This is a genomic window from Microbacterium sp. NPDC064584 (assembly GCF_040687315.1).
Lineage (GTDB): Bacteria > Actinomycetota > Actinomycetes > Actinomycetales > Microbacteriaceae > Microbacterium > Microbacterium lacus.
In genome coordinates this window covers 1-41,805 of the sequence record NZ_JBFBMZ010000013.1, presented here as the reverse complement: position 1 = coordinate 41,805, position 41,805 = coordinate 1, and the positions used below count along the sequence as shown (strand labels likewise).

Annotated in this window: 32 protein-coding genes; 21 read left to right on the top strand and 11 right to left on the bottom strand. The window is 70.8% G+C overall.

Annotated elements, in window-relative coordinates; genetic code table 11:
* Positions 1-96: 96 nt before the first annotated feature.
* Positions 97-1,026 carry a phytanoyl-CoA dioxygenase family protein gene (locus AB0P18_RS15855; RefSeq protein ID WP_363360825.1) on the bottom strand — a complete coding sequence of 310 codons (930 nt, stop codon included), beginning with the start codon at positions 1,024-1,026 and terminating at the stop codon, positions 97-99.
* A gap of 86 nt (positions 1,027-1,112) precedes the next feature.
* Here AB0P18_RS15855 and AB0P18_RS15850 point away from each other — a divergent pair, with 86 nt between their 5' ends.
* Positions 1,113-1,940 carry a helix-turn-helix domain-containing protein gene (locus AB0P18_RS15850; protein ID WP_363360824.1) on the top strand — a complete coding sequence of 276 codons (828 nt, stop codon included), beginning with the start codon at positions 1,113-1,115 and terminating at the stop codon, positions 1,938-1,940.
* Positions 1,941-2,042: 102 nt separating this feature from the next.
* Here the strand turns inward: AB0P18_RS15850 and AB0P18_RS15845 are convergent, their stop codons facing one another.
* Positions 2,043-3,062: a LacI family DNA-binding transcriptional regulator gene (locus tag AB0P18_RS15845; protein ID WP_363360823.1), complete on the bottom strand. Its 1,020-nt coding sequence runs from the start codon at positions 3,060-3,062 to the stop codon at positions 2,043-2,045.
* A gap of 143 nt (positions 3,063-3,205) precedes the next feature.
* Here AB0P18_RS15845 and AB0P18_RS15840 point away from each other — a divergent pair, with 143 nt between their 5' ends.
* From AB0P18_RS15840 to AB0P18_RS15815, 6 genes are all read left to right on the top strand, one after another.
* The gene (locus AB0P18_RS15840) at positions 3,206-5,245 is read left to right on the top strand and encodes a beta-galactosidase (RefSeq protein ID WP_363360822.1); all 2,040 of its coding nucleotides are present in this window, start codon (positions 3,206-3,208) and stop codon (positions 5,243-5,245) included.
* Positions 5,242-6,180 (top strand): sugar ABC transporter permease, encoded by a 939-nt coding sequence (locus AB0P18_RS15835; RefSeq protein WP_344055608.1) that lies wholly within the window; start codon positions 5,242-5,244, stop codon positions 6,178-6,180. Before AB0P18_RS15840 ends, AB0P18_RS15835 begins: the two co-directional genes overlap by 4 nt.
* Complete coding sequence (locus tag AB0P18_RS15830; RefSeq protein WP_363360821.1) at positions 6,177-7,088, top strand: carbohydrate ABC transporter permease; 912 nt, start codon at positions 6,177-6,179, stop codon at positions 7,086-7,088. The genes AB0P18_RS15835 and AB0P18_RS15830 overlap by 4 nt, the downstream gene beginning before the upstream one ends.
* Positions 7,089-7,148: 60 nt before the next feature.
* Positions 7,149-8,480, top strand: coding sequence for a sugar ABC transporter substrate-binding protein (locus AB0P18_RS15825; RefSeq protein WP_363360820.1), 1,332 nt, complete (start codon positions 7,149-7,151; stop codon positions 8,478-8,480).
* Between the two features lie 9 nt (positions 8,481-8,489).
* Positions 8,490-10,640, top strand: coding sequence for an alpha-galactosidase (locus tag AB0P18_RS15820; RefSeq protein ID WP_363360819.1), 2,151 nt, complete (start codon positions 8,490-8,492; stop codon positions 10,638-10,640).
* A gap of 119 nt (positions 10,641-10,759) precedes the next feature.
* Positions 10,760-11,374, top strand: a complete 615-nt coding sequence (locus tag AB0P18_RS15815; RefSeq protein WP_363360818.1) for a DUF1684 domain-containing protein — start codon at positions 10,760-10,762, stop codon at positions 11,372-11,374.
* On the opposite strand, the gene AB0P18_RS15810 is transcribed toward AB0P18_RS15815, so the two are convergent.
* On the bottom strand, positions 11,362-11,997 hold the full coding sequence (locus tag AB0P18_RS15810; RefSeq protein WP_363360817.1) for a TetR family transcriptional regulator: 636 nt from the start codon (positions 11,995-11,997) through the stop codon (positions 11,362-11,364). The genes AB0P18_RS15815 and AB0P18_RS15810 overlap by 13 nt on opposite strands.
* Before the next feature lie 154 nt (positions 11,998-12,151).
* Positions 12,152-13,834, bottom strand: coding sequence for a glucose-6-phosphate isomerase (pgi, locus tag AB0P18_RS15805; protein ID WP_363360816.1), 1,683 nt, complete (start codon positions 13,832-13,834; stop codon positions 12,152-12,154).
* 115 nt (positions 13,835-13,949) lie between these two features.
* On the opposite strand from pgi, the gene AB0P18_RS15800 reads away from it, so the two are divergent.
* Both AB0P18_RS15800 and AB0P18_RS15795 read left to right on the top strand, forming a co-directional pair.
* Positions 13,950-15,410, top strand: a complete 1,461-nt coding sequence (locus tag AB0P18_RS15800; protein ID WP_363360815.1) for an MFS transporter — start codon at positions 13,950-13,952, stop codon at positions 15,408-15,410.
* Positions 15,411-15,452: 42 nt separating this feature from the next.
* Positions 15,453-17,156: a long-chain-fatty-acid--CoA ligase gene (locus AB0P18_RS15795; RefSeq protein WP_363360814.1), complete on the top strand. Its 1,704-nt coding sequence runs from the start codon at positions 15,453-15,455 to the stop codon at positions 17,154-17,156.
* Positions 17,157-17,266: 110 nt separating this feature from the next.
* Here the strand turns inward: AB0P18_RS15795 and AB0P18_RS15790 are convergent, their stop codons facing one another.
* Genes AB0P18_RS15790 through AB0P18_RS15780 form a run of 3 tightly spaced genes read right to left on the bottom strand, consistent with a single transcriptional unit; the run spans position 17,267 to position 21,503 of the window.
* A complete protein-coding gene (locus AB0P18_RS15790; protein WP_363360813.1) occupies positions 17,267-18,967 on the bottom strand; it encodes an amidase in 1,701 nt (566 codons plus the stop codon).
* Complete coding sequence (locus AB0P18_RS15785; RefSeq protein ID WP_363360812.1) at positions 18,964-19,989, bottom strand: agmatine deiminase family protein; 1,026 nt, start codon at positions 19,987-19,989, stop codon at positions 18,964-18,966. The genes AB0P18_RS15790 and AB0P18_RS15785 overlap by 4 nt, the downstream gene beginning before the upstream one ends.
* Positions 19,986-21,503 (bottom strand): cytosine permease, encoded by a 1,518-nt coding sequence (locus AB0P18_RS15780; RefSeq protein WP_363360811.1) that lies wholly within the window; start codon positions 21,501-21,503, stop codon positions 19,986-19,988. The genes AB0P18_RS15785 and AB0P18_RS15780 overlap by 4 nt, the downstream gene beginning before the upstream one ends.
* A 73-nt stretch (positions 21,504-21,576) precedes the next feature.
* Here AB0P18_RS15780 and AB0P18_RS15775 point away from each other — a divergent pair, with 73 nt between their 5' ends.
* Entirely contained in the window at positions 21,577-22,200 is a 624-nt protein-coding gene (locus AB0P18_RS15775; protein ID WP_344055596.1) for a TetR family transcriptional regulator C-terminal domain-containing protein, read from the top strand.
* Positions 22,201-22,206: 6 nt separating this feature from the next.
* Here the strand turns inward: AB0P18_RS15775 and AB0P18_RS15770 are convergent, their stop codons facing one another.
* Both AB0P18_RS15770 and AB0P18_RS15765 read right to left on the bottom strand, forming a co-directional pair.
* Positions 22,207-23,292 (bottom strand): class I SAM-dependent methyltransferase, encoded by a 1,086-nt coding sequence (locus AB0P18_RS15770; RefSeq protein ID WP_363360810.1) that lies wholly within the window; start codon positions 23,290-23,292, stop codon positions 22,207-22,209.
* Positions 23,293-23,502: 210 nt separating this feature from the next.
* The gene (locus AB0P18_RS15765; protein WP_314505133.1) at positions 23,503-23,979 is read right to left on the bottom strand and encodes an Lrp/AsnC family transcriptional regulator; all 477 of its coding nucleotides are present in this window, start codon (positions 23,977-23,979) and stop codon (positions 23,503-23,505) included.
* Between the two features lie 110 nt (positions 23,980-24,089).
* Here AB0P18_RS15765 and AB0P18_RS15760 point away from each other — a divergent pair, with 110 nt between their 5' ends.
* The 6 genes from AB0P18_RS15760 (at position 24,090) to AB0P18_RS15735 (ending at position 35,347) form a co-directional block, all read left to right on the top strand.
* Positions 24,090-25,316, top strand: a complete 1,227-nt coding sequence (locus AB0P18_RS15760; protein ID WP_363360809.1) for an aminotransferase class I/II-fold pyridoxal phosphate-dependent enzyme — start codon at positions 24,090-24,092, stop codon at positions 25,314-25,316.
* 38 nt (positions 25,317-25,354) lie between these two features.
* On the top strand, positions 25,355-27,460 hold the full coding sequence (locus AB0P18_RS15755) for a prolyl oligopeptidase family serine peptidase (protein WP_363360808.1): 2,106 nt from the start codon (positions 25,355-25,357) through the stop codon (positions 27,458-27,460).
* 129 nt (positions 27,461-27,589) lie between these two features.
* Positions 27,590-30,865 (top strand): transglutaminase family protein, encoded by a 3,276-nt coding sequence (locus AB0P18_RS15750; protein WP_363360807.1) that lies wholly within the window; start codon positions 27,590-27,592, stop codon positions 30,863-30,865.
* Positions 30,862-33,393, top strand: coding sequence for a circularly permuted type 2 ATP-grasp protein (locus AB0P18_RS15745; protein WP_363360806.1), 2,532 nt, complete (start codon positions 30,862-30,864; stop codon positions 33,391-33,393). The genes AB0P18_RS15750 and AB0P18_RS15745 overlap by 4 nt, the downstream gene beginning before the upstream one ends.
* On the top strand, positions 33,390-34,283 hold the full coding sequence (locus AB0P18_RS15740) for a transglutaminase family protein (protein ID WP_363360805.1): 894 nt from the start codon (positions 33,390-33,392) through the stop codon (positions 34,281-34,283). Before AB0P18_RS15745 ends, AB0P18_RS15740 begins: the two co-directional genes overlap by 4 nt.
* 86 nt (positions 34,284-34,369) lie before the next feature.
* Positions 34,370-35,347 (top strand): putative zinc-binding metallopeptidase, encoded by a 978-nt coding sequence (locus tag AB0P18_RS15735; RefSeq protein WP_363360804.1) that lies wholly within the window; start codon positions 34,370-34,372, stop codon positions 35,345-35,347.
* Positions 35,348-35,397: 50 nt separating this feature from the next.
* Here AB0P18_RS15735 and AB0P18_RS15730 read toward each other — a convergent pair whose 3' ends face one another.
* Positions 35,398-35,664 (bottom strand): GlsB/YeaQ/YmgE family stress response membrane protein, encoded by a 267-nt coding sequence (locus tag AB0P18_RS15730; protein ID WP_363360803.1) that lies wholly within the window; start codon positions 35,662-35,664, stop codon positions 35,398-35,400.
* Positions 35,665-35,782: 118 nt separating this feature from the next.
* Between AB0P18_RS15730 and AB0P18_RS15725 the strand changes: the two genes are divergently transcribed.
* The 4 genes from AB0P18_RS15725 to AB0P18_RS15710 all read left to right on the top strand — a co-directional run bounded on the left by AB0P18_RS15725 (position 35,783) and on the right by AB0P18_RS15710 (position 39,391).
* Entirely contained in the window at positions 35,783-36,514 is a 732-nt protein-coding gene (locus tag AB0P18_RS15725; protein WP_363360802.1) for a GAP family protein, read from the top strand.
* Between the two features lie 77 nt (positions 36,515-36,591).
* Positions 36,592-37,887, top strand: a complete 1,296-nt coding sequence (locus AB0P18_RS15720; RefSeq protein WP_363360801.1) for a histidine kinase — start codon at positions 36,592-36,594, stop codon at positions 37,885-37,887.
* Positions 37,875-38,552 carry a response regulator transcription factor gene (locus AB0P18_RS15715; protein WP_363360800.1) on the top strand — a complete coding sequence of 226 codons (678 nt, stop codon included), beginning with the start codon at positions 37,875-37,877 and terminating at the stop codon, positions 38,550-38,552. The genes AB0P18_RS15720 and AB0P18_RS15715 overlap by 13 nt, the downstream gene beginning before the upstream one ends.
* A complete protein-coding gene (locus AB0P18_RS15710; protein WP_363360799.1) occupies positions 38,549-39,391 on the top strand; it encodes a hypothetical protein in 843 nt (280 codons plus the stop codon). Before AB0P18_RS15715 ends, AB0P18_RS15710 begins: the two co-directional genes overlap by 4 nt.
* A gap of 26 nt (positions 39,392-39,417) precedes the next feature.
* Here AB0P18_RS15710 and AB0P18_RS15705 read toward each other — a convergent pair whose 3' ends face one another.
* On the bottom strand, positions 39,418-40,809 hold the full coding sequence (locus AB0P18_RS15705) for a DUF2252 domain-containing protein (RefSeq protein WP_363360798.1): 1,392 nt from the start codon (positions 40,807-40,809) through the stop codon (positions 39,418-39,420).
* Positions 40,810-40,865: 56 nt separating this feature from the next.
* Between AB0P18_RS15705 and AB0P18_RS15700 the strand changes: the two genes are divergently transcribed.
* Positions 40,866-41,699: an aldo/keto reductase gene (locus tag AB0P18_RS15700; RefSeq protein WP_363360797.1), complete on the top strand. Its 834-nt coding sequence runs from the start codon at positions 40,866-40,868 to the stop codon at positions 41,697-41,699.
* The last annotated feature ends 106 nt before the right edge of the window (positions 41,700-41,805 follow it).

Below are 41,805 nucleotides of genomic sequence, written 5' to 3'. Positions count from 1 at the left end.
TCATCGAGGACAGGGGGGACCAATCATGCCGAGCCCGGCAGGCTGTCACCGTCCAGCATGCTCACCGAACGGCTACGAAGAAGGTAACGGGGGGGATCAGAACGGGACGTTGCCCGCGCTGCAGTACGAGCCGGGGGAGTGCACGCCGTGCGCGATGCGCAGTTCGGCCTCGTCGTCCTCGCTCGCGAGCGGCGCGATCTCCACGGGGACGTTCCAGGCGAAGGGCTCCTCCGTCGGCTCGCGTCGCGCGCGCTCGCGCAGGGCGACGGGCACCAGCCGCAGACGGCGGTCGACCCACTCGGCATCCCACGGGCCCTCCGCCGCGATCTGGCGCGCCGAGCGGAACTCGTAGTAGATCGTGCGGCGCAGGCGATTGCCCTGCACGGCCTCGCTGCCGTGGACGATCATCACGTCGTGGACCAGGACGTCACCGGGCTCGAGCTCGACCTGGATGACGCCGGGCGCATCCCACCCGTACTCCTCCTGCAGCTGGCAGACATCGACCGGCGCGAGGTGCGAGCCGGGCGCGACACGCAATGCGCCTTCGCCTGCACGCGAGGCGTCGAGGTACACGTCGATGTTGAAGATGCGGTGGGTCCGGGGGTGCACGGCGTCCTGGTGCCAGTCGATCGCGGCGCCGTCACCGGCGTCCTTGAAGACGAGCGACTCGTAGGTCGGCACGAAGTCGGCCCCGGCGAGGCTCTCGGCGATCCCGAGCACCGCGGGGCTGCCGAGCAGCTCGAGAGACGCCGACCGCCCCTTGCCGTGCAGGTAGTCCACGCGGAACATCCGGCGCTCGCCGCCGCGGACCGCATAGTGGTAGTCGACCGCGGCCGGGTCGTCTTCCGTGACGTCGCGCCCGTCCGCGATCCACCCGACGGCGGCGGACTGCAACCGCTCGAGCAGGGGGGCGGGGATGCGGTTCTTCAGGACGAGATAGCCCTCGCGGTCGAAGCGGGCGACCTCCTCGTCGGTGAGGTGGTACTCGCGCCGTGTGGCGCTCGGCGTGGCCAGGGCGGTGGTCATGGGGTCCTCCTTCGGATCGGTGACTTCCAGGCTAGGGCGCAGGATTCCGCAGATCTTCCGCTGGGATGTGACAGACTTCCGGGATCATGAGTTCATTGCACGATGGACGTGTCGAGCGCTCCTCCTTCGGCCTCGCGTGCTGGTCGGGCGACGCGGGCGGCATGACACTCGCGCACCGACACGACGACCTCGAGTTCAACCTCGCCGACACCGACCTCGAATACGTGATCGACGGCCGTCCCCATGTGCTGCGTGCCGGCACCGTCGCCGTGTTCTGGGCGGCCCGGCCGCACCGGCTGCTCGAGGCCCCGACCGCCCGCACCGTCACCTGGCTCACCGTGCCGCTCGGCCAGGCGCTCGCGTGGCGGCTGCCGAAGGTCTTCATGGCGCGGATGCTGCGCGGCGAGGTCCTCGGAACACCTGCCGCCGGCGGCAGGTGTCTGGATGACCTCGTCTCGCGGTGGCAGGACGAGCTCACCCCGGGCGGCGACGCCGTGCGGATCGCCCGCACGGAGATCGAGGCGTTCGCGCTGCGGGTCGCGCAGGCGAGCGGTGCTCTGCATGCGGACGCCCGGCCGGACGCGTCCGGCCCGGAGGCGGCAGGAGCGATGGCGGCATTCATCTCGGAGGAGTACGCGCGCGACATCTCCGTCGCCGACGTCGCGGCCCACGTGCATCTGAACCCGCAGTACGCGATGACCGTGTTCCGCCAGGCACTCGGGATCACGATCGGGGACTATCTCGCGCACTGTCGCGTCGCCGCGGCGCAGCAGCTCCTGCTCGAGTCGGACATGGCTGTCGCCGAGGTCGGCTACGCCGCGGGGTTCCGCTCGCAAAGCCAGTTCTACGACCGCTTCGCGCGCTGGTGCGCTCAGTCGCCCGCCGCCTACCGCCGCTCCCTGCGCCCGGCCTGAACCCGCGCTCGCGAGACTGCACCGGAGCGCCGAGACGTAGGCGATTCCCCTCGGTCTCGGCGCTCGGATGCAGTCCCGCGGATAGGCGGGCGGGGGCGCGCGTCAGGCGGACTCGCGCCAGACGATCTCGCAGTCCAGGAGCGTCTCCCCGGGGGCCGCGTCGCCGCGCAGTTGCGCGAGCACGAGCGCGGCGGCCTCGCGGCCGAGCCCTTCGGCCGGCTGGCGCACGGTCGACAGCGCAGGCAGCGTCCGTCGTGCCCACGCGCTGTCGTCGAAGCCGACCACGCCCACATCGATCGGCACGCGTCGACCCGCGGCGCGCAGGGCTTCCATGGCGCCGGCGGCGACGGCGTCGGATGCCGCGAACACCCCGTCGATGTCCGGGGCGCGCTCCAGCAGTGCCGTCATCCCGTCTCGGCCCGCGGAGTACGAGTACAGCGGCACCGGCTCGATCAGGCCGGGGTCGAACCGGTCGCCGAGGGCGTCGGTGAATCCGGCGAGACGGTCCGAGCCGGAGTCCCGGTCCAGCGCCGCCGCGATCATCCCGACGCGTCGGCGGCCGGTCTCGAGCAGGCGCGAGGTGATCGCCCGTGCCGAGCCGCGGTTGTCGATCACGACGAACGCGGACGAGGAGGCGCCGGGCGGGTGCCCCACGAACGCCGCCGGCAGCTTGAGCTTATCGACCACGCGCGCGACCGGGTCGTTCGCACGGGCCGAGACGATGATCGCGCCGTCGACGGAGCCGCCGGAGAGGTACCGTGCGACGCGGTCGGTGTCGCGCTCGGAGTCCACGATGAGGACCGCCATCTGGTGGTCCGCCTCGGAGAGCGCCGCGTTGGCCCCGAGCAGGATGCCGCCGATGTTGGGGTCCTCCACGAACAGCGAGTGCGGCTCGTGGACGATGAACGCGACGGACTCGGTGCGCTGCATCACCAGGTGCCGCGCGGCGGTGTTCGGGACATAGCCGACTTCGGCGATCGCCGCCTCGATCGCCTCGCGGGCGGATGCCGACACATACGGATCCCCGTTGACGTACCGGCTGATCGTGCCCCGCGACACGCCCGCGACGACGGCGACATCGTGCACGGTGGCACGGCGAGGGCGCCCGGAAGTGGTCGACACGCGACAACTGTATCGGTCGGAGGTGTTGACACACGGGAGTGGGGGTGTCATTCTGTGTACGTTCACAGAAGCTCAGAGATGATCTTCTTCTCCAAAAACTGTGCACGTGCACACACCGACGAAGACGCCGACCGGGAGCCCGCTTGAATCGCTCACTCGCCACGACCGAGCCGAAGCTCGCCCGGCCGCGCTATGAGCACCGGGGCATCGACTTCGGCTGCGACTACAACCCCGAGCAGTGGGACCCCGCCGTCTGGCGCGAGGACGTCGCCCTCATGCGCGAAGTCGGCGTCAGCCTGGTCGCGATCAACATCTTCGGATGGTCCGATCTGCAGGGGCCCGACGGCGGCATCGACTTCTCCCGCCTCGATGAGATCATCGGGCTGCTCCATGACGCGGACATCCGCGTGAACCTCGGCACCGGCACGTCATCGCCGCCGCCGTGGCTCGCCGCGCGGCATCCCGAGATCCTCCCCATGACGATCGACGGCACGCTGCGCTACCCCGGCGGACGCCAGGCCTGGTGCCCGAGCTCACCGGTGTTCCGCCGTTACGCGCTCGACCTGGTCGAGGCCGTCGCCGAGCGCTACGGACAGCACCCCGCCGTCGCCCTGTGGCACGTCTCGAACGAGCTCGGCTGCCACAACGCGCACTGCTACTGCGACGTGAGCGCCTCTTCGTTCCGGCGGTGGCTGCGCGAGCGGTACGGGTCGATCGCGGCACTGAACCGCGCCTGGGGGACCAGCTTCTGGAGCCAGCGGTACACCGACTGGGACGAGATCGGCACGCCGCGCCTCACTCCCGCGACGCGCAATCCCGGTCAGGTCCTCGACTTCTCGCGCTTCAGCTCCGCCGAGCTGCTCGGCCACTACCGCGCCGAGCTCGAGGTCATCCGCCGTCACAGCCGGGTGCCCGTCACGACGAACTTCATGGTCACGGCGCACATCCGCGAGCTCGACTACTGGACGTGGGCTCCCGAGATGGACGTGATCGCCAACGATCACTACCTGGATCACCGGCTCGCCGACCCGTCGTCCGAACTCGCGTTCGCGGCCGACCTCACCCGTGGACTCGCCGGCGGCGGACCGTGGATGCTGATGGAGCACTCGACCGGCTCGGTCAACTGGCAGCCGCACAACCTCGCGAAGGCCCCGGGCCAGATGCTGCGGGACTCCCTGCAGCACGTCGCACGCGGCGCGGACTCGGTGTGCTTCTTCCAGTGGCGCGCCTCGCTGCAGGGCTCGGAGAAGTTCCATTCCGCGCTCATCCCGCACGCCGGCACCGACTCCGCCCTGTGGCGCGAGGCCGTCGACCTCGGCGCCGTCCTCGAGCGCATGGGTGAGGTCGCGGGCACGCGCGTGGTCGGCGACGTCGCGATGCTGTTCAGCTGGGAGGCGTGGTGGGCGACGGATGCCGAGAACCGCCCCAGCTCCGCGGTCTCCTACCTCGATCAGGTGTGGGCGACGCACCGTGCGCTGCGCGAGGCCGGCGCGACCGTCGACATCGTCCGCCCCGGCGCCGACCTCACCGGGTACCGGCTCATCGTCGTCCCGGGCCTGCACCTCGTCCGCGATCACGAAGCGGCCACGCTCGACGCCGCCGTGCGGGCGGGCGCGCACGCGCTCGTCACGTTCTACAGCGGCATCGTGGACGAGGACGACCGCGTGCGGCCGGGCGGCTATCCCGGTGTCTGGCGCGATCTGCTCGGCATCCGCGTCGAGGAGTTCTCGCCGGTCCTGCCCGAGCAGGAGGTCCTGCTCGAGTCCGGGACGCGCGCGTCGCTGTGGACCGAGCGCCTGACCGCGACCGACGCGGACGTGCTCGACCGGTTCGTGGGTGGTCCGGCCGGTGGTCTGCCCGCCCTCACCCGCCGGCGCGGGACGGACGGCGCGGGCGACGCGTGGTACCTCGCGACCCTGCCGGATGGCGCGGGCCTCGCGCGCATCATCGACCAGGCGCTGACCGCCGCGGGTGCCGATCGCGCCGCCGGTGCACGTGCGGGTGTGGACGTGGTGCGCCGGGTCGCGGAGGACCGCAGCTACCGCTTCATCATCAACCACGGCAGCGAAGACGTGCTGCTGAACGCCCGAGGCGTCGACCTCGTCACGGGCGAGACCGCCACCGGGACGATCCGCGTCCCGATGGGGGCCGTCCGCGTGATCCGAGAGGACGCCGTCTCATGACCGCACAGACCGCCACCGAGGTCCTCGTGACCCCGAAAGACCGGAGACGCGCACCGCGTCCGCCGAAGAGCAAGGTGCACCACAAAGGTGCGATCCTCTTCTTCGTCGCCCCGTTCGCGCTGCTGTTCATCCTCTTCTACCTGATCCCGATCGGCTACGCGATCTGGCAGTCGCTGCTCGTCGTCGAGCGCGACGGCACGTTCGGTGAGGCGAAGGAGGTCTTCGGGGGGCTCTCCCAGTACATCCTCGTCTTCCAGAACGAGGCGTTCTGGACCTCGGTCGGCCGGGTGCTGCTGTTCGGCATCGTGCAGGTGCCGGTCATGCTCGGCCTGGCGCTGCTCTTCGCGCTGCTGCTTGATTCCCCGCTGCTGAAGGGCAAGAAGTTCTTCCGGCTGGCCTTCTTCGTCCCTTACGCCGTCCCCGGCGTCATCGCGGCGATCATGTGGGGCTTCCTGTACTCGCCGAACCTGTCTCCGTTCACCGTGCTCACGGGCAACATCGACTTCCTCTCCGCAGAACTCGTCCTCTGGGCGATCGCGAACGTCGTGACGTGGGTCTTCGTCGGGTACAACATGCTCATCATCTACTCGGCGCTCCTGGCGATCCCGAGCGAGATGTACGAGGCGGCGCGCCTGGACGGAGCGGGGCAGTTCCGCATCGCCTGGTCGATCAAGATCCCGATGGTGCGACCCTCGCTCGTCCTCACGGCGATCCTGTCGATCATCGGCACTCTGCAGCTGCTCGCGGAGCCGCAGGTCTTCCGCTCGTTCAGCTCCGCCGTGACGAGCACGTACACCCCGAACATGACGATCTACGCGACGTCCGCGATCCCGAACGTGAGCCTGGCCGCGGCGTTCTCCGTCGTGCTGGCGCTCGCGACCTTCATCCTCTCGTTCACGTTCTTGCGCATCACCCGACGGAAGGCAGAGGCATGACCCGCGTGACGGATGCCGACACCCGCGCGCTGCGGGCGTCCTCGGCGGCGACTCCCAAGGCGCGTGGTCCCCGGGAGAGCATGCTCTCGCGCGGCGTCGCGATGCTGATCATGGTGATCTTCACCCTGTACTTCCTGATCCCGATCTGGTGGCTGCTGGTCGCGTCGTCCAAGGATCGCGGCGACTTGTTCACCACGAACCCGCTGTGGTTCGCAGATTTCAACCTCTGGAACAACATCGTCGCGCTGCTGAACTACGACGGCGGCGTCTACATGCGCTGGATCGTGAACAGCATCGGCTATGCCGGCGTCGGCGCCCTGGTGGCGACGGTGCTCGCCGGAATGTGCGGCTACGCGCTGGCGAAGTACCGCTTCCGCGGTCGCGAGGTCCTGTTCAACGTCGTGCTCGGCGGCGTACTCGTGCCGGCCACGGCGCTCGCGCTGCCGCTGTTCCTCCTGTTCAGCCAGGTGCAGCTGACCAACACCTTCTGGGCGGTGTTCCTTCCGAGCATCGTGAGTCCGTTCGGCGTCTACCTCGCCCGCGTCTTCGCGGAGGCGAGCGTCCCCGACGAACTCCTCGAAGCCAGCCGCCTGGACGGCGCCGGCGAGATCCGGACCTTCTTCACGGTGTCGATCCGCCTCATGCTCCCCGCGCTCATCACGATCTTCCTGTTCCAGTTCGTGGGCATCTGGAACAACTTCTTCCTGCCGCTGATCATGCTGCGCAGCGAAGAGCTGTTCCCGGTGACCTACGGCCTGTACGCGTGGAACTCCACGATCAACCAGTTCCCCGAACTGCGCACCTTCGTCCTGGTCGGCGCGCTGCTGTCGATCATCCCGCTCATCATCACCTTCCTTCTTCTTCAGCGGTACTGGCGCACTGGACTCGGCGCCGGCGCTCTGAAGTGACAGACCCGCCCGGAACCTGCCGGTCGGCCCTTGCAAGTAACCAGCAACGAAAGAGAAATCATGCGTCACATGAAGAAAGCAGCTGGCGTCGCGATCCTCGCGACCGTCGCGCTGACGATGGCTGCGTGCTCGTCCAGCGGTGAGAGCGGAGGCGGCAGCGACGCCGCCGCGTGCGCACCGTCCGAAGGCGACGTCACGCTCACGTTCACGTCGTGGATCCCCGGCATCGAAGACGCCGTGGCGATCTGGAACGACGCGAACCCCGACATCCAGGTCGAGGTCCAGACCGGGCCGTCCGGCAACGCCGGCACGTACCAGAACTTCTTCAACCAGCTCGAGGCCGGCAACGCCCCCGACCTCGGCCAGATCGAATACGACGCGATCCCGAACTTCCGCGTCCAGGACGGCCTGGAGGACCTCGCCGCGTGCGAGGACGTCGTCGCGGCGGAAGACCAGTTCCTGGACTGGACCTGGGGGCAGGTGAGCCTCGGCACCGAGGACGAGGTGTACGGCATCCCGCAGGACCAGGGCCCCATGGCTCTGTTCTACCGCTCGGACCTGTTCGAGCAGAACAACATCCCGGTCCCGACGACGTGGGAGGAGTACAAGTCGGCGGCGGAGCAGATCCGCGCGCTCGGCGGCTACATCACCAACTTCTCGCAGTCCGACATCAACCAGTTCGCCGGTTTCGTCTGGCAGGCGGATGGGCAGTGGTTCCAGAACGATGGCAACGAGTGGACCGTGGAGCTGACCAGCGACGCGTCCGAGACGGTGGCCGACTACTGGCAGGACCTGATCGAGAACGACCTCGTCGCGGTGTACCCGCCGTGGACGGATGAGTGGAACAACGCCTACAACTCCGGCGAGGTCTGGACCTGGAACTCCGCGGTGTGGGGTGCCAACTCGATCGCGAGCGGCGCTCCCGACACGGCCGGCAAGTGGTCGGTCGCACCGGCACCGCAGTGGGCTGCCGGCGACGCCGCAGCAGGCAACTGGGGCGGTTCGTCGATCGCCGTCTTCAAGGGCACCGACCACCTCTACGAGGCGGCCAAGTTCGCGCTGTGGCTGAACACCTCGGAGGAGGCGCTCACGTCGCTCAACGAGACCGCGGCGATCTACCCCGCCACGAAGGCCGGACTCGAACTGCCCGTCCTGCAGGAGGGCGTCGAGTTCTACGGCGGACAGAAGATCTACGACGTCTTCGCCGAAGCCGCCGGCCAGGTCAACCCGGACTTCGTCTGGGGTCCGACGATGACGCAGACCTACGCCGACGTGTCGGACGGGTTCAAGGCCGCGATCGCCGGTGACGGCACGCTCGCCGACGCGCTCGCCGACGGCCAGGAGAAGACGATCGCCGCTCTCGAGGCGCAGTCGATCCCGGTCGCGAAGTAGTCTCTGCGAGTGATCCATCACCTCCGTGCCGCGGGTGTCAGCCTCCTGGTCGACACCCGCGGCACGGGCGTGCCCGCGGTCCTGCACTGGGGTGCCGATCTCGGCGAGCTGACGCCTGCCCAGGCCGAGGCCGTCGCCGCGGCGTCCGTCCCCGCCGTCGGGCCGTCCTCGATCGACCTTCCGTTCCGGCTCTCGCTCGTGCCCACGTGGGGCGACGGGTGGAGCGGCCGGCCCGCACTGCAGGTGTCGCGCGACGCGGCGGGAGCCGACGGCGCCGCGGCCGCGGAACGCGCGCGCACGCCCATGCTGACGCAGCGATCGGATGCCGAGCCCGGTGTCTCCGCCGCCGGTGATCAGTCGCTGCGGCTGGACCTCGTCGACACCGACGCGCACTTCGGCGTCGGTGTGGAGCTGGCCCTGTCGCCGCAGGGCGTGCTGCAGATGCACCTGGAGGTCTCGAACATCGGCACCTCGCCGCTGACGGTCGCGAGGGCGGCGTCCGTGCTGCCGATCCCGGCGCGCGCGGGCGAACTGCTCGACTTCAGCGGCGTCTGGGGCAGGGAACGACGGCCGATCCGCCGGACGCTCGAGCACGGCATCCACAGTCGTGAGGGCCGGCACGGCCGCGGCGGTCACGAGAGCGCCTTCCTGCTGGCGGCCGGAACCCGTGGGTTCGGCTTCGGCGCCGGCGAGGTGTGGGCCGTGCACGAGGCGTGGAGCGGCGACACCGAGCTGTGGGCGGAATCCTCACCGCTCGGGGCGAACGTCCTCGGTGCCGGCGAGCTGCCGGCGCCGGGAGAGATCGTCCTGGCGCCCGGCGAGACGTACACCGCACCATGGACGGTCGCGGTGTACTCCGCGACCGGGCTCGGCGGGATCCCCGACCGGGTCCACCCGTGGGTGCGCTCGTGGTCGACGATCGCGAGGGAACGGCCCGTCACGCTCAACACGTGGGAAGCCGTCTACTTCGACCAGTCGCTCGAGCGTCTCGAACCGCTCATCGAGGCGGCATCCGTCGTCGGTGTCGAGCGCTTCGTCCTCGACGACGGCTGGTTCCACGGGCGGCGCGACGACCACCGCGCTCTCGGGGACTGGACGGTCGACGCCGGGGTCTGGCCCCACGGACTCGGCCCGCTCATCGACCGCGTGCACGCCGGCGGCATGGAGTTCGGGCTGTGGGTCGAGCCCGAGATGATCAGCGTCGACTCCGACCTCGCGCGCGCCCACCCCGACTGGGTCATGGGGCGTGCGGGGGCGAACGAGTGGCGCTTCCAGCGGGTGCTCGACCTCGGCATCCCCGAGGCGTCCGACCACGTCTATGCGCGTCTGGACGCGCTGCTCGCCGAATACCCGATCGCCTACCTCAAGTGGGACCACAACCGCGACCTGCTGGAGGGGTCCTCCCATCGCCAGACCGCGGCGGTGTACGCGCTGATCGATCGGCTGCGGGCTGCGCACCCGCGGGTCGAGATCGAATCGTGCGCGTCGGGCGGCGCCCGCATCGACCTCGGGATCCTGAGACGCGTGGACCGGGTCTGGCCGAGCGACACGAACGATCCGCTCGATCGGCAGGGCATCCACGCCTGGACCTCGCTGATCGTCCCGCCCGAGTACCTCGGCGCGCACCTGGGCGATGCGCGGGCGCATCTGACCGGGCGGTCCGCCGACCTGTCCTTCCGGATGGCGACCGCGCTCTTCGGCAGCGCGGGCATCGAGTGGAACCTCGCCGCCGCGACCGACGCCGACCGGGCTGCGGTCGCGGCGTGGATCGGCGAGTACCGGCGACTTCGGCCGCTGCTGCACGGCTCGCGTCCGGGCGGTGCGCGCGTCGTGCGCGCCGACGGGCCGGACCCTGCGATCGCGGTCCACGGGGTGGTCGCGGGCGATCGGTCGCACGCCGTGTTCTCGGTCGCGGCGCTGGCCGCCACGGCGGCGGCCGTCCCCGAGGCCGTGCGGCTGCCCGGCCTCGACCCGCGGGCGACGTATCGCGTCGCGGTGCTTCCGCTCGCCGGCGATCCCGGGGTGATCCAGGACGCCCCGCCGCCGTGGACCGCGGCCGGCTCCGTGGAGCTCCCCGGCGTCGCTCTCGCCGAGATCGGCCTCCCGATGCCGCTCCTGCTGTCCCAGCAGGCCGTGCTCCTCGAGGTCACTGCGGTCTGATCGGTGCGAAAGCGCGGGGCGAAATCGCGCATTCGGTGACGATCGACCGCGCGAGGTCGCAGAATCGCCCCGCGCTTTCACGTGGACGGCGAGAAGCCCGGCCCGCGTAGCCTGGACTGATGAGCTCCGCGCGCACTGCCCTCGAGATCGCCGACTGGCGCCGCCGCGTCTTCGCGCTGTACGACGCCGTCCGCGCGCAGGACGATCCCGAAGAGGCGCACGAGCTGTGGCGCATCGAGCGAGACGACCTGATGGCGCGGCACCCCGCGACTCCGTTGCTCGAGCCCGCACGCCTGCTGTTCGAAGGCCTCTCGATCGCGCCCTACGACGCCGCGTGGCGGTACGAGCTGCCGATCCTCGAGGCCGAACCCGGTGGGTTCGAGTTCGCGACCGGCACCGACGGGGTGGTCCCGTTCGAGCGGATCGGGCGCGTCGAGATCCCGGATGCCGGCCCCCTCGACGTCTGGCGCCTGATGACGTACGGCGGGGGAGTGTTCATCCCCGTCCGCGACGCCCTCGCCGGGTCGGGGACGTACGGCGGCGGCCGCTATCTGATCGACACGATCAAGGGCGCCGATCTCGGGTCCGACCCCGGCCGCGGCACGATCGTGCTCGACTTCAACTTCGCGTACAACCCGTCGTGCGCATACGACCCGGCCTGGGCGTGCCCGCTCGCGCAGCCGGGCAACGTCCTGCCGATCGCCGTTCCGGTGGGCGAGCTCTACGCCGGCTGAGACGCGCGCGGCAGCAGCGCTTCGCGCACCGAGCGGTGCAGCCAGCGCACGTAGTCGTCGTGCGACAGGCCCGCACCGTCGACGAGCCGCGTGTAGGTCTCGGCCATCGTCAGCACCCACAGTGTCGCCACGAGCTCGTCGTGCGGCACATCGCCGCGCAGCCACCCGCGCGCGTCGAGCAGCGCGAGGGAGGCCGTGAGCTTCGCGCGCACCTCGGTCATGACCGCATTCCATCCCGCGCGCAGTCCGGGATCGGATGCCGACGCCCACGCCATCCAGAGGCGGTGGGAGCGCGCGTTCCACGCGATGATCGAGGCGAGCGACAGGTCGAGGTACTCCTCCACCGTGGCCGCATGCACGAGGGCGTCCAGCTCGCGGTCGGGATCAGCGGCGGTGTCGCCGGTCATCATGGCCCGCACGACCGACTCGATCAGATCGGACTTCGATCCGAGCTTGTGCAGGTATGCCAGCGAGACGCCCGCGGCGGAGGCGACGTCCGCGAGCGTCGTCGCCTCGAAACCGTGCTCGGCGAAGAGGACCGTGGCGGTGTCGATGACGTGCGCCCGTCTCTCGAGCGCGGTGCGCTGTCTTCGGGTGGCGTCATATCGGCGAGGATGCGACATCGTGTTCACATTTCGGTATGGTCGAACAGCACCTAATTCGGGGGGTGCACCCGATTTTCTCACGGACGCCCCGGCATGTCCGCGTCGCGCGTGGGAGCGGGCCCCGCGGCGCGCGCGTGTGGGGGCAGCGCGCGCCGCGGTCTTTCGCCGTGGGTCAGGGCGTGCGGTGCGCCGCGTAGTACTCCAGCAGCGAGCGCGTCGACGCGTCCTGCGCCCCGAGGGCTGCCGCATCGCCCTCGATCGCCGGGGCGATCTGCAGCGCGAGCTGCTTGCCGAGCTCCACGCCCCACTGATCGAACGAGTTGATGCCCCAGATCACACCCTGCGTGAACGTGATGTGCTCGTACAGCGCGACGAGCTGGCCGAGCACGCGCGGCGTGAGGGCGGGCGCGAAGATCGACGTCGTCGGCCGGTTGCCGGCGAACGTGCGCGCGGCGACGAGCGGACCCGTCGTCCCCTCGGCCTCGACCTCCTCCGCGGTCTTGCCGAATGCGAGGGCCTTCGTCTGAGCGAGGAAGTTCGCCAGGAAAAGCCCGTGCACGTCGCGTCCGTCGTCGGTCAACGGGTAGGCGGGGTTCACGAACGCGATGAAGTCCGCCGGGATCAGCCGGGTCCCCTGGTGGATGAGCTGGTAGAACGCGTGCTGTCCGTTCGTGCCGGGCTCGCCCCAGAACACCTCGCCGGTGTCGGTCGTGACGGGCGAACCGTCCCACCGCACGGACTTGCCGTTGGATTCCATCGTGAGCTGCTGCAGGTACGCGGCGAAGCGGCTGAGCTGCTGCGCGTAGGGGAGCACGGCGTGCGTCTGGGCGCCGAGGAAGTTCACGTACCAGACGTTCAGCACACCCATCAGGACCGGCACGTTCTGGGCGAGCGGAGTCGTGCGCACGTGCTCGTCGACATCGTGGAACCCGGCGAGCAGCTCGCGGAACACCCCGGGCCCGAGCGTGATCGCGAGCGACAGACCGATCGCGGAGTCCACGGAGTACCGGCCGCCGACCCAGTCCCAGAAGCCGAACGCGTTCTGCGGGTCGATGCCGAAGGCGGCCACCTTGTCGAGGGCGGTCGAGACGGCCACGAAGTGGTGGGCGACGGCATCCGTCCTGGCCGCGTCGGTCGCCGCGATCGCTCCGGACGCCTCGAGTCCCGCCCACAGCCAGTCGCGCGCGAGACGCGCGTTCGTCAGGGTCTCCAGCGTCGTGAAGGTCTTCGACGCGACGATGAACAGCGTGGTCTCGGGGTCGAGGTCCGCGGTCTTCTGCGCGAGGTCGGTCGGGTCGATGTTGGAGACGAAGAGGGCGCGGATGCCGGCATCCGCGTACGGGCGGAGTGCTTCGTAGATCATCACCGGACCGAGATCCGATCCGCCGATGCCGATGTTCACGACGTGCGTGACCTTCTTGCCGGTCACGCCCCGCCAACCGCCGTCACGCACGCGATCTGCGAAGGCGCTCAGCGCATCGAGCACCTCGTGCACGTCGTGATCGACGTCCTGCCCGTCGACCTCGAGCGGAGGGATCGCTCCGGCGGGCCTGCGGAGGGCCGTGTGCAGGACGGCGCGGTCCTCGGTCGTGTTGATGTGCTCGCCGCGGAGCATCGCGGCATAACGCTCGGCGACGCCCGTCTGCTCGGCGAGGGCGACGAGCGAGCGCAGGATCTCGTCGGTGACGAGGTTCTTCGACAGATCGACGTGCAGGTCGCCGACGGTCCGGCTCAAGCGCTGTACGCGCTCCGGGTCGGCCGCGAACCAGCCTCGGAGATCGGGGTGGAAGGAATCGCGATGGGCGAGCAGCTCGGCCCAGGCGGAGGTGGACGTGGGATCGATCGGAGCGGTCACGTCCCCACGGTAGCGCCGAGAAGGGGGGATGACGATGTCGGAGATCGGTGTGACCATGGCAGGAGGTGTGGACTTCCGGGCCGGCCCAGGGCTCGGTGCGAACGAGAGGCTTTCGATGACGGAGCAATCGGACAGTGCGGCGTCGCCGGCGGGTGCGCCCGCGCACGTTGCGCAGCACCAGCCGGGCCCGCGCACGATGCGCAGCTTCTACCAGGTGCTCGCCAACACCGCGATCGCGAACATCACCTCGAGCTACCTCTGGTGGGCGCTGACGTTCTGGGCGTACCTCGAGACGAAATCCGTGCTCGCGACCTCGATCATCGGCGGGTCGTACATGCTGCTGGTCGCCGTCTTCGGAGTCGTGTTCGGCGCGCTCGTGGACCGCATGAAGAAGAAGGCGGTGATGGTGCTCTCGAGCACGATCACCCTCACGACCTATCTGCTCGCGGGCGCGCTGTACCTCTCGTTCCCCGAAAGCGTCCTGGTCGACTGGGGCGGGCCGTGGTTCTGGGTGTTCGCCGGGGTGATCCTGATCGGCGGTGTCGTGGAGAACCTCCGCAACATCGCGCTGTCGACGACGGTCACCCTTCTCGTGCCGGCTGAGCGCCGAGACAAGGCCAACGGCCTGGTCGGGGCCGTGCAGGGCATCGCCTTCATGGTCACGAGCGTGTTCTCCGGACTCTCCGTCGGGCTCCTCGGCATGGGATGGACCGTCGTGATCGCGATCGTCGCCACGGCGCTCGCGCTCCTGCATCTCCTTTTCGTCCGCATCCCGGAGCGCGGCGTCGCACACGTCGAGGGCGGGACGCCGAAGCTCGACTTCCGCGGCATCATCCCGGCGGTGATGGTGGTCCCCGGCCTGCTCGCGCTCATCCTCTTCTCGACGTTCAACAACCTCGTCGGCGGGGTGTTCATGGCGCTCATGGACCCCTACGGCCTCACGCTGTTCTCGGTCGAGATGTGGGGCATCGTCCTCGGTGTGACCAGCGTCGGCTTCATCGCCGGCGGGTTGATCGTCGCCCGCTTCGGTCTCGGCAAGAACCCCTTGCGGACGATGCTGCTCGTCAACATCGGCATCGCCGTGCTCGGCATCGGGTTCGTGATCCGCGAGTTCTGGTGGCTGTACGCGCTCGGCATCCTCGTCTTCATGGCGCTCATGCCGATCGCCGAAGCCGCCGAGCAGACGATCATCCAGCGCGTGGTGCCTTTCGAGAAGCAAGGGCGCGTGTTCGGCTTCTCGGCGAGCGTCGAGTCGGCCGCGGCGCCGGTGTCGGCGTTCATCGTGGGCCCCATCGCCCAGTTCTGGCTCATCCCGTTCATGGCGTCCACGCAAGGGCAGGACACGTTCGGCTGGCTTCTCGGCGACGGGGAGGCGCGCGGAATCGCGCTCGTGTTCGTGATCGCGAGCCTGGTTCTGCTGGTGATCGTGCTCCTCGCCTTCTTCTCGCGGCCCTACCGGCAGCTGTCCGCGGCGTACGCCGCAGCCCCGCCGTCGCTGGAGACGGATGCCGCGGAGGAAAGTACCGAGACGGCGATCGGCGACGCGGGCGAGGGGTTGCGTTCCAGCGTCCGCTGACGGCCTCGGTCCGCGCCCAGGGCGGTGTGCCAGGCTCGCAGTATGACGTCAGAGAATCCCTACGCGGCGCGCCCGTGGCTCGCGGCCTACGCCCCCGGCGTGCCCGACACGATCGACGAGGTCACCCAGACCCTCTCCGACATGATCGAGGGCAGCATCCGGAGCCATCAGAAGGCGCCCGCGCTGGAATTCTTCGGTGCGCGCACGACGTACCGCGAGCTCGGTGAGCAGATCGAGCGCGCCGCGGAGGGGCTGCGCCGGCTGGGGGTGACCCACGGCGACCGGGTCGCGATCGCGCTGCCGAACTGTCCGCAGCACGTCGTGGCGTTCTACGCCGTGCTGCGGCTCGGCGGGATCGTCGTCGAGCACAACCCGCTCTACACCGCCCGAGAGCTGCGTCACCAGTTCGAGGACCACCAGGCGCGCTTCGCGATCGCGTGGGACAAGGTGTACGACACGCTGGACGGGTTTCCCGCCGACCTGAAGCTCGAGCGCATCGTGAGCGTCGACATCACCGAGGCGATGCCGTGGACCACCCGGGCGGCCCTACGGCTACCGGTCGCGAAGGCCCGGGAGGCACGGGCGGCGCTGACCGCGACGCCGCGTGCGAAGAAGGTACTCGCGTGGCGTTCGCTCGTGGACGGCCGACGGCTCAGCAAGCGGCATCCGCGCCCCGTCCTCGATGACATCGCGCTCCTGCAATACACGAGCGGCACGACGGGCACCCCCAAGGGGGCGATCCTCACACACCGCAACCTCCGCGCGAACGCGATGCAGGGGCGCGCCTGGGTGCCGGGCCTGCACGAGGGCGAGGAGACCTTCTACGGCGTCCTCCCGCTCTTCCACGCGTACGGCATGACGCTGTGCCTCACGTTCGCGATGAGCATCGGGGCCAAGCTCGTCCTGTTCCCGAAGTACGACGCGAAGCTCGTCACGGATGCCGCGAAGAAGTCCCCGCCGACCTTCCTGCCCGCCGTCCCGCCGATCTACGACCAGCTCGCCCGCGCGGCCGAGCGCGGCGAGATCGACCTGACCTCGGTGCGGTTCGCGATCTCGGGCGCGATGAGCCTGCCGGTGGACACCGTGGCGCGGTGGGAGGAGGTGACCGGCGGACTGCTGGTCGAGGGTTACGGGATGACCGAGACCTCCCCGGTCGCGCTCGGAAACCCGATCGGACCGTCCCGGCGTCCCGGCACCGTCGGTGTGCCGTTCCCGAGCACGGACATCCGGGTCGTGGACCCCGCGGACCCGCACACCGACTTGCCGTTCGGGGAGGCGGGCGAGCTGCTGATCCGCGGGCCGCAGGTGTTCCAGGGCTACTGGCGGCGACCGGCCGAGACGGCGGACTCACTCCTGCCGGGCGGCTGGGTCCGCACGGGTGACATCGTCACGGTTTCGCCCGACGGGTTCGTCACGGTCGTCGACCGGCTCAAGGAGATCATCATCACCGGCGGCTTCAACGTCGCCCCGACCGAGGTCGAGGCGGCGCTGCACGCCCACCCGGATGTGCTCGAGGCGGCCGTCGTGGCGCTCCCGCGCGCCGGCGGCGAGCAGGTCGTCGCGGCGGTCGTGCTCCGCGAGGGGGCCGTCCTGGACCCGGAGGCGCTGCGCGAGCACTGCAAGCAGCACCTGGCGGCCTATAAGGTGCCGCGGCGCTTCTTCCAGGTCGACGAACTGCCCCGGTCGCTCATCGGCAAGGTGCTGCGCCGCCAGGTGCGCGAGCAGCTGCTGCGCGACGGCGACTGACCCGGCCGCCGGCGCCCGGCGCTTCCCTGCCACTCGCGAGAGGGCAGTTATGTAGGGTTTCTGCGGCGTGTCGCCCTACATTTCTGCCCTTTCGCGAGCGGCAGGAGGGGTCAGAGCGCGGGGGTGCGCGGGGGTGGGGTGCGGCGCGGGCGCAGCGACTCGAAGCCCGCGGCCCAGCGCAGCAGCTCGGTGTCGGAATACGCCGGACCCGCGAACGTGAGGCCGACCGGCATCCCGATGTCGGCCATCGTGCCCATCGGCACCGTCACGGTCGGGATGCCGAGGTGGCGGATCGCGAGGTTGCCGTTCGCGACCCACACCCCGTTGCGCCACGCCGCGATCGCGGACTCCTCGTTCACGTCGGCATCCGCCGGACCGACGTCCGCGACGGCGGGGAAGACCACTGCGTCCAGGCCGAGTCGGGTCATCCACTCCTCGAGGTCGATCCGCCGCGTGCGCTCGAGCCCCTCGAGCCCCGCGCGGATGAGCGCCGCGAGCGACCCGTTGAGCGGATCGGACATCCCGTTCGCTCGGGCGCGCGTCACGTACTCCGAGATGTCGATGTCGAACGAGCCGTAGCGGTCGGGGAGGGCCCCCTCGGGATGCGGGAAGATCTTCGGCCCGTCCACTTCGGCCAGCGACGACAGGCCCGGCTGCCCGTTCGCGGCGAGGAAGTCGTGCCAGGACCACATCGACAGGTCCCAGATCTCGGCGTCGAAGAATGAGCTCGGCACGATGCCCCGGTCGAAGATCGACGGCGCCCCGGCGCGGTCGGCCTCGTAGTTGCTCACCACCGGGAAGTCGACGACGACCACCTCGGCGCCGGCTGCCTCGAGATCGTCCCGGGCCTGAGCCCACAGGTCGAGCACCGAGGCGCGCGGCTCGATGCGCTGCCCGGTCGATGCGCCGATCCCCGGTCCCGTACCGGCATCCGGATCCTCGCCGAGGTACATCGCGGGGATGCCGAACCTCCTGCCCGCGAGCGCCGACGAAGCCCCGTCCGCCAGGGCGGGGTACGACGACGGCCGCACGGTCGACGAGCGGGGGATCGGCACCCAGGGCTGCACGCGCCAGAAGTCGCCGCGCGTCTCGTCATCGTCGGCGACAATCACATCGAGCACCTCGAACAGGTCCGCCATCGAGCGGGTGTGCGGGACCACGACGTCCATCGTCGGCACGAGCGGCCAGTTTCCGCGCACCGAGATCACGCCGCGTGACGGGGTGTACGCACACAGCGCGTTGTTCGACGCGGGCGCACGGCCGCTGGACCACGTCTCCTCGCCGAGCCCGAACGCCGCGAACGACGCGGCGGTGGCGGTGCCGGAGCCGTTCGACGAGCCCGAGCCGAACGCCGAGGTCAGGAAGTCCGCGTTGTACGCGCTCTCCGCCCGGCCGTAGAGCCCGCGCTGCATGCCCCCGTTCGCCATCGGCGGCATGTTGGTGAGCCCCACGAACACGCACCCGGCCGCGCGCAGGCGCTCGATCGAGAACGCGTCTCGCCGTGCGACGAGGTCGGCGAACGCGGGCGAGCCCGATGCGACGGTCCGCCCGCGCACCATGTAGCTGTCCTTCGCCGTGTACGGGATGCCGTCCAACGGGCCCCGGAGCGTCCCGGACGCGCGGCGCATGTCCGACGCCTCCGCCTCGGCCCGGGCGTCGGGATTCAGCTCCACGATCGCGTTCAGGCGTATGCGGCTCTGGTCATATCTCGCGATGCGCGCGAGATAGGCGTCCAGAAGGCTGACCGCGGTCTCGTCTCCGGCGTCGAGTGCGGCGCGCAGATCGGCGATCGAGGCCTCGACGACGTTCATCGGCCGGCCCGTGGCTGCTGCTGGGTGATGCAGTGGATGCCGCCGCCCCGCTGCAGGATCGGGCGGGCGTCGATCGTGACCAATTCCCGTCCGTAGGCCTCGGCGAGGATCGCGGCGGCGCGCGCGTCCGCCTCCGGTTCACCGTAGCCGCACGCGATCACGCCGCCGTTCACCACCAGATGGTTGGCGTAGTTCCAATCCACGAATCCGTCCTCGTCCCGCAGCGTCGCCGGCGCGGGCAGCTCGATGATCTCGAGGTGCCGGCCGGCGGCATCCGTCGCCTCTTCGAGCACGGCGCGGATCTGCCGCACGACGCCGTAGTCGGGGTGGGCGGGATCGTCCTGCCAGTGCAGCAGCACGCGGCCCGGCGCGGCGAACGCGGCCACCATGTCGACGTGCCCGCGGGTGCCGGCCGATTCGTAGTCGCGCGTGAGCCCGCGCGGCAGCCAGATGACCTTCGTCGCACCGATCGTGCGCTGCAGCTCCCACTCCACGCGTTCCTTCGTGGCGTACGGGTTGCGGCGCGGGTCGAGCTGCACCGTCTCGGTCACGAGCACCGTCCCCTCACCGTCGACGTGGATGCCGCCGCCCTCGTTCACGAGCGGGGACGGCAGGTGCGTCGCCCCGGCGAGGCCGGCGACGGTCGCCCCGATGCGGTCGTCCCGCTCCCACGTGGCCCACGCGTTCGCGCCCCAGCCGTTGAAGGTCCAGTCGACGGCGCCGAGCGCGCCGGCCTCGTCGAGGACGAAGGTCGGGCCGATGTCGCGCATCCAGAAGTCATCCAGCGGCGCGATCTCGATCTCGACGTCGGCGGACAGGCGCGCACGCGCCTCGGTCACGGCCGAGGGGTCGACGACCATCGTCACGGGCTCGAAGCGCGCGGCCGCGTTCGCGACAGCCGCCCACGTGTCGCGGGCCTCATCCGCCGAGTCGGCGTCGTCGCCGAGCGTGTTGCCCACGCGCGGGAAGGCCATCCAGATGCGCTCCTGCGGCGCGAATTCTGCGGGCATGGTCCAGGTCATCGGGTGCTCCTCACGGGCTCGCGGTCGGCGATGCTCTCATTGTGACGTTCGGGGTGCACGGGCGCACCGGGGGAGAATGCGGCCGCCGGGCCAGCGGCGCCGGGGCGGGCGGCGGGGTCGCGGTACGGCTGCATCGTGCGCCACAGCAGGGCGTAGACGGATGCCGCCAGCGCCGGCCCCGCGATCGAGGACAGGTCCGCGCCGCCGAGCGCGGCCGAGATCGGTCCGGTGTACAGCGTCGTGTTGACCATGAGCACCGCGACCGTGGTCGCGAGCACCATGGCGATCGTGCCAGGGGCGAACCAGCCGCCCGTGTACCAGAACGGGCTGCGGCGGCTCGTGTCGTTGAGCGCCACGCCGTCGTAGCGTCCACGACGCAGCACGATGTCGATCGCGTAGATCGCCACGAGCGGCCCCATGACGGCGACGGCGATCTCGATCGCGTAGCTCAGGGTGTCCAGGAACCGCGGCGCGCCCCACAGCAGGTAGCCGGCGAGCACCGCGGCGACCACGCCGACGATGACGACCGAGACGGCTCGGCGGATCCGGGGGACGAACGCCTGCGCGTACAGTCCGGTCGAGTACGAGCACAGGACGTTGTTCGCGAGCGTGCCGACGATGATCGCGAGGAGGAACACGGGGTAGAGCCAGGCCGGGATGATCTCGGCGATCGCCGTCTGCGGGTCGGTCATGTCGATCGCGGTCGCGGCGAGCACGCCCATCGCGGAGATCAGGACCGAGGGGACGAACCCGCCGAACGCGGTCCAGAGCACGATCGCGCGGCGCGACGTGGCGCGGGGGAGATATCGCGAGTAGTCGGCGCTCGTGCCCCAGGACAGCGGGCCGGACGCCACGATCGTGAAACCGAGCAGCAGGAGCGCGATGTTCTCCGTGGCGGGCAGCGCTTCCGGGGTGTACGACCAGTCGGTCGCGCCGATCACGAACACGGCGACCGCGGCGAAGCACAGGCCGACTGCGACGGAGAGGTACCCGCTGAGCTTCTCGATCGTGGCGTGCCCGAAGACGCTGACGATCAGACTCAGCGCCGACACGGCGACCAGCAGCAGCACGGCGAGGGAGTCGGGCACGACCACGCCGACGCTCGCGAGCAGCGCCTGGCTGGCGAGCGTCGTGAACGCCAGGTTCAGCACGATGTAGAACAGACCGATCAGGACGCCGAGTCCCGATCCGAACAGCGCGTTGCCGCGCACGCCGAACATCGCGCGCATGATCATGACGCTCGGGGTGCCGGCGGCCGGACCGCTGACGGCGATCCAGCCGATCACGAACCACCACAGGTTGCCCAGCACGCACAGGGCGAGGGACTCCCACAGGCCGAGTCCGAGCAGCATGAGGATGCCGCCGAACACGAAGTTGAGGTACAGCACGTTCGCCGCCGCCCAGATTCCGAACAGCGAGCGGGGCCGGCCGTGGCGCTCGGCATCCGGGATGCAGTCGATGCCGCGGGTCTCGATGTGACCGGCGACGTCGCCGGTCCGCGCGGTGATGCTCATGTCATCCGCTTTCGTTGCCATTAGTATTGATCAAGCGATCAATAGACCAGACGGTACCTACACTGGCGGAGACATGTCAAGCACTTCGGCGAAACCCCGCACGCGCAAGTCGCCCGCCGAGCGATCGGCCGAGATCCTCGCCGCCGCGACCGAACTCGCGCGGGAGCAGGGCCTCAGCGCGCTGACGCTCCGCGCCGTGGCGGAGCGTGCGGGGGTGGCGTCCGGTCTGATCGCGCACTACCAGCCCTCGATGGACGAGCTCGTCGCGCGCGTCTACACGGATCTCGTCGACGCGGAGATCCGTGAGGTCGAGATCGAGATCGGTGCTGTGGCGAGCCCGGCGGAGCGCATGGCGGCGCTGCTGGAGACCCTGCTGGACGGCACGCGTGAGGACATCACGGTCGTCTGGGCCGAGGCATGGGCGCTGGGGCGGCGCAACCCCGCGCTGGCGGACGCGGTGCGCGCGCAGATGGACGCGTGGCATCGGATGGTGGCCGCGCTCATCGAGGAAGGCCGGGCTGCGGGCGACTTCACCGCCGACGCCGCGGATGCCGCGTGGCAGCTCCTCGGCATGATCGACGGCCTGAACGCGCAGTCCCTGGCTCGCGGTGTCGAGGCCGAGGGGTCGGCCGCCAAGATGGCGCGGGCGGCGGAGATCCTGCTCGGGGCTGCGCCCGGTTCGATCAGGGCGCGCTGACCGGCGTCACGGAACGAGCGAGTAGAAGCGGAAGAAACCGAACTCGCCGACCGGCAGGACCTCCACGTCGCGGAATCCGGCCTCGCGCGCATATTTCTGCAGTGTCGTCGGGCGCATGACCGTGCCGGTGGCGACGGTCGGTCGGTGCGACATGCTGTCGGGCAGGCACACGAACAGGCTGAAGCCGTACATGATGCGCTCGATGTCATCGCCCGGAGCGGTGAAAGTCTCTGCGACCGCTTCATCCATGATCACGATCGGGCCTCCGTCGCGCACCGCCAGACGCATCGAACGGAGCACATCGACGGGCCTCGGCATGTCGTGCAGGCATTCGAAAGCGAAGGCGGCATCGAACGGCCCGAACCCCGACAGGCCGTCGGCGTCGGCGTTGTGGAAGCGCACGCGTTCGGCGACCCCGGCCTGCAGGGCGTTGCGACGAGCGGCCTCGATCGACGGGTCGTCGACGTCGAACCCGTCGACCTGCAATCCGGGATGTGCGAGTGCGAGCGCGATCGAGGACCAGCCGGCGCCGCTGCCGACATCGGCGACGCGCGCGCCGGGTCCTTCGAGCAGGGAGCGGATGCCGTCCACACGGCCGAGCGCATCGGGGAGGCGATCGAACCACGGCCGGTTCATGTCGGCCTGGGCCTCGCGGGCGTCCGGGCCGAGCTGCTCCCAGCTCACACCCTCCCCGGTCCGGTAGGCCTGCAGGAGGTCGGGGAGCGTCGGTCCGGCGGCGGCGAACATCCGCGCGAGGGGGGCGAGGTAGCTCAGGCTTCGCTCGTCCGTGAGTACTTCGGCCGGGCCCGGAGCCAAGGCGTACCGCCGCTCGTCAGGAGCGGCATCCGGAGTCGACTGCACCGCGAGGATGCCCGACACGGCCTGATGCTCGAGCCACTCGCGGCAGTAGCGAGCGTCGGTACCGGTGCGTTCGGCGAGCTCGACCGGCGTGCGGGGGCCCGACTCGGCGAGGGTGCGATACCAGCCGAGCCGGTCGCCGACGTAGACGGAGAGTGTCTCGGCCATGCCGAGGGCAGAGGCGAAAAGGCGCTCCGCGAACTCGTCTGCGGTGGGGTCATCGTCCTGGCTCACGGCGCGCTCCCTTCGGCGAAAGTCTGCCGCGCCGCACCCGCGTGCGCCATCCCCATCGCCGCGCGCGACGAAAGGGTCACTATCTGTCGCTTCCCGCGCCCGGAGGCGGCAGAAAGTGCCACCTGAGCGCGCCGGCCCGGTGTTCAGGGGACAGCTTCTGCCGCTTCCCGCGCCCGGAGGCGGCAGAAACCGCCACTTGAGCGGAGCAGCTCAGCGGATCAGCTGCTCCCACCCGTCGCCGTCGGCGTGCTCGAAGATCAGGTTCGTCTCGGTGTGGGCCACCGCCGGGTGTCCGGTGAGGTGTGCGAGGACGAACTCGCGCAGCTCAGCGGCGTCGCGCGCCATGACGTGCAGCAGGAAGTCGTCCGCGCCCGCCATGTGAAACAGGCTCAGCACGCCGGGCAGGCTCGGCGCGGCACGCCGGAAGGCCTCGATCTCTTCGCGCGCGTGCTTGACGAGCCGGATCGCGATGAGGGCCTGCACGGTCGCACCCAGCGCGAGCGGGTTGAGATCGACCCGGTAGCGCCGGATCACGCCGCTGGTCTGGAGCCGGCGCAGGCGCAGCGACACCGTCGACTCCGCGATGCCCAGAGTCGAGGCGAGCGATGCCCCCGACGCGCGGGCGTTCGCGGTCAGGGCCCGCAACAGCGCGCGGTCTGTCCGGTCGAGTTCAAGGACCTGCGCCATGGGGCTCCTTCGCCGAGCGATGGGTGAAGATTCTTCGACCGAGTCTATCGATGGATCGGCATCCTCCAGGGGCGATTGCCGATTCGCGCAGTTTCTGTTGTCCTCGACGCATGGATCCCCGTCACCATCGCCTCGACACCCGCGCCGTCCACGGCGGGATGCAGGGCCTGCGCGAAAGCGGCGCACACGTCCCGCCGATCGACTTCTCGACCACGTACCCGTTGCCCGATGTCGACACGGGCGGGCTGGCGTACGAAGAGCTCGCAACCGGGCACGACCTCGGCCCGGGTCGCAGCGCGGTGTACCAGCGGCTGTGGCAGCCGGGGGTCGCGCGGTTCGAGGACGCGCTCGCCGACCTCGAGCACACCGAGGGTGCGGTCGCCTTCGCGAGCGGCATGGCGGCTTTGGCTGCCTGCCTGATCGCGACCGCGACCGCGGGAAAGCCCCACATCGTCGCGGTCCGACCGCTCTACGGCGGCACCGATCACGTGCTCGAGAACGGCCTGCTCGGCACGACCGTGACCTGGGCGCAGGTCGACGGGATCGCCGCAGCGATCACGCCGCAGACGGGTCTCGTGATCGTCGAGACCCCGGCCAACCCGACGCTCGAGCTCGTCGACCTCGCCCACGTGGTCGACGCCGCCGGCGGCGTGCCCGTACTGGTGGACAACACCTTCGCGACACCCGTCCTGCAGCAGCCGGCGCGCCACGGCGCGACCCTCGTGCTGCACAGCGCGACGAAGTATCTCGGTGGCCACGGCGACGTCATGGGCGGCGTCGTCGCGACGAACGAGGAGTGGGTGCGGCGGCTGCGTCAGGTGCGCGCGCTCACCGGGGGACTCCTGCACCCGATGGCCGCCTACCTTCTGCATCGGGGTCTGCGGACCCTCCCGCTGCGCGTGCGCGCCCAGCAGCGGACCGCGCAGATCCTGGCCGAGCGCATCAGCGCTCATCCTGCCGTCGCTCGTGTCTTCTATCCGGGGCTTGCGGGTCAGGATCCCGCGGGGCTCCTCGGCCGGCAGCTCGACGGACCCGGCTCGATCATCGCGCTCGAACTCGCCGGCGGATACGACGCGGCGGCGCGGTTCACCGAGTCGTGCGAGCTGATCGAGCACGCGGTCTCGCTCGGCGGCATCGACTCGCTCGTGCAGCATCCGGCGTCGCTCACGCACCGCCCCGTCGCGGGGGAGGCGAAGCCGGGCGCGGGGGTCGTGCGCCTGTCGATCGGTCTCGAGGACGTCGATGACCTCACGGATGACCTGCTCGTGGCGCTCGCCGCTGCGGACGCGCTGTCGGATGCCGCACCCGAGCTGACCCGCACGCCCACCCCGGCCTGACCGCCGGCTTCCGGCATCCGCGGGTTAGCGTGGAACGCATGCCATCGACTCCCTTCCGCTCACTCGAGGACTACATCGCCCTGCCCCGCGTGGAGGCGCTCGCGCTCTCGCCGGACGGCACCCGTGCCGTGCTCACGGTCGCCACGCTCAAGAAGGACGGCACCGCGTACGAGCGCTCGCTGTGGGCGGTCCCGACCGACGGATCGGGGGCGCCGGCGCGCCTGACCCGCTCGGCCAAGGGCGAGTCCAGCGCCTCCTTCACGGCCGACGGCGGCATCCTGTTCGTGTCCGCCCGCGCCGACAGCGAGGCCGACGAGGACGACGACTCGGCCCAGCTCTGGCTGCTGCCGGCGACCGGCGGCGAGGCTCGACCGGTGACCCGGCTCGCGGGAGGAGTCGGATCGATCGCGGCGGTGGCACAGGACGCCTCCCGCGTCGTGCTGAGCGCCGAGCTGCTGCCCGGCGGCGAGAGCCTGGAGGCGGAGGCGAAGCTGCGGGCGCTCCGCAAGAAGAAGATGGTCTCCGCGATCCTGCACGAGTCCTACCCGGTGCGCTTCTGGGATCACGACCTCGGTCCCGCCGAGCCGCACCTGCTCGGCCTCGACCTCTCCGCACTCGCCGACACGGTGGCTGCTGTTCCCGCCGAGTCCGATGATCGCGCGCCCGGTGACGCGGTCGACGAGGGCGGGGATGCCGGCACGCCCTATCCGGCGACGCTGCCGCGCCCGGTCGACCTGACTCCCGCCCCGGGTCGCACCGCCGACATCGCCGGCGCCGCCCTGACCCCCGACGGCACGACGCTCGTCGCCGCCCTGCGGATCCCCGAGACCCGCGACGGCCGGTTCGCGCTCGCTGCGATCGATGTGGCTACCGGGGAGCGCACCTGGATGTTCGAGGAGGCAGGGGTCGACTTCGAGGCGCCGGCCGTCAGTCACGACGGGCGGACGCTCGCCTACCTGCGCTCGGTCCGGAACACCCCCGCGGGGCCCACCGACATCGAGGTCTGGGTGTCGGACATCGACGGCGGCAACGCCCGTCGCATCGCGACCGAGTGGGATCGCTGGGCCTCGAGCCTCGTGTTCGCCGCGGACGACACCGCGCTGATCGCCACGGCCGATTCCGACGGCCGGGGTCCCGTCTTCCGGCTGCCCCTGGACGGCGGAGCCGCCGAGCAGCTCACCCACGACGACTTCACGTACACGCACGTGAGCGTCGACCGATCCACGGGCGGGGTCGTCGCGCTGCGCTCGAACTGGGTCGCGCCCGCCCACCCGGTCCGCATCGCGCCCGACGGGTCGGTGACGCCGCTCGTCACGCCCGCCGTCCTGCCCGTCGCTCCCGGGTCGATCACCGAGGTCGACACGACCGCCGAGGACGGCGCGCGCGTGCGCGGCTGGCTGCTGCTGCCCGAGGGCGCCTCCGAGGATGCGCCCGCCCCGCTGCTGCTGTGGATCCACGGCGGACCGCTGAACAGCTGGAACGCCTGGAGCTGGCGCTGGGCGCCGCTCCTCGCGGTCGCCCGCGGGTATGCCGTTCTGCTGCCCGACCCCGCCCTGTCGACCGGATACGGGCTGGAGTTCATCGCCCGCGGCTGGAACAGCTGGGGCGGCAAGCCCTACACCGACCTCATGTCGATCACGGATGCCGTCGTCGCCCGCCCCGACATCGACGAGTCCAGGACCGCGGCGATGGGGGGCTCGTTCGGCGGCTACATGGCGAACTGGATCGCCGGGCACACCGACCGCTTCCGCGCGATCGTGACCCACGCGAGCCTGTGGGCGCTGGACCAGTTCAGCGGCACGACCGACAGCTCCGACTACTGGCAGCGCATCTTCACGCCCGAAGCGATGATCGAGAACTCCCCGCACCGCTTCGTGGACGGCATCCGCACGCCCCTGCTCGTGATCCACGGAGACCGGGACTACCGGGTGCCGATCGGCGAGAGCCTGCGGCTGTGGTCCGAGCTCGCCGAGCATCACGCCGGCCCGGACGGCTCCAGCGTCCACAAGTTCCTCTTCTACCCGGACGAGAACCACTGGGTGCTGAAACCGCAGCACGCCGTGGTCTGGTACGAGACGGTGTTCGCGTTCCTGGACCAGCACGTGCACGGCGCCGACTGGCGCCGCCCCGAGCTCCTAGGCTGACCCTGCAGTCCGCGAGAGGGCACAAATGACCCTCTCGCGCGGCGTGTCGCCCTACATAAGTGCCCTCTCGCGAGCTGCAGGGGCGCAACGCGAAACGCGGACGCAACAGATTTCCGCGACACTGTGGGGATGTCCACAAAGGTCTCGCTCACTCACCACACCGGGTACACGTTCGCCCGACCGGTGTCGGTCACCCCGCACGTCGTGCGCCTGCGGCCCGCCCCGCACGCGCGGACGCCGATCGAGGCCTACTCGCTCGAGGTGAGCCCGCCGAACCACTTCATCAACTGGCAGCAGGATCCTTTCGGCAACTGGGTCGCGCGCCTGGTCTTCCCCGAGAAGATCGATCACCTCTCGGTCACGGTGAGCCTGGTCGCCGACATGATGGTGATCAACCCGTTCGACTTCTTCATCGAGGAGTACGCCGAGACCTTCCCGTTCGAGTACGAGCCGAGCCTGAAGGCCGACCTCGCTCCCTACCTGCGTCCGGTCGAGGGCAGCGACCAGGCGGCGGTGTGGAAGCAGTCCTTGCCGCCCGTCCCCGCCGGGGGGATGCCGACCGTCCCGTTCCTGGCGGGGCTCAACTCCGCGGTGCACCGCGATGTCGCGTACGACGTGCGGATGGAGCCCGGGGTGCAGACCCCCGACGAGACCCTCGGGCGGGCGATCGGCTCGTGCCGCGACAGCGCGTGGCTCCTGGTGAGCCTGCTCCGCCAGTACGGCCTCGCCGCCCGGTTCGTCTCGGGATACCTGGTCCAGCTCGCCGCCGATCAGAAGGCCCTGGACGGCCCGAGCGGCACCGAGGTCGACTTCACCGACCTGCACGCGTGGACCGAGGTGTACATCCCGGGTGCCGGATGGGTCGGCATGGACCCCACAAGCGCGCTGTTCGCCGGCGAGGGCCACATTCCGCTCAGCGCGACTCCGCACCCCTCCAGCGCCGCGCCGATCCAGGGCGCCACCGAGCCGGTGGAGGTCGCGTTCGAGTTCCGCAACGAGGTCATCCGCATCCACGAGGATCCGCGTACCACGAAGCCGTACACCGACGACCAGTGGGCGCGGATCGACGCGCTCGGGCTCGCGGTCGACGATCGCCTGCGCGCGGGCGACGTGCGTCTCACGATGGGCGGCGAGCCCACGTTCGTCGCGCTGGAGAGCGCCGACGAGGAGGGCAAGACGAGCCCGCAGTGGAGCACGGATGCCGACGGCGCGCACAAGCGCGAACTCGCGAACGTGCTCGCCGAGCGCCTGCGCAGCACGTACGCGCTCGGCGGCGTCGTGCACCGCGGGCAGGGCAAGTGGTATCCCGGCGAGCCCCTCCCGCGCTGGAACATCGCGCTGCAGTGGCGCACGGACGGTCAGCCGCTCTGGAGCGACGCGTCCCTGTTCGCCGACCCGTGGGGACCGGATGCCGATCCCGAGGCGCCCCGCAACGCCGAAGCCCTCGCCCGCGCGGTGACCGCGCTCCTCGGCATCCCCGATCGACGGCTCCTGCCCGCATACGAGGATCCGTTCGCCGCGCTCGCCGCCGACGTGCGTCAGCCGGAGGGGCCGCGTCCCGGCGTGGACGAGAGCGACCTCGACGTCGCCGCCGCCGACCGCACGGTCACCACGCCGACCGGCTGGGTCCTGCCGCTGACGACCGAGGGGGAGTGGACGAGCCCCGCCTGGAGCTTCCGCCGCGGGCGGCTCGTGCTCCTTCCCGGAACCAGTGCCGTGGGACTGCGGCTGCCGCTGGACTCGGTCTCGTGGACCGACCCGGAGCACCCGGGGGAGCCCTCCTATCTCGAAGCGGGCCCGGCGCTGGAGTCCCGCATCCGCAGCGTCCCCGTCGTCGACCCGGAGGAGGCGCGCACGACGGCGCTCGCGTTCGAGGCCCGGGACGGCTTCGTGCACGTCTTCCTGCCGCCAACGATCGAGCTCGAGGCGTACGCGGACCTCCTGGCCGTCATCGAGCGGGCGGCCGCTCTCACGCGGTGCCGGATCGTGCTCGAGGGCTACGGTCCGCCCCCGGACGCGCGGCTCACGCAGCTCGTCGTCACCCCCGACCCCGGGGTCATCGAGGTCAACGTGCAGCCGACCTCGTCCTGGGAGGAGCTCCGCCACCTCACCGTCACCCTGTACGAGCAGGCCAGGCAGAGCCGGCTCGCGACCGAGAAGTTCGACCTCGACGGTCTGCACACCGGCACGGGCGGCGGCAACCACCTCACGCTCGGCGGCACGCAGCCCGTCGACTCGCCGCTGCTGCGGCGTCCCGATCTGCTGGCGAGCCTGATCACGTACTGGCAGCGGCACCCGAGCCTGTCCTACCTGTTCTCGGGGCGCTTCATCGGGCCGACGAGCCAGGCGCCGCGGTTCGACGAGGGCCGGCCGGAAGCCGTGTACGAGATGGAGATCGCGCTGCAGGAGGTCCGCCGGCTCACGGGGGCGGCGCGCGAGCTCGGCGAAGAGTCTTCGCCGTGGCTCATCGACCGGGCGCTGCGGCACCTGCTCACGGACCTCACCGGCAACACGCACCGCGCCGAGTTCTGCATCGACAAGCTCTACAGCCCCGACTCGAGCCGGGGACGCCTGGGTCTGCTCGAACTGCGCGGATTCGAGATGCCGCCGCATCCGCAGCTCGCGCTCGTCCAGGCGCTTCTGGTGCGGAGCCTGGTCGCGATGTTCTGGGAGAAGCCGTACGAGGCGCCGCTCATCCGGTGGGGAACCCGCCTGTACGAGGACTTCCTGCTGCCGGAGGGCGCGACCGCCGACATCGCGGAGGTCGTCGCGGACCTGCGGGACCACGGCATCGCGTTCGAGGCGGAGTGGTTCGACGCGTTCACCGAGTTCCGCTTCCCGCGCATCGGCGTGACGCGGCTCGAGAACGGCGTCGAGCTCGAGCTGCGGCAAGCGATCGAACCGTGGAACGTGCTCGGCGAGGAGGTGACCGAGGGTGGCACGTCGCGCTACGTCGACTCGTCGCTCGAGCGCATCCAGGTGAAGGTCGCCGGGCTCGATCCGCGCACCCACCTCGTGACGTGTCAGAGTGTTCCCGTGCCTCTGACCTCGTCCGGCCCGGCCGCGGAGTACTACGCCGGCGTGCGCTATCGCGCGTGGCAGCCGTACTCGGCGCTGCACCCGACGATCCCCGTGCATGCGCCGCTCGTGTTCGACGTCGTCGACATCGCCTCCGGGGTGAGCGTCGGCGGCGCGACGTATCACGTCGTCCACCCCGGCGGCCGGTCGTACGAGCGGCCCCCGATCAACTCGAACGAGGCCGAGGCTCGGCGCGCGAGCCGGTTCGCGCCGCACGGCCACACGGCCGGCCGGCTCGACGTAGCCGAGCTCCGCGAGAAGGCCCGGCGGGCCGCCACACCGGACTATCCGCACACGCTCGACCTGCGGCGGGTGCCGCTCTCGTGAGTCTGCTGCGCGACTACGCCGCCGCGATCTCGCAGCCCACGCTGCCGCTCGCGGGCACCGGCGCGCGCTTCGACGAGGTCGTCGGACCCGACGGCGGGCTGCGGCCGGCATGGAAAGGCATGGCCGCGGTCGCGGTCGAGCTGACCGGGATCGAGATCGGCCGGATCGACGACGAGATCGCGACCCTTCTCGCCGATGACGGCGCGACGTACGGCAACCCCGAGCAGGGGACCCAGCCCTGGCAGCTGGACCCGATGCCGCTCGTCCTGGATGCCGCGACCTGGGCGCGGCTCGAGGTGGGTCTCGCGCAGCGCGCGGAGCTGCTGAACGCGCTGCTCGCGGACCTGTACGGCGAGCAGCGGCTCCTCTCGGAGGGCATCATCCCGTCGGCCGTCGTGTTCGGGCACTCCGGCTACACGCGGCCGATCGTCCGCCGCCGCGGGCACGACCCTCAGCCGCTCATCCTCGCCAGCACCGACCTCGGCCGCGACGCGGCGGGCGAGTGGCGGGTGCTCACCGACCGCGTGCAGGCGCCCTCCGGGCTCGGCTACGCGATGGAGAACCGGCGGATCCTCTCGCGCGTGCTGCCCGACCTCTACGAAGAGGCGGGTCTGCACCGCATGGAGCCGTACTTCTCGGCCGTCCGCTCGGCGCTCCTCCAGGCGGCCCCCGCTGAGATCGCCGACCCGCGCGTGGTCGTCCTCTCGCCGGGAACGCACTCCGAGACCGCGTACGACCAGGCCTTCATCGCGAACATCCTCGGCTTCCCGCTCGTGCAGGGCGAAGACCTCGTCGTGCACGACGGCTGGGTGTGGATCAAGCCCGCCGGCTTCCCGCAGCATGCGCCGCACGAGCGCGTGGACGTGATCCTGCGGCGCGTGGATGCCGAGTGGTGCGATCCGCTCGAGCTGCGCGCCGGATCCCGGCTGGGCGTCGCCGGTCTCACCGAGGCCGTGCGCCGGGGCCGGGTGCGCCTCGTGAACGGGCTCGGCGCCGGCGTGCTGGAGAATCCGGGACTCATCCCCTTCATGCCCGCCGTCTGCGAGCGTCTTCTCGGCGAACAGCTGCGCCTGCCGGCGGTGCCGACGCAGTGGTGCGGCGACGACGAGGGGCTCGCCGCCGTCCTCGCCTCGCTCGATCAGCGGCCTGCGACGGAAGCCCGGGCGCTCATCATCCGCGAGATCGACGGTCGCGCCGCTGATCTGTCGGGTCTGGATCCCGCGGAGCTGCGCGCGCGGATCCTCGCGGCGCCGCACCGCTTCGTGGGACAGGAGCGCCTCCCGCTCTCGCAGGCGCCGGCGTGGGGGAGCGTGGGTCGCACGTCGGGCCGGGCGGGGCCGCATCCGCTCGTCCTGCGCTCGTTCACGGTCCGCGACGGCGCGATCTACCGCCCGCTGGTCGGCGGACTCGCCACGCTCGTCGACGACCGCGCCGCCGCGCCCAGCACGAAGGACGTCTGGGTGCTCAAGAACGCCCCGACCGATCCCGACCAGGGCATCGTCGAGGTCGCTCCCGTGCCGCTCACTCGAGCGGTGCCGGTGCTGTCCCCGCGCGCGGTGGAGGACATGTTCTGGTCGGGCCGGTACACCGAGCGCGCCGAAGACCTCGTCCGGCTCGTGATCACGGCGAGCGCGTACGCCGAGCAGCTTGACTTCAGCTCGAGCACGCAGGGCGGGGCGGCCGTCCGGGCGCTCATCGGCGTCCTGCAGCGGCTGTGCGGGACGCGCTACGGCGACCCGGATCTCGAGCAGCGCTCGCTGCTGCTGGACGCCGATCGCCCCGGCTCCGCCGCCCACTCGCTCCAGCGCCTGCGCGACGCGCTCGAGGGCGTCCGCGATCAGCTCTCCGTCGACACCTGGCGCGCTTTCGGCAGCACCGACCGGGCGATGCGGGCGCTGCGCACGTCGCGCCGGACGCAGATCGCCGAATCGGCCAGTCGCATGCTGGGCGGCATCCTGTCGCTGCAGGGCGTGACGGCCAACATGATCCGCGACGACGGCTGGCACGCGATCGAGGCGGGCCGCTACCTCGAGCGGGCGCTGCAGGTGTGCACGCTGCTCGCGTCGACGACGACCGCGTCGCACGGGATCGGCGTGGACCGCGCGGTGCTCGGCGGCGTGCTGATGGCCGCGGAGAGCTCCGTGACGCACCGTCGCCGCTACCGCGGCGTCCTGCGCACCGCCGACGTGCTCGAACTGCTGCTGCTGGACACCGGCAACCCCCGGTCGGTGGCGTTCGCGCTGGATCGGCTGCGCTTCCATCTCGCGGCCCTCGCCGCCTCGACCGGCTCGACGCGCCCCGAGCGGCTGCTCGAGCACCTCGAGGACGCGCTCGAGGCGGTCGACCTGCCGGCGCTCACCGTCCCGGTCGACGGCCGCCGTCCGCGCCTGGACGAGTTCCTCGCCGAGACCCGCGCCCAGCTGCATCGCCTGGGCGATGCGATCGTGCATCTGCACTTCGCCGCCGGCCCTGAGCCGCAGCCGCTGTCGTCGCTGAGCCTGATCGAAGTGAGCGGAGCCGACGCATGAGATACCGCGTGTCGCACCGCACGACGTACACGTACGACGACGACGTCTCCAGCAGCTTCGGAATCGCACACTGCCGGCCGCGCGAATTGCCGTGGCAGCAGGTGGCCTTCCGGACGGTCACGATCGATCCGGCGCCCGGCGACGTCAGCGACGACGTGGATTGCTACGGCAACGTCGTGTCGTACTTCCACGTCACCGAGCCGCACCTGCAGCTCACGATCGACGCGCTGAGCGAAGTGACGGTCGAACCCACTGCCTACGATGCCGACGCGCTCGCCGAACCGTGGGAGTGGGCGCGCCCGATCCTGCACCCGGAGATCCGCGGCGCGTGGTCGGCGGCCGAATTCGCTCTGGAATCACCGAAGGCCCGGCACGTGGACGCCGCCCGCGCGTACGGCGCGGCATCCCTCACGCCGGGGCGCCCGATCGGCGAGGCCGTGACCGATCTGATGCACCGGATCAAGACCGATTTCCACTACGACAAGACCGCCACGACGGTCACGAGCACCGTCGCCGACGTGTTCGACAAGCGGGCGGGCGTCTGCCAGGACTTCGCGCACCTCGCCCTCGCGTGCCTGCGCAGCCACGGCGTCGCCGCTCGCTACGTCAGCGGGTATCTCGCGACGACCCCGCCCCCGGGGAAGCCCCGCATGGTCGGCGCCGACGCGTCGCACGCGTGGGTGGCCGCGTGGCTGCCGGGTTCGGACCAGTGGCTCGCGTTCGATCCGACCAACGACCAGTGGACGGCCGACCGGCACGTCACGGTCGCGTGGGGCCGGGACTACGGCGATGTGCCGCCGGTGAAGGGCGTGATCTTCACAGAGGCGAAGAAGTCCACGCTCCGCGTCGCGGTGGATGTCGCCCCGCTCACCGAGCTCGCGCAGAGCTGACCGCAGATCATCCCCCGATCCGCAAGGGCCGGGGGCCGATCGGTTCGACGTGCGAGCCTGAGAAGGTGAAAGCCTATCGATGCCGCGTGTGCAGCAGTCCCCTCTTCTTCGAGAACTCCCTCTGCGTGACTTGCCGGACGGGCCTCGGGTATTCGCGTGACGAGCGGCAGATCGTCCCGGTCGACCTGCAGGGCCGCTACGTCGACGCGACCGGGCTCATCTGGCACGTCTGCCGCAACCTCGACCTGTCGGGATGCACGTGGCTCGCGCCGCTCGAGGGCGGCCAGTGCTTCAGCTGCGCGCTCACGCGAACGCGCCCGAACGACGCGGATGCCGCGGGAATCGCGAACTTCCCGGTCGCCGAGCGCGCGAAGAGGTATCTGATCGCCGAGCTGGATGAGCTCGGCTTCGCCGTCGTCGGCAAGGACGCGGCGACCGGTGGCGATCCGGTGGACGGACTGTGCTTCGACCTGCTCTCCAGCACCGACCGCAACGTGGTGATCGGGCACGACGAAGGGGTCGTCACGATCGATCTCGCCGAGAGCGATCCCGCCTACCGCGAGCGGGTCCGCGGTGAGCTCGATGAGCCGTACCGCACGATGCTCGGGCACTTCCGGCACGAGGTCGGGCACTACTTCGAGTGGCAGCTCGTGGAGAAGGGGGCGGATGCCGGCCTCCTCGCGCGCGCACGTGAGCTGTTCGGCGACGAGACCGTGGACTATCAGGAGCAGATCGACCGGCACTACTCCGACGGCCCGCCCGCGGGGTGGGAGGAGCGGTACCTCACGATGTACGCCACGATGCACCCGTACGAGGACTTCGCCGAGACCTGGGCGCACTACCTGCACATCTGCGACACGCTCGACACGGCGGTGCACTACGGACTGATCGGTGACGAGCGCGGCTCCCGATCGTTCCGAGAGCTGGTCACCGAGGTCTGGGTGCCGCTGTCGACCGCGCTCAACGCGATCAACCGGTCGATGGGCAAGGACGACCTCTACCCGTTCGTGATCCCCGCTCCGGTCCTGGACAAGCTCGAATTCGTCGCGTCGCTGCGACCGTAGCGGATACGACGAAGGGCGCCGACGGATGACCGTCGGCGCCCTTCGGATGATCAGGCGCGCTTGCGGCGTCCGACGATGAGGCCGTAGATCAGCAGGACGATGATCGAACCGCCGATGGCCAGGAGCCAGGTCTGCAGCGAGAAGAAGTCCTGCAGCGGCGCGTTGAACAGCACGCTGCCGAGCCAGCCGCCGAGCAGGGCGCCCACGACGCCGAGCAGCAGCGTGATGAGCCAGCCGCCGCCCTGCTTGCCCGGGAGGATCAGCTTGGCGATGGCGCCGGCCAGCAGGCCGAGGATGAGGAATGCGAGGAAACCCATGGTGTGTCTCTGTTTCTGTCGAGGTGATGGTGCTGTGAACCTCCGCACGGGGTGGAGGCCGTGCCCGAACGTATCCCAGGCGCGACCGGCCGGAGGGGGGCTTGCGCACTAGGGTGAAATGCCCCTCGCGTGCGTCGGGCGCGCGCGGGACGGACCCGCGGGGGGCCAGGAGGATGCCGTGCTCGACGTGATCGGCGACGTCATCCCGTTCGGGATCGGCGTCGCGCTGAGCCCGTTCCCGATCATCGCCGTACTCCTGCTTCTCACCGCGCCGGTCGGGCTCGCCGGGAGCAGCCTGTTCCTCCTCGGCCGCGCGGCGGGCTTCGCGTTGCTCACCGCGCTCTTCGCCGTCGTGTCGGATCTGATCGACCAGGCCGCGGGATCCTCCGTCCCGGCAGCCGTGCTCCGGCTCGTCCTCGGCGTCGTGCTCGTCGGCGTCGGCATCCGCAAGCTCGTCCGGCGCTCGCGCGCGGACGGAGCGCCCGCGCTGCCGGGCTGGATGCAGTCGATCGAGCGCACCGGCCGGGGCGGCGCGCTGCGGCTCGGGTTCGTCCTGACGGTCGTGAACCCGAAGGAGATCGCCTTCGCGGCGGGAGCCGGGCTCACGATCGGCGGGGCGTTCCTGCCGATCGGTCAGGCGATCGGCGCCGGCGTGCTCTTCGTGGTGCTCGCGTGCCTGAGCGTGGCGATCCCGGTGACCCTGGTCGCGGTCGCGGGGGCGCGGGTCACGCCGGTCCTGCGGACGGCGAAGGACTGGCTCGTCGCGAACAACGCGATCGTGATGGCTCTCGTGCTGATCGTCATCGGCGCGATGCTGATCGGGAGCGGCGTATCGGGGCTGCCCGGCTGACCGCTTCGGGATAACCCGACGGGAGGATTCCGGATGCCCCCGGCGCGCGCGGCGGCGCGCATCAATACCGTGGAGCCATGACCTCCTCGACCCTCGCTCCGAGCGCCGCTCCCGCCGCCCCGCCGCCGTCACGATCGCCGCTGCGCGATCCGCTGCGGATCGCCGGAGCCATCGCCCAGCTCGCCGCCCTCGGCGTCGTGGGGCCCGTCGTCTTCACGGTCCTCGCCACGCTGCTCGGGGTCGGGCTCGGACTCGTCCCCGTCCTCGGCATCGGCCTGGTCTTCCTCCTCGGCTTCGTCTACGCGCTGTACGGGGTGGCGTGGTTGGAGACGGCACGCGTGGACGGGCTGTATGCGCTGGGCCTGCCGGGCCTCGCGCCGCGTCGGCGGACCACGCCGGGCTTCGGCGGCTTCCTCCGTGTCGTCTGGCGGCAGTTCATCGACCCGTCGATGTGGCGCGCGATCGCGAGTGCCGCGATCGGGACGGTCCTGGGTCTGATCGTCCTGCCGCTCGTGTCGGTCTTCGCGTCGGCGATCGTGCTCGTCTTCGCTCCGCTCTTCGCCCGCAGCGGCGCCGTCACCCTCGCCGGCACCGGCATCGAGGTGCCCGTCTCGTGGGCGGTCGTCACCGGGATCCTGGTCGCGCTCGTCGCCGTGGCCGCGATCATCGGTCTCGCCGTGCTCCACGCCGTGCTCGCTCGCGCGATCGTGGTGCCCACCCGTGAGGCCCAGCTCGTCGAGCAGGCGCGCACATCCGACGTCCGCCGCGAGGGGGCGATCCGGGCCTCCGAGGTCGAGCGCACCCGCATCGAACGAGACCTCCACGACGGGGTGCAGCCCCGGCTCGTGTCGGTCGGGATGACGCTGGGTCTCGCGCAGCAGAAGATCGACGACGACCCCGAGGCGGCGAAAGCGCTGCTCGCGGAGGCGCACACCTCGACGAAGGCCGCCATCACCGAGCTCCGGCAGCTCGCGCGCGGCATCCACGCGTCGGTGCTCGATGATCGGGGGCTGGATGCCGCCCTCTCGGCTCTCGCCGGGCGCTCGCCCATCCCCGTCCAGCTCGACGTCCGCATCGATCGGCGCTGCGACAGCAACGCCGAGGCCGCCGTCTACTTCTGCATCGCCGAATCGCTCACGAACGCCGCGAAGCACTCACGCGCAACGGGCTGCCGCGTGCTGGTCCGTCAGCGCCCGGACGGGAGCCTGTGGGCGCGCGTCGAGGACGACGGGATCGGCGGCGCGCAGGTGACGCCCGGTGGCGGCCTGGACGGCATCATGAACCGCGTCCTCGCCGCAGGCGGCACGGCACGGCTGGACAGCCCCCAGGGTGGTCCCACGTCTCTGGAGGTGAGCGTCCCGTGCGCATCCTGATCTGCGAGGACTCCGTCCTGCTGCGTGAAGGGCTCGTCCGCGTCCTGGAGGACTCCGGCCACGAGGTGGTCGCCGCCCTGGCGGACGCGCGGACCCTCGAGGAGACCGTCGAGCAGACGGTGCCCGAGCTGTGTCTCCTCGACGTGCGGCTTCCGCCCACCTTCACCGACGAGGGCATCCGAGCCGCGCTGAGACTGCGGGCCCGGCATCCCGATCTCCCCCTCCTCGTGCTCTCGCAGTACGTCGAGGAGCGCTATGCGAGCGAGCTCATCACCGCCCACGGCGGAGCGATCGGCTACCTGCTGAAGGACCGGGTCGCGGACGTGTCGGACTTCCTCGAGGCAGTCGCCCGCATCAGGGACGGCGCAACGGTCCTGGATCCCGAAGTGGTCGCGCAGCTGCTCAGCCGCCGACCCCGCGATGAGCGGATGCAGCGCCTCACGCCGCGCGAGGCGTCGACGCTCGCACTCATCGCCGAGGGTCGGTCGAACCAGGCGATCGCGGCAACCCTCTTCGTCTCCGAGGCGAGCGTGGAGAAGTACATCACCGCGATCTTCCAGAAGCTCGAACTCGAGCCGGACGAGTCCGGCAACCGGCGGGTGCTGGCAGCGCTCGTCCACCTCGAACACGGCGGCCCGCAGCCGCAGACAGGAGCAGGATCATGACCATCGCACCCCCTCCCGCGGCTCCCGCGGCCCCGACGCCGCCGCCGACCCGGGGTTCCTCCCGCGTCGTGGCGATCCTCGCGATCGCGCTCGGCGCGGCGGTGATCCTCGGGGCGCTCGGCTCGGCGGTGTTCTCCACCGTCGCCGCCGCGAGCGTCCGCACCGAGAGCCGCAGCGTCGATGTCGGGGGAGTGAGCGAACTCGATGTCAGTGTGGATGCCGCCTCGCTCCGCCTCGAGTTCGCCGACGTGTCCGAGGCGACGCTTCAGGTGACCAGCGGTCTGGGGGCGGGCTCGTGGACTCTTCGCACTGACGGCGACACCCTGCGGGTCGCCTCGCCCCAGCGCTTCGGTCCAGGCTGGTGGGTCTTCGGCGGTGAGGTGCGGGCGATCCTCACGCTGCCGCACGACCTCGCCGGCGACGACCTCGACGCCACGCTGGAGCTCGCCGCCGGCGATCTCACGGTCGATGGGCGGTTCGGCGACCTCGGCATCGACGTCGGCGCGGGCCGGCTCTCGGTGGACGGATCGGCCACGACGCTGACCGCCGAGCTGAGCGCGGGCGGAGCGGACATCGACCTCGCGGACGTGACCGAGGCCGGCTTCTCGGTCAGCGCGGGCACGATCGATGCACGCCTGACCGGCACCGCGCCGCGTACCGTGACGGTGGACGTGAGCGCGGGTGGCCTGGATCTCGAGCTCCCGGACGGCGCCTACGACGTGCGCTCGGACGTGTCGGCCGGCGAGTTCGACAACGGGCTGCAGACGCAGGCCGGCGCCCGCAACACGGTCGACGTCACGGTCTCGGCCGGGACGGTCACGATCGACAGCGCCCGCTGAGAACGCCGCCGAGAGGGATCGCCTGGCTACCAGGCGATCCCTTTCGCCGTCTCGAAGTCGCGCAGCGACTGGTCGGCGTACGAGATCGACCACGTCACGACGGCGTCGGGTGCCGCATCCGAGGTGCCGACATAGCCGAGAACCTGCCCCGCGGTCGGGCTCTGCGCGTGCGCGCGGCCGAGCAGCCCGGCACACGCGACGGCATAGTCGCTGAACGCGTCCAGGGCCAGGTCATCGAGTTCGACCGAACCCTTCATGTCGTGGAACTGCCGCACGTAGAACGCCCGGCCGTTCGCGGCGAAATGACCGAGGAACGGGTCGGAGACGGCCTGCAGCACCCGTTGGAGCCCGACGACCCGGTACCCCTCGCCGTGTGCGGCGATGCCCTGGGTGATCCGCGCGGGTTGAGGGATGCGCCCGTACTTGGACAGCACCGACTCCCCGGCCTCCTTCACCTGGAGCAGGAGCGCGTCCTCATCGGCCCCCTGGAGCAGCTGGAGGTAACACCGGGTGCCGACGCTGCCCACCCCGACCACGCGGCGGGCCAGATCGGTCGGCTCGTACTGCGCGAGGACGGTGTCGATGTCGATGCTGACCGTGTCCCGATACTGCGCGAACAGCGCGTGGACCGATTCGGCCCGCTCGGCGCCGGCGACGTGTTCGGCCTCGTCCAGGCGGAAGCGCACCATGGTCGGCGGGTTCTCGACGAAACGCACTTTGCCGTCGGCATCCCGTTCCGTCGTCCGGCGGATCGCGCGTGCGGACGTGCGCCGTTCGGCCGCGGCGAGGGCGTCGCGCAGCACCCGTCGCCCGTCGCGGCTCATCTGCCGGCGCGCGGATTGGACGTTCAGGTGCAGGAAGTACCGGTCGGAGGGACTCAGCCGCACCATCCGGCGCAGCACCGAGACGTACGAGGCGATCGCCCGCCGGGCGACCCCCTCGATGTCGCGCTCGGCGTAGCCCGCCTCGCGACCGCCGACCACGACGCTCGTCACGAGTCGCTTCAGGTCCCACTCCCACGGCGCGACGGCGGCCTCGTCGAAATCGTTCAGATCGAAGACGAGCTGGCGCTCGGGCGAGGCGTAGAAGCCGAAATTGCTGATGTGGGCGTCGCCGCACGACGCGACCAGGATGCCGGAATGCGGGTCCCGGCCGAGGTCGAGGGCCATGAGCCCCGCGGTTCCCCGATAGAACGCGAACGGGCTCGCGAGCATGCGCTGCATCCGCAGCGGCACGAGTTCGGGCACGCGCGTCGCGTTCTGCTCGCGCAGGTGGGCGATGACGTCGCGTTCGGCGGGCCGCCGCTCGGCGAGCTCGGAACGCGCGACGACGCGGCGGAGGCTCTTGCCCAGCTCGCGCGCTTCGGCCCGGGAGAAGTGCGCGCGCTCGGTCAGCAGGTCGGGTGCGTCCAGGGGCATGGCGCCATCCTCCCGCACCTCGGACGCGATGACCCCGTGTGCGGGAGGATGGAGTCATGCTGAGCATCCCCACCGTGACCCTGAACGACGGCGTGGCCTTCCCCGAGCTGGGACTGGGCACCTACAAGCTGCAGGGCCCGGAGGGAGTGGCCGCGATCGTCGCGGCCATCGACAGCGGCTACCGACTGTTGGACACCGCGGTCAACTACGAGAACGAGGGCGAAGTCGGCGAGGCGGTCCGCACCGCCGGCGTGGACCGCGCCGAGCTGCTGATCACGACCAAGATCCCCGGTCGTCATCACGGACGCGCGGAGGCGCTGGAGAGCACCAAGGCCTCGCTCGCGCTGCTGGGCCTCGACCGGATCGACCTCTCGCTCATCCACTGGCCCAACCCGAGCGTGGGCAAGTACCTCGATACCTGGCGCGGGATGATCGACGCCCGGGAGCAGGGGCTGGTCCGCTCGATCGGCGTGTCCAACTTCACGGCCGCGATGCTGACCGAGCTCATCGACGAGACCGGCGTCACGCCCGCGGTCAATCAGGTGGAGCTGCACCCCTACTTCCCCCAGGCGGAGCTCCGTGCCTTCCACGCCGAGCACGGCATCCGGACCGAGAGCTGGAGCCCGCTGGCGCGTCGATCCGAGCTGCTGCAGGAACAGGTGCTGCAGGAGATCGCCGGCACCCACGACGTGACTCCCACTCAGGTCGTGCTGCGCTGGCACACGCAGCTGGGGAGCACGCCGATCCCGAAGTCAGCCGATGCCGACCGTCAGCGCGAGAACGCCGATGTCTTCGGCTTCCGCCTGACCGATGACGAGGTGTCGGCGATCTCCGCGCTCGAGCGCGGTCGGCTGTGGGACGGGGATCCCGATACCCACGAGGAGATGTGAGGGCGTCCGGAGCCTAGATGTACCCGGCTGAGACGTTGGTGACGTTTCGGGGGTTGCGCTGAGGAGAACCTCCGGGGCTTAGTGGAAGTGCTTACGTTCCCTAATC

Excerpts from the sequence above, each read along its gene's own strand:
- AB0P18_RS15855 (WP_363360825.1), bottom strand. The coding sequence starts at position 1,026 with ATGACCACCGCCCTGGCCACGCCGAGCGCCACACGGCGCGAGTACCAC.
- AB0P18_RS15850 (WP_363360824.1), top strand. The coding sequence starts at position 1,113 with ATGAGTTCATTGCACGATGGACGTGTCGAGCGCTCCTCCTTCGGCCTC.
- AB0P18_RS15835 (WP_344055608.1), top strand. The coding sequence starts at position 5,242 with ATGACCGCACAGACCGCCACCGAGGTCCTCGTGACCCCGAAAGACCGG.
- AB0P18_RS15830 (WP_363360821.1), top strand. The coding sequence starts at position 6,177 with ATGACCCGCGTGACGGATGCCGACACCCGCGCGCTGCGGGCGTCCTCG.
- AB0P18_RS15825 (WP_363360820.1), top strand. The coding sequence starts at position 7,149 with ATGCGTCACATGAAGAAAGCAGCTGGCGTCGCGATCCTCGCGACCGTC.
- AB0P18_RS15815 (WP_363360818.1), top strand. The coding sequence starts at position 10,760 with ATGAGCTCCGCGCGCACTGCCCTCGAGATCGCCGACTGGCGCCGCCGC.
- AB0P18_RS15810 (WP_363360817.1), bottom strand. The coding sequence starts at position 11,997 with ATGTCGCATCCTCGCCGATATGACGCCACCCGAAGACAGCGCACCGCG.
- AB0P18_RS15800 (WP_363360815.1), top strand. The coding sequence starts at position 13,950 with ATGACGGAGCAATCGGACAGTGCGGCGTCGCCGGCGGGTGCGCCCGCG.
- AB0P18_RS15795 (WP_363360814.1), top strand. The coding sequence starts at position 15,453 with ATGACGTCAGAGAATCCCTACGCGGCGCGCCCGTGGCTCGCGGCCTAC.
- AB0P18_RS15790 (WP_363360813.1), bottom strand. The coding sequence starts at position 18,967 with ATGAACGTCGTCGAGGCCTCGATCGCCGATCTGCGCGCCGCACTCGAC.
- AB0P18_RS15785 (WP_363360812.1), bottom strand. The coding sequence starts at position 19,989 with ATGACCTGGACCATGCCCGCAGAATTCGCGCCGCAGGAGCGCATCTGG.
- AB0P18_RS15780 (WP_363360811.1), bottom strand. The coding sequence starts at position 21,503 with ATGAGCATCACCGCGCGGACCGGCGACGTCGCCGGTCACATCGAGACC.
- AB0P18_RS15775 (WP_344055596.1), top strand. The coding sequence starts at position 21,577 with ATGTCAAGCACTTCGGCGAAACCCCGCACGCGCAAGTCGCCCGCCGAG.
- AB0P18_RS15765 (WP_314505133.1), bottom strand. The coding sequence starts at position 23,979 with ATGGCGCAGGTCCTTGAACTCGACCGGACAGACCGCGCGCTGTTGCGG.
- AB0P18_RS15760 (WP_363360809.1), top strand. The coding sequence starts at position 24,090 with ATGGATCCCCGTCACCATCGCCTCGACACCCGCGCCGTCCACGGCGGG.
- AB0P18_RS15755 (WP_363360808.1), top strand. The coding sequence starts at position 25,355 with ATGCCATCGACTCCCTTCCGCTCACTCGAGGACTACATCGCCCTGCCC.
- AB0P18_RS15750 (WP_363360807.1), top strand. The coding sequence starts at position 27,590 with ATGTCCACAAAGGTCTCGCTCACTCACCACACCGGGTACACGTTCGCC.
- AB0P18_RS15740 (WP_363360805.1), top strand. The coding sequence starts at position 33,390 with ATGAGATACCGCGTGTCGCACCGCACGACGTACACGTACGACGACGAC.
- AB0P18_RS15730 (WP_363360803.1), bottom strand. The coding sequence starts at position 35,664 with ATGGGTTTCCTCGCATTCCTCATCCTCGGCCTGCTGGCCGGCGCCATC.
- AB0P18_RS15725 (WP_363360802.1), top strand. The coding sequence starts at position 35,783 with ATGCCCCTCGCGTGCGTCGGGCGCGCGCGGGACGGACCCGCGGGGGGC.
- AB0P18_RS15720 (WP_363360801.1), top strand. The coding sequence starts at position 36,592 with ATGACCTCCTCGACCCTCGCTCCGAGCGCCGCTCCCGCCGCCCCGCCG.
- AB0P18_RS15710 (WP_363360799.1), top strand. The coding sequence starts at position 38,549 with ATGACCATCGCACCCCCTCCCGCGGCTCCCGCGGCCCCGACGCCGCCG.
- AB0P18_RS15705 (WP_363360798.1), bottom strand. The coding sequence starts at position 40,809 with ATGCCCCTGGACGCACCCGACCTGCTGACCGAGCGCGCGCACTTCTCC.
- AB0P18_RS15700 (WP_363360797.1), top strand. The coding sequence starts at position 40,866 with ATGCTGAGCATCCCCACCGTGACCCTGAACGACGGCGTGGCCTTCCCC.